61 protein-coding genes (2 of these 61 running past the window's edge) are annotated in these 57,671 nt (G+C 39.1%); all 61 read right to left on the bottom strand.

The window, feature by feature from the left end; all coding sequences use genetic code 11:
* Positions 1–833 carry the 5' portion of a ribonuclease J gene (locus tag AWM68_RS10380; protein ID WP_066240943.1) on the bottom strand. 835 nt of this gene lie to the left of the window's left edge, so 833 of the gene's 1,668 nt are visible here — the first part of the coding sequence; it begins with the start codon at positions 831–833; its stop codon lies beyond the left edge, outside the window.
* Between the two features lie 224 nt (positions 834–1,057).
* Positions 1,058–1,927, bottom strand: a complete 870-nt coding sequence (dapA, locus tag AWM68_RS10375; RefSeq protein ID WP_066240940.1) for a 4-hydroxy-tetrahydrodipicolinate synthase — start codon at positions 1,925–1,927, stop codon at positions 1,058–1,060.
* Between the two features lie 12 nt (positions 1,928–1,939).
* Positions 1,940–3,205: an aspartate kinase gene (gene dapG, locus AWM68_RS10370; protein ID WP_066240937.1), complete on the bottom strand. Its 1,266-nt coding sequence runs from the start codon at positions 3,203–3,205 to the stop codon at positions 1,940–1,942.
* A gap of 21 nt (positions 3,206–3,226) precedes the next feature.
* On the bottom strand, positions 3,227–4,270 hold the full coding sequence (asd, locus tag AWM68_RS10365; protein ID WP_066240935.1) for an aspartate-semialdehyde dehydrogenase: 1,044 nt from the start codon (positions 4,268–4,270) through the stop codon (positions 3,227–3,229).
* 143 nt (positions 4,271–4,413) lie between these two features.
* Positions 4,414–5,001, bottom strand: coding sequence for a dipicolinate synthase subunit B (gene dpaB / locus AWM68_RS10360; RefSeq protein WP_066240933.1), 588 nt, complete (start codon positions 4,999–5,001; stop codon positions 4,414–4,416).
* Between the two features lie 6 nt (positions 5,002–5,007).
* A complete protein-coding gene (gene dpaA, locus AWM68_RS10355) occupies positions 5,008–5,901 on the bottom strand; it encodes a dipicolinic acid synthetase subunit A (protein ID WP_066240930.1) in 894 nt (297 codons plus the stop codon).
* Positions 5,902–6,314: 413 nt separating this feature from the next.
* Complete coding sequence (locus AWM68_RS10350) at positions 6,315–7,556, bottom strand: M16 family metallopeptidase (protein ID WP_066240928.1); 1,242 nt, start codon at positions 7,554–7,556, stop codon at positions 6,315–6,317.
* Between the two features lie 78 nt (positions 7,557–7,634).
* The gene (locus AWM68_RS10345) at positions 7,635–8,609 is read right to left on the bottom strand and encodes a polysaccharide deacetylase family protein (protein WP_066240925.1); all 975 of its coding nucleotides are present in this window, start codon (positions 8,607–8,609) and stop codon (positions 7,635–7,637) included.
* Between the two features lie 291 nt (positions 8,610–8,900).
* Positions 8,901–11,015 carry a polyribonucleotide nucleotidyltransferase gene (gene pnp / locus AWM68_RS10340; protein WP_066240922.1) on the bottom strand — a complete coding sequence of 705 codons (2,115 nt, stop codon included), beginning with the start codon at positions 11,013–11,015 and terminating at the stop codon, positions 8,901–8,903.
* 188 nt (positions 11,016–11,203) lie between these two features.
* Positions 11,204–11,473 (bottom strand): 30S ribosomal protein S15, encoded by a 270-nt coding sequence (gene rpsO, locus AWM68_RS10335; protein ID WP_066240919.1) that lies wholly within the window; start codon positions 11,471–11,473, stop codon positions 11,204–11,206.
* Between the two features lie 137 nt (positions 11,474–11,610).
* Positions 11,611–12,552, bottom strand: a complete 942-nt coding sequence (ribF, locus tag AWM68_RS10330; protein ID WP_066240916.1) for a riboflavin biosynthesis protein RibF — start codon at positions 12,550–12,552, stop codon at positions 11,611–11,613.
* A gap of 23 nt (positions 12,553–12,575) precedes the next feature.
* On the bottom strand, positions 12,576–13,487 hold the full coding sequence (gene truB / locus AWM68_RS10325) for a tRNA pseudouridine(55) synthase TruB (protein WP_066240913.1): 912 nt from the start codon (positions 13,485–13,487) through the stop codon (positions 12,576–12,578).
* Between the two features lie 83 nt (positions 13,488–13,570).
* Positions 13,571–13,954, bottom strand: coding sequence for a 30S ribosome-binding factor RbfA (gene rbfA / locus AWM68_RS10320; RefSeq protein ID WP_066240910.1), 384 nt, complete (start codon positions 13,952–13,954; stop codon positions 13,571–13,573).
* Between the two features lie 30 nt (positions 13,955–13,984).
* Positions 13,985–14,263, bottom strand: coding sequence for a DUF503 domain-containing protein (locus AWM68_RS10315; RefSeq protein WP_066240907.1), 279 nt, complete (start codon positions 14,261–14,263; stop codon positions 13,985–13,987).
* Entirely contained in the window at positions 14,260–16,539 is a 2,280-nt protein-coding gene (gene infB, locus AWM68_RS10310) for a translation initiation factor IF-2 (RefSeq protein ID WP_066240905.1), read from the bottom strand. Before infB ends, AWM68_RS10315 begins: the two co-directional genes overlap by 4 nt.
* A gap of 15 nt (positions 16,540–16,554) precedes the next feature.
* Positions 16,555–16,860 carry a YlxQ family RNA-binding protein gene (locus AWM68_RS10305; RefSeq protein ID WP_066240901.1) on the bottom strand — a complete coding sequence of 102 codons (306 nt, stop codon included), beginning with the start codon at positions 16,858–16,860 and terminating at the stop codon, positions 16,555–16,557.
* Positions 16,857–17,123, bottom strand: a complete 267-nt coding sequence (rnpM, locus tag AWM68_RS10300; protein WP_066240898.1) for an RNase P modulator RnpM — start codon at positions 17,121–17,123, stop codon at positions 16,857–16,859. The genes AWM68_RS10305 and rnpM overlap by 4 nt, the downstream gene beginning before the upstream one ends.
* A 20-nt stretch (positions 17,124–17,143) precedes the next feature.
* A complete protein-coding gene (gene nusA / locus AWM68_RS10295; protein ID WP_066240894.1) occupies positions 17,144–18,247 on the bottom strand; it encodes a transcription termination factor NusA in 1,104 nt (367 codons plus the stop codon).
* Positions 18,248–18,266: 19 nt separating this feature from the next.
* Positions 18,267–18,737 carry a ribosome maturation factor RimP gene (rimP, locus tag AWM68_RS10290; RefSeq protein WP_066240887.1) on the bottom strand — a complete coding sequence of 157 codons (471 nt, stop codon included), beginning with the start codon at positions 18,735–18,737 and terminating at the stop codon, positions 18,267–18,269.
* Positions 18,738–18,892: 155 nt separating this feature from the next.
* Positions 18,893–23,194, bottom strand: a complete 4,302-nt coding sequence (locus AWM68_RS10285; protein ID WP_066240884.1) for a PolC-type DNA polymerase III — start codon at positions 23,192–23,194, stop codon at positions 18,893–18,895.
* Positions 23,195–23,604: 410 nt separating this feature from the next.
* The gene (locus AWM68_RS10280; protein WP_066240881.1) at positions 23,605–25,317 is read right to left on the bottom strand and encodes a proline--tRNA ligase; all 1,713 of its coding nucleotides are present in this window, start codon (positions 25,315–25,317) and stop codon (positions 23,605–23,607) included.
* Positions 25,318–25,344: 27 nt separating this feature from the next.
* Entirely contained in the window at positions 25,345–26,607 is a 1,263-nt protein-coding gene (gene rseP / locus AWM68_RS10275; RefSeq protein ID WP_066242429.1) for an RIP metalloprotease RseP, read from the bottom strand.
* A gap of 5 nt (positions 26,608–26,612) precedes the next feature.
* A complete protein-coding gene (dxr, locus tag AWM68_RS10270; protein ID WP_066240877.1) occupies positions 26,613–27,770 on the bottom strand; it encodes a 1-deoxy-D-xylulose-5-phosphate reductoisomerase in 1,158 nt (385 codons plus the stop codon).
* Positions 27,771–27,786: 16 nt separating this feature from the next.
* Complete coding sequence (locus AWM68_RS10265) at positions 27,787–28,575, bottom strand: phosphatidate cytidylyltransferase (protein WP_066240874.1); 789 nt, start codon at positions 28,573–28,575, stop codon at positions 27,787–27,789.
* A 13-nt stretch (positions 28,576–28,588) separates the two neighbouring features.
* Positions 28,589–29,344: an isoprenyl transferase gene (locus AWM68_RS10260; RefSeq protein WP_066240869.1), complete on the bottom strand. Its 756-nt coding sequence runs from the start codon at positions 29,342–29,344 to the stop codon at positions 28,589–28,591.
* A 126-nt stretch (positions 29,345–29,470) separates the two neighbouring features.
* On the bottom strand, positions 29,471–30,028 hold the full coding sequence (gene frr, locus AWM68_RS10255) for a ribosome recycling factor (protein WP_066240865.1): 558 nt from the start codon (positions 30,026–30,028) through the stop codon (positions 29,471–29,473).
* Positions 30,028–30,753: a UMP kinase gene (pyrH, locus tag AWM68_RS10250; protein ID WP_066240860.1), complete on the bottom strand. Its 726-nt coding sequence runs from the start codon at positions 30,751–30,753 to the stop codon at positions 30,028–30,030. Before pyrH ends, frr begins: the two co-directional genes overlap by 1 nt.
* Positions 30,754–31,093: 340 nt before the next feature.
* Complete coding sequence (tsf, locus tag AWM68_RS10245) at positions 31,094–31,972, bottom strand: translation elongation factor Ts (RefSeq protein WP_066240856.1); 879 nt, start codon at positions 31,970–31,972, stop codon at positions 31,094–31,096.
* A gap of 102 nt (positions 31,973–32,074) precedes the next feature.
* Complete coding sequence (gene rpsB / locus AWM68_RS10240; RefSeq protein ID WP_066240854.1) at positions 32,075–32,800, bottom strand: 30S ribosomal protein S2; 726 nt, start codon at positions 32,798–32,800, stop codon at positions 32,075–32,077.
* Between the two features lie 156 nt (positions 32,801–32,956).
* Positions 32,957–33,379 (bottom strand): DUF6115 domain-containing protein, encoded by a 423-nt coding sequence (locus tag AWM68_RS10235; protein ID WP_066240852.1) that lies wholly within the window; start codon positions 33,377–33,379, stop codon positions 32,957–32,959.
* Between the two features lie 12 nt (positions 33,380–33,391).
* A complete protein-coding gene (locus tag AWM68_RS10230) occupies positions 33,392–33,646 on the bottom strand; it encodes a hypothetical protein (protein WP_156488377.1) in 255 nt (84 codons plus the stop codon).
* Between the two features lie 18 nt (positions 33,647–33,664).
* Positions 33,665–35,005, bottom strand: a complete 1,341-nt coding sequence (locus AWM68_RS10225; protein WP_066240848.1) for a DUF342 domain-containing protein — start codon at positions 35,003–35,005, stop codon at positions 33,665–33,667.
* An 11-nt stretch (positions 35,006–35,016) separates the two neighbouring features.
* Positions 35,017–35,781, bottom strand: a complete 765-nt coding sequence (locus AWM68_RS10220) for a FliA/WhiG family RNA polymerase sigma factor (RefSeq protein ID WP_066240846.1) — start codon at positions 35,779–35,781, stop codon at positions 35,017–35,019.
* A 16-nt stretch (positions 35,782–35,797) separates the two neighbouring features.
* Complete coding sequence (locus AWM68_RS10215; protein WP_066240844.1) at positions 35,798–36,286, bottom strand: chemotaxis protein CheD; 489 nt, start codon at positions 36,284–36,286, stop codon at positions 35,798–35,800.
* Positions 36,279–36,911, bottom strand: coding sequence for a chemotaxis protein CheC (locus AWM68_RS10210; RefSeq protein WP_066240842.1), 633 nt, complete (start codon positions 36,909–36,911; stop codon positions 36,279–36,281). Before AWM68_RS10210 ends, AWM68_RS10215 begins: the two co-directional genes overlap by 8 nt.
* Before the next feature lies 1 nt (position 36,912).
* The gene (locus AWM68_RS10205; protein WP_066240840.1) at positions 36,913–37,377 is read right to left on the bottom strand and encodes a chemotaxis protein CheW; all 465 of its coding nucleotides are present in this window, start codon (positions 37,375–37,377) and stop codon (positions 36,913–36,915) included.
* Between the two features lie 35 nt (positions 37,378–37,412).
* Positions 37,413–37,541 carry a hypothetical protein gene (locus AWM68_RS22015; RefSeq protein ID WP_269446789.1) on the bottom strand — a complete coding sequence of 43 codons (129 nt, stop codon included), beginning with the start codon at positions 37,539–37,541 and terminating at the stop codon, positions 37,413–37,415.
* Positions 37,542–37,636: 95 nt separating this feature from the next.
* Positions 37,637–39,640 carry a chemotaxis protein CheA gene (locus AWM68_RS10200; protein ID WP_066240838.1) on the bottom strand — a complete coding sequence of 668 codons (2,004 nt, stop codon included), beginning with the start codon at positions 39,638–39,640 and terminating at the stop codon, positions 37,637–37,639.
* A gap of 18 nt (positions 39,641–39,658) precedes the next feature.
* Positions 39,659–40,705, bottom strand: coding sequence for a protein-glutamate methylesterase/protein-glutamine glutaminase (locus tag AWM68_RS10195; RefSeq protein WP_066240835.1), 1,047 nt, complete (start codon positions 40,703–40,705; stop codon positions 39,659–39,661).
* A gap of 6 nt (positions 40,706–40,711) precedes the next feature.
* The gene (locus tag AWM68_RS10190) at positions 40,712–41,566 is read right to left on the bottom strand and encodes a MinD/ParA family protein (RefSeq protein WP_066240832.1); all 855 of its coding nucleotides are present in this window, start codon (positions 41,564–41,566) and stop codon (positions 40,712–40,714) included.
* Positions 41,559–42,683, bottom strand: coding sequence for a flagellar biosynthesis protein FlhF (gene flhF / locus AWM68_RS10185; protein WP_066240830.1), 1,125 nt, complete (start codon positions 42,681–42,683; stop codon positions 41,559–41,561). Before flhF ends, AWM68_RS10190 begins: the two co-directional genes overlap by 8 nt.
* Positions 42,683–44,716: a flagellar biosynthesis protein FlhA gene (flhA, locus tag AWM68_RS10180; protein WP_066240827.1), complete on the bottom strand. Its 2,034-nt coding sequence runs from the start codon at positions 44,714–44,716 to the stop codon at positions 42,683–42,685. Before flhA ends, flhF begins: the two co-directional genes overlap by 1 nt.
* A gap of 23 nt (positions 44,717–44,739) precedes the next feature.
* Positions 44,740–45,819, bottom strand: coding sequence for a flagellar biosynthesis protein FlhB (flhB, locus tag AWM68_RS10175; protein WP_066240823.1), 1,080 nt, complete (start codon positions 45,817–45,819; stop codon positions 44,740–44,742).
* Between the two features lie 4 nt (positions 45,820–45,823).
* On the bottom strand, positions 45,824–46,597 hold the full coding sequence (fliR, locus tag AWM68_RS10170) for a flagellar biosynthetic protein FliR (RefSeq protein ID WP_066240821.1): 774 nt from the start codon (positions 46,595–46,597) through the stop codon (positions 45,824–45,826).
* Position 46,598: 1 nt separating this feature from the next.
* A complete protein-coding gene (gene fliQ / locus AWM68_RS10165; protein WP_066240819.1) occupies positions 46,599–46,871 on the bottom strand; it encodes a flagellar biosynthesis protein FliQ in 273 nt (90 codons plus the stop codon).
* A gap of 13 nt (positions 46,872–46,884) precedes the next feature.
* Complete coding sequence (fliP, locus tag AWM68_RS10160; protein WP_066240814.1) at positions 46,885–47,565, bottom strand: flagellar type III secretion system pore protein FliP; 681 nt, start codon at positions 47,563–47,565, stop codon at positions 46,885–46,887.
* On the bottom strand, positions 47,558–48,217 hold the full coding sequence (locus AWM68_RS10155; protein ID WP_066240812.1) for a flagellar biosynthetic protein FliO: 660 nt from the start codon (positions 48,215–48,217) through the stop codon (positions 47,558–47,560). Before AWM68_RS10155 ends, fliP begins: the two co-directional genes overlap by 8 nt.
* Before the next feature lie 8 nt (positions 48,218–48,225).
* A complete protein-coding gene (locus tag AWM68_RS10150; protein ID WP_066240809.1) occupies positions 48,226–48,588 on the bottom strand; it encodes a response regulator in 363 nt (120 codons plus the stop codon).
* Positions 48,589–48,606: 18 nt separating this feature from the next.
* The gene (fliY, locus tag AWM68_RS10145) at positions 48,607–49,746 is read right to left on the bottom strand and encodes a flagellar motor switch phosphatase FliY (protein WP_066240807.1); all 1,140 of its coding nucleotides are present in this window, start codon (positions 49,744–49,746) and stop codon (positions 48,607–48,609) included.
* A complete protein-coding gene (fliM, locus tag AWM68_RS10140; protein ID WP_066240804.1) occupies positions 49,740–50,732 on the bottom strand; it encodes a flagellar motor switch protein FliM in 993 nt (330 codons plus the stop codon). Before fliM ends, fliY begins: the two co-directional genes overlap by 7 nt.
* Positions 50,733–50,766: 34 nt before the next feature.
* Positions 50,767–51,195 (bottom strand): flagellar basal body-associated protein FliL, encoded by a 429-nt coding sequence (gene fliL / locus AWM68_RS10135; protein WP_066240801.1) that lies wholly within the window; start codon positions 51,193–51,195, stop codon positions 50,767–50,769.
* A complete protein-coding gene (locus AWM68_RS10130; RefSeq protein ID WP_066240798.1) occupies positions 51,196–51,411 on the bottom strand; it encodes a flagellar FlbD family protein in 216 nt (71 codons plus the stop codon).
* 49 nt (positions 51,412–51,460) lie between these two features.
* Complete coding sequence (gene flgG / locus AWM68_RS10125; protein WP_066240796.1) at positions 51,461–52,366, bottom strand: flagellar basal body rod protein FlgG; 906 nt, start codon at positions 52,364–52,366, stop codon at positions 51,461–51,463.
* 85 nt (positions 52,367–52,451) lie between these two features.
* Positions 52,452–52,826 carry a TIGR02530 family flagellar biosynthesis protein gene (locus tag AWM68_RS10120; RefSeq protein ID WP_066240793.1) on the bottom strand — a complete coding sequence of 125 codons (375 nt, stop codon included), beginning with the start codon at positions 52,824–52,826 and terminating at the stop codon, positions 52,452–52,454.
* Positions 52,827–52,838: 12 nt separating this feature from the next.
* Positions 52,839–53,291 carry a flagellar hook assembly protein FlgD gene (gene flgD, locus AWM68_RS10115; RefSeq protein ID WP_066240790.1) on the bottom strand — a complete coding sequence of 151 codons (453 nt, stop codon included), beginning with the start codon at positions 53,289–53,291 and terminating at the stop codon, positions 52,839–52,841.
* Between the two features lie 4 nt (positions 53,292–53,295).
* Entirely contained in the window at positions 53,296–54,444 is a 1,149-nt protein-coding gene (locus AWM68_RS10110; protein WP_231868424.1) for a flagellar hook-length control protein FliK, read from the bottom strand.
* 23 nt (positions 54,445–54,467) lie between these two features.
* The gene (locus tag AWM68_RS10105; RefSeq protein ID WP_066240785.1) at positions 54,468–55,025 is read right to left on the bottom strand and encodes a MotE family protein; all 558 of its coding nucleotides are present in this window, start codon (positions 55,023–55,025) and stop codon (positions 54,468–54,470) included.
* Between the two features lie 14 nt (positions 55,026–55,039).
* A complete protein-coding gene (gene fliJ / locus AWM68_RS10100; protein WP_066240782.1) occupies positions 55,040–55,477 on the bottom strand; it encodes a flagellar export protein FliJ in 438 nt (145 codons plus the stop codon).
* Complete coding sequence (gene fliI, locus AWM68_RS10095) at positions 55,477–56,796, bottom strand: flagellar protein export ATPase FliI (protein WP_066240780.1); 1,320 nt, start codon at positions 56,794–56,796, stop codon at positions 55,477–55,479. Before fliI ends, fliJ begins: the two co-directional genes overlap by 1 nt.
* A complete protein-coding gene (gene fliH / locus AWM68_RS10090) occupies positions 56,786–57,592 on the bottom strand; it encodes a flagellar assembly protein FliH (protein WP_066240777.1) in 807 nt (268 codons plus the stop codon). The genes fliI and fliH overlap by 11 nt, the downstream gene beginning before the upstream one ends.
* A protein-coding gene (gene fliG, locus AWM68_RS10085; protein WP_066240774.1) for a flagellar motor switch protein FliG crosses the window boundary here: on the bottom strand, positions 57,585–57,671 show its 3' portion. It continues 927 nt past the right edge of the window; only the last 87 of its 1,014 coding nucleotides appear in the window; its start codon lies off the right edge, out of view; the stop codon is at positions 57,585–57,587. The genes fliH and fliG overlap by 8 nt, the downstream gene beginning before the upstream one ends.

The following is a 57,671-nucleotide window of genomic DNA, read 5'->3' as shown; positions in this document are numbered from 1 at the left end:
TCTTTTTCAAAAGTCAGGTATCCGAGTTGTGAAGCAATATCAACAACCTTCACCATACTTCTTCCGTTTACGGCTACTTTTCTGTTTGTCTTTGCAGCAGCATTCATAACTTGCTGTACACGATGCACATTAGATGCGAACGATGCAATAATGATACGTCCTTTAGCGGCTTGAAAGACATCTAAAATCTCTTGTCCAACTTGCGCCTCTGGTCCTGTAGAACCTGGACGTTCAGCATTCGTGCTGTCTGAGAGCAAACAGAGGACACCTTCTTCAGCCAATGCTGAAATTTTTCCGAATTCTGTATGCTGGCCATCAATTGGTGTATGGTCAATCTTAAAATCACCTGTATTTGCAATTATTCCCTGTGACGTGTGAATTGCAATACCTACTGCATCTGGAATACTATGATTTACATGGAAGAAACTCACCTTTGCACTGTTAAATGACAGCTTTTGGTTTGTTTCAATCATATTTAATTCAGTAGAACGTAATAGTCCTGCTTCTTTTAATTTTGCTTCGACTAATCCTAGTGTTAATCGCGTTCCATAAACAGGAACCGGAACTTGTCTTAAAACGTAAGGAAGTCCTCCGATATGATCCTCATGGGCATGAGTTAAAAAGATTCCTGTTACGCGCTCCAGGTTTTCCTTCAGGTAAGTAACATCTGGAATGACAATATCAATTCCGAGCATTTCCTCCTGTGGAAACATTAGACCTGAGTCCATAACAAAAATTTCCTCACCTGTGTCCACTACATACATGTTTTTGCCGATCTCACCTACTCCGCCCAAGGCAAAAACCTTAATTTTATCTCTATTTTGTTTTGACAATGTGTATATTCCTCCTATGTTGTATGTAAAAAAAATTAACCCGATCACGTCACTTGAAATCATTATACCGTATCAGAGGAATACAAAACAAGACTGAGGAAAGGACAAATAAAAATAAAGGATTTCGTATCAGTTAAAGAGCGCGCACCGTAAACTATGAAAAATTAAAATATCTTTAAAAATACACAAGATAAAAAGCAGACCGGAATTTCCGGTCTGCTTCTTTATAAACTGTTTAATCGTAAGGAAAGTGCTTCTCTTTCAGATTGATTTAAAGGCAATAAAGGAAGCCTTACACCACCAACATCAAGACCTTTCAATTGCAATGCAGTCTTTACTGGCGCAGGACTTGGTGCTTTAAAGAGCTCTTGCATAACAGGCAGAAGTTTGCGGTGAAGGTTAGCCGCTCCTTTGTTTTCCCCATTTTGGAAGGCACGAATCATCTCTTTCATCTCATTGCCGATTACGTGTGAAGCTACTGATACAATTCCTGCACTACCTATTGCAAGAGAAGGAAGCGTTAATCCATCATCTCCGCTGTAGAGCAAAAAGTCATCAGGAGTTCTCTCAATAATCTCACTCATCGTATCCAGGTTACCGCCTGCGTCTTTTAAAGCGACAATATTCGGTATCTCAGCTAAACGAAGTACTGTGTCTACAGAAAAGGATACAACAGATCTTCCTGGAATGTTATAGGCCATGATTGGGAGACTAACCGCATCAGCAATTGCTTTATAATGCGCAACGATTCCTTCTTGACTTGGTTTATTATAATACGGTGCAACGATCATGATCGCATCTACACCAATTTCTTCAGCTTTCTTTGAAAGGTCGATAGAAGCTTTCGTATTGTTGCTTCCAGTTCCTGCAATCACAGGAGCTCTGCCATCTACTACTTTTACTACGTGCTTAAAAAGCGCAATCTTTTCTTCAGTTGTTAAAGTAGGTGACTCTCCTGTCGTTCCTGCAACTACTATGCTGTCAGTACCATTGTTAAGCAGATGGTTAACAAGCTTTGTCGTCCTTGCAAAATCGACGTTGCCTTTGCTGTCAAAAGGCGTAACCATCGCAGTACTAATACTTCCAAAATTCATTTCGTTCACTCCTCAATACTCATTAAACTGCTGCTGAACAATTTCTTGCAGATTTGCTGATATTCCTTCTTCATTTAATCGGAATGTTGAATGTAGTGCATTTACTGATTCTATCAGATCTTCTTTTTTAACGAGTACCCAGATCGTTGTATGAGAGTCAGCTGATTGCAAGATCTGAATGTTTCTGCTTGAAAGAGATTCAACAATCGCAGCAGTTACACCTGGAGTACCTGCAATACCTGCCCCTACCGCAGATACTTTGGCACATTCACGATTAACTTCCGGTTCATAACCCAGCTCTTTTAATTTGATAAGAGCTATTTCTGTTTTATCTTCCATAATCGTGTATACAACACCTTTTGGGCTGATGTTGATAAAATCGACAGAAATTTGCTCTTGAGCCATCGCCTTAAATACTTTAGTATGCAGATCATATTGTCCATCGTTTGCATACACTTTAATTTGGGTAATGTTTGACACATGTGCGATTCCCGTGATGATCGATTCTTGTATGTCTTTTCCAGCTGGGCCTTTCATTGCTGAAGTAACAAGCGTTCCTGGAAGATCTGAGTAGGTAGAACGAATTCTTAACGGTATTTTTGCCTGCATCGCTATTTCGACTGCACGTGGATGAATGACTTTAGCACCTTGATAAGCCATGTTGCATATTTCAGCATACGTTACGACCGAAAGCGGCCGTGCGTCTTTAACAAGTCTTGGATCAGCTGTCATAACACCCTCTACATCAGTAAAAATGTCGATAAACTCTGCTTCTAACGCCGCACCTAGTGCAGAAGCACTTGTGTCGCTTCCGCCTCTTCCAAGAGTTGCGATGTCTCCTGATTTAGATTGTCCTTGAAATCCTGCAACAACCACTACGTGATTGTTCTCTAGTTCAGACTTTATCCGATCTACTTTCATATCAATAATCCTGGCGTTAGAAAAGTCGTCATTTGTTCTGAATCCCGCTTGAGGACCAGTCAATGCAGCAGCAGATAATCCTGAAGCATTTAACATGCCTGAAAACACAACAGAAGAAATGATCTCTCCGCATGATAAAAGAAGATCTTGTTCACGATTTGATATTTTGTTTTTATCATCTAAAAGACTTAATAACGTGTCTGTAGCATACGGATCGCCAAAACGCCCCATTGCTGAAACAACACATACTACTTTATATCCTTCATCAACGGCCTTTTTTATATGACGGACTGCTTCTATTCGGCCAGTATCATCTTTTAAAGAAGTTCCCCCAAATTTTTGAACGATAATCTTCATGAATGCACCTTCTTTATAAAATTAAAGCAGATTTAATTTGATCAGGCTTTCTGCAATCTGTACTGAGTTATAAGCAGCGCCTTTTAATAAGTTATCTGACACAACCCACATATGATAAGCGTTATCTCGGTCTAAGTCTTTGCGGATTCTGCCAACGAATACGTCAGGCAGACCAGCTGCTAAGGCAGGCATTGGATAAATCTGCTCTTCAGGCTGATCTTGCAGCGTTACTCCTGGTGCTGTTTTTAAAAGATCTCTTATCTCTTGGACGGAAGGATTGCCATTCTCAAACTCTGCATATAAAGATTCAGAGTGTCCTGTTTCAACTGGCAATCTTACACACGTTGCAGCGATCTCAAGGTTCTCTAAGTGCATGATTTTCTTTGTTTCATTCATCATCTTTAATTCTTCAAACGTATAGCCATTATCTTCAAATTTATCAATTTGAGGTACAGCGTTAAACGCGATCTGATAGTGTTTTTTATCAGATGCACAAGGCATGATCGAAGCTTCAAAAGGCTCATCGTTAAGAATCGCTTTGGATTGTTCTTTTAATTCTTCAACCGCTTTCGCACCCGCTCCTGAAACAGCTTGATACGTAGAAACGATAACCTTTTTAAGTCCATACTTTTCGTGAAGAGGCTGCAAAGCTACAACCATTTGGATCGTTGAACAGTTAGGATTTGCAATGATTCCTTTATGCTTTAATAAATCTTGTTCGTTTACTTCAGGCACAACGAGTGGTACATTCGGATCCATTCTGAACGCACTCGTGTTATCCACAACGATTGCTCCTCTTTTCACTGCCTCATGTGCAAGTGCTTTTGAAACAGAACCGCCTGCAGAAAACAAAGCCAGATCTACACCTTCAAAAGCTTCTGGTTTTGCTTCTTGAATGGTATGAGACTCTCCATTAAATGTGATGACCTGTCCTGCCGATCTTTTACTAGCAAGAAGAGATAGTTTCTTAATCGGAAAATTTTTTTCACTTAATGTATTTAACATTTGCTGGCCAACTGCGCCAGTTGCTCCTACTACAGCTACATGAAATGATTTTTGGCTCATACTAATTAACTCCTTTATTGTTTAAGGTAAGCAAGTTACAACAGAAGGAGAAACTCAAGAATCGGTTTCTCCTAGATAATCCATATAATTTATCATATTTTATCATAAACTTTGGCGTTATGAACGGATTTTCTTCAGTTGTTTTAATCTGCCACCCTGAGTACAGGCTGGAGTTGCTTTCCTTGGAGTGCATACTCGATCGTTTCAATCAATGTATCCATATGAGCCACTAAGGAATTTTGCTTTTTTACGGGATCATCTTGACTGAATGGAATGAAATAAATATTTTTGGTAGCCATCAAGCGCATTATATTGACTCCATTCAATCCTAAACCATCATTCGTTGATATACCAAGTACTACAGGTTTTTGATTTCGAAGTGTAGCCTTTGCTCCCATCAATACAGGTGAATCTGTCATGGCATTTGCAAACTTGCTTATCGAATTACCTGTAAGTGGTGCGATGACCATACAATCAAGTGGTGTTTTTGGTCCGAATGGTTCTGCTTTTACAATCGAATCAACTGGTTCATTGCCTGTAATCAGCTTTATTTTTTCAACCCATTCTCCTTCTGTTCCAAAACGTGTAGTCGTATGCTGTACTGTATGGGTGAAGAACGGGGATACATTAGCACCGAGATCTATTAGTTTTTGAATCTGTGGAAATACGGCATCATACGTACAATGGGAGCCTGTTAGCCCAAAACCGATATGCTTCCCTTTAAAATCCATTTATAACTACCCCTTCCGCTTATAAAATTCATTCATTAACAGCTGCGAAAGTACATTGGCAACAATTTTCCCTGCTGTTTTAGGAGCGACGATTCCTGGTAATCCTGGGGCAAGCAAAGCTTTAATTCCGCGTTTTTCTGCATACCTAAAATCCGTTCCCCCAGGTTTAGATGCCAAATCAACGATCAGAGTATGTGATGGAAACTTTGAAATCACATCCGCATTAACGATTTGTGTTGGTATAGTATTAATGCAAACATCTGTCTCATAAACTTCATTTTTTAAGTTATCTAGATGAAACGGAATCATTCCCATTTCAGAAATTCTAGCCATATGTTCTGACTTTCTAGCTCCTACTTTTACACGTGCACCTAATGCTTGAAAAGTGCGTGCCACACTCATTCCTACACGTCCAAACCCTAATACCACCGTATTGGATTGATGAATTGTAATATCTGTATGCTGTATCACCATCATGATCGTTCCTTCAACAGTAGGAATGCTGTTATATATGGCAACGTCATCTCTTTCAAACAATTTTGTAAGCTTTCTATCACTTTTTTTCGTAATTTCATTCAGATACGAGTTACTGATCCCAGAAAATACGTGGCAATGACTTTTCGTTTGTTTCAAATGATCTTCTGTTAAGATCATTTTGCGATTTGAAAAGATGGTATCAATCTCCCCCTGCAACCCAGTTCCACTTACAGGCAAAATGATGCTATCTAACTTTGAAAAATCAACTTCGTCTATATCCATCTTTGATGCTCCGGTAAATCCATGATCGAGTTGATCATAGCCAATAAGTGTAAGTGTTGCATCTAGTTCTGTTAGTTTCCGAATAACCTCTAGCTGTCTCGCATCGCCGCCAAAAACAGCGATATGCACATCCGTTAACATTCTTTCTCCCCTTTCTCCGTTGTTCCTCTTATTGCAGGGGATTACTATCCACGTTCATCATAATATGAATACCCCGCCTATCTGGTTACACAAGATACGCTTTTGACAACGGCATAGCTGACATTAAGTAGAAATAAAATGCTTTTTCACGAACAATAGGTTTTAATCAACACCATTATATTCATCAGCATCTTCTATGTTTGGGGGGATTCAGAAAACGATGAGCCCATTTTTAAGAAGACTGTTTTTTCAAACTCTGCTGCTTTTGGAAGTGTTGATTTCCGTTCCAGGTGCTCGCTTTTCGCGGGGAAGGCGGTGAGCCACATTCCTAACGTTTTCACGGTTTGAAACTTTAGAAATGGACCAAACAAAAAAACCCGGTAATCGTCCGGGTTTCCAAATTTATCATTATTTTATTGTAGCCCTTTTGGAAGTTCTCCTTGAGGACTTACTAATGAAGCAGAACATCCTTCACTGAAAATGGATTCGATTAATGAATTTACATCTTCTTTTGAAACCTTATCGATCGATTCAACCATATCATCCAATGTACGGTGATATCCTAAGATCAGCTCGTGTTTTCCGTTTCGGCTCATTCTGCTATTCGTGCTCTCTAGACTCAGCATTAAGTTTCCTTTAATCTGTTCTTTCGAGTTTTTCAATTCTTTATCCGTTATTCCATTCTCTTTTAAATCATCAACGATATTTAAGATCGTATTATACAATTCATCCAATTGATGCGGTGCGGTTCCTCCATAGATTGTGAAGATTCCATTATCCTGAAACGCTGAATGATAAGAGAAAACTGAATAAGCTAATCCTCTTTGCTCCCTTACCTCTTGAAAAAGACGGCTTGACATGCTTGACCCAAAAACGTTGTTAAGAATAATTAAACTATAACTCCGTTTGTCTTTAAGTGAAAGGCCTGGAAATCCAAGACATAGGTGAGCTTGTTCGGTTTCTTTTTTACGCGCTAGCTTCTCAGGATGAAATACAGGAGACTGTATGTCAGGCTTTACGATGTTGCTTGTTTTATAATTTCCAAACCACTTTTCAGCCTGTTGTATGAATGATTCATCAACATTTCCAGCAACTGAAATGACTACTTCTTCTGGAACGTAATGACTGTCCATATAATCGCGCAACGTATTGCCTGTAAAGGTGTTAAGCGTCTCTTCTGTTCCTAAGATCGGAAATCCAAGTTCATGGTTTTGAAAACTTGCACGGCTAAGCATATCATGAACGATGTCATCTGGTGTATCTTCATACATCTTGATTTCTTCTAATACAACATTCTTTTCCTTTAAAAGCTCTCCTTCATCAAAGGTAGAGTTAAAGAACATATCTGCTAGAACTTCCAATGCGTATGGTGCATGTGTATCTAAAACTTTTGCGTAATAACACGTATATTCTTTAGAAGTAAATGCATTTACTTGGCCGCCTATGCTATCAAATGATTCAGCAATTTCTCTGGCACTTCTCGTTTTTGTCCCTTTAAAGAACATATGCTCTAGGAAATGAGAGATTCCGTTATTTTTTGTATTCTCAAACCTTGAGCCTGTTCCAATCCATACTCCGATCGCTACAGATCGAACGGTTGGGATATTTTCCAAAACGACTCGTACGCCGTTTGAACACGTATGTCTTTTAATCAAACTTGTTTCCCCCTAGCAGTCAGTTGTTCCACAATAATCATAGGAACAATATACCATTATCACAACTCCTGTACAACTTTACTTGATGGTTTTTGGCAACAGCCTTTTTTCGTCCATCAAATCAGAAACTGTTCCGATGCTATATCCTTTTTCTTTTATTCCTTTGATTAGTTTCTCTAACCCCTTTGAAGTTGATTCAGTGGGATGCATAAGAATCATCGCGCCAGGATGAACTTTGCCTAGAACACGGTTAACCATTTCATCAGGGTCAGGTCTGCGCCAATCAACCGTATCAACCGACCAAAGAATGGTCTTCATATCAAGATCAGATGCAATCTGGACGACATCGTTTCGATAACTTCCGCTTGGCGGAGCAAACCATTTAGGAGAGAGATCCAACGTTGCATGTATTACTTCATTCGTTTGTTTTAATTCTTCTGTAATACGTGCATTCGTCATCTTCTTTAAATCAGGATGAGAATAGGCATGATTACCAATTTCATGTTTTTCTTCCGCTATCATTTTAGCGAGTGACGGATTTTTTTTCACCCAAGATCCGTCTAGGAAAAATGTCGACTTTACATTATTCTTTTTCATCGTTTGCAGCATCTCAGGAAGATATTCATTTCCCCAAGCTACATTCACTAAAAGAGTGACCATTGGTTTTTCCGGGTTGCCTCTATAGATGGGTGATGCGGGTAAATTATCCAGGTGTATGGTGGGCTCAATCTGTTTGACAACAAGCTTATTTCCGTCAAATTTATTATCTTTCTTCATAGCCTTAAACGATGCTTCCATGTCAACAACAAGTCCATTATATCCGGGAGTGGCTTTCCAGACAGGATCGATCTCAGCATTTTTAGGCGGACTGTTTAGTTCTTTGGCTTTATCTTTTATCTGCTGATAGATTGAATTTGATTCCATTTGAGAAACAGCAGTACTTTGGGCTTTAATGCTTTCAATATAGGTGCTCGTAAAAGGATTGTGCACCGAAAACGCAGTAGCAGTAAGAATTAAAACAACAATGGACCAGTGAAGAATTTTATTTTTCACGTTACTCCCTCCCTGTATCAAGGTATGTACCTTTTGGACAGGTTAGAACGATTTAAAAATCTGTTTTCATAATCTCTGGTACTCTTATGCAGTAGTTGATTATCGTTACAAGTGCTCGCTTTTTGCGGGGCAGGAAACGAGACTCCACGAAGTACACTTTCATTGGGAGAAGGAACTTGACTCCCATAGTTACACCGATAAGATGGTTTTCTATTGAGATAAAAACAAAAAGACTGACGGGAAGTGAAAAGTTAATTTCCACTTTCGATCAGTCTTTATATCTCATATAAATTAAACGTTTTGCTGCTGTTCTTTTTTCGCTTTTTCTTCTTTTAAGACAACCTTACGTGATAAGTTCACACGGCCTTGGTTATCGATCTCCATAACTTTTACAAGGATCTCATCACCAAGTTTAAGGATATCTTCAACTTTACCCACTCGTTCTTCAGCAAGTTCAGAAATATGAACTAATCCGTCTTTGCCGCTAAAGAGCTCTACGAAAGCACCGAACTTTTCAATTCGTTTTACTTTACCCATGTAGTACTCTCCAACTTGAACTTCACGTACAATATCTTCAATGATTTTCTTAGCTTTTTTGTTCATAGACTCGTCAGTTGACGCGATAAAGACAGTTCCGTCTTGCTCGATATCAATTTTAACACCAGTTTCTTCAATGATCTTATTGATGATTTTCCCGCTTGGCCCGATTACATCACGGATCTTGTCCGGGTTGATCTTCATTGTTAAGATCTTAGGTGCATATTGAGAAAGTTGTGTACGAGACTCTGAAAGGGTTGCAAGCATAGACTTCAGGATGATCATACGACCTTCTTTTGCTTGTGTTAAAGCTTCTTGAAGGATTTCACGATTAATACCGGAAATCTTAATGTCCATTTGAAGAGCTGTAATACCGTTTGGTGTACCTGCCACTTTAAAGTCCATATCTCCTAGATGATCTTCCATACCTTGAATATCCGTTAATACTGTTACGTCTTCACCGTCAGAGATCAGACCCATAGCAATACCAGCAACAGGTGCTTTAATTGGTACACCAGCATCCATCAAGGCAAGCGTACTTGCACAAATACTTGCTTGTGATGTAGAACCGTTGGATTCTAATACTTCTGAAACAAGACGAATCGTGTAAGGGAATTCATCTTCATTTGGAATGACTTGTTCTAACGCACGTTCACCTAAAGCACCATGACCAATTTCACGTCTTCCCGGTCCGCGCATAAAACCTGTTTCCCCAACGCTGAACGGTGGGAAGTTGTATTGGTGCATAAAGCGTTTCGACTCTTCTACACCAAGACCATCAAGAACTTGAACATCGCCAAGTGCTCCCAATGTACAAATGCTAAGCGCTTGTGTTTGACCACGTGTAAAAAGACCAGAACCATGTGTTCTTGCTAAAATACCTACTTTTGAAGAAAGCTTACGAATTTCATCTGTTTTTCTTCCGTCTGGACGCACTTTCTCTTTTAAAATTAAGCGTCTGACTTCTTCTTTGATGAGTTTATGTAAAACTTCTTTTGCTTCGTTTGCTTTTTCTTCATCTTCTACGTATCGAGCAGCTACGTTTGCACTTACCGCATCAAGCGCTTCTTGACGTGCGTGCTTTTCAACAACTTTAACCGCTTCTTTTACGTCGTTTCCAACAAATTCACGAACTTCTTGTTCAATATCTTTATCAAGTTCATGAAGGACAACTTCCATCTTTTCTTTACCGATCTCAGCAACAATCTCTTCTTGGAAAGCGATTAATTTCTTAATCTCTTCATGTCCAAACATGATTGCTTCAAGCATCACTTCTTCTGAAACCTCTTCAGCTCCAGCTTCAACCATGTTGATGGCGTGCTTCGTTCCTGCTACTACTAATTGAATATCACTTTTTTCATTCTGTTCGACTGTAGGATTGATTACAAATTCGCCTTCAATTCGGCCAACTGTAACCCCTGCAATCGGGCCTTCAAACGGAATATCTGAAATAGATAAAGAAAGAGATGATCCAATCATTGCAGCCATTTCAGAAGAGCAGTTTTGATCAACGCTCATTACTGTACTGACAACTTGAACTTCATTACGGAAACCATCAGCAAATAAAGGACGGATCGGACGGTCGATCAAACGGCTTGCTAAAACTGCCTTTTCACTTGGGCGTCCTTCTCGTTTAATAAATCCGCCAGGGATTTTACCTACTGCGTATAAACGCTCCTCGTAATTTACAGTCAGTGGAAAGAAACTTAAATTTTTCGGCTGTTTTGAAGCAACAGCTGTTGAAAGCACCGCTGTGTCACCATATCTGACCATTACAGCACCGTTTGCTTGTTTTGCTAATTCTCCAATTTCAAACGTAAGCGTTCTGCCCGCCCAGTCCATTGAAAAAGTTCGTTTTTGTTGATCCATTTTACTTGGTACTCCTCTCAACACTTAAAAAATCCTAGTATTTTATGGTTCTATTATATCCTATCGCAGTCCTTCCTAAAAAGAAAAACAATAAAGAATTTAGTAACTCGTATAAAATATTTCTGATTTGTCCGATTGCGTATTGTCTGCAATAAAAAAAGCGGGATTAATTCCCGCTTTTTGTTGGATTAACGACGTAATCCTAGTCTTCCGATCAATTCGCGGTAACGCGTGATGTCCTTGTTACGTAGGTACGTTAACAAGTTACGACGCTTACCAACCATTTTCAATAGACCACGACGTGAGTGGTGATCTTTCTTGTGTGTACGCAAGTGATCATTCAACTCATTAATTTGTTCAGTAAGGATAGCGATTTGAACCTCTGGAGACCCAGTGTCCGTATCATGTACCTTATACTCGCTGATTAATTCGTTTTTACGCTCTTGAGTAATAGCCATCCTTTTCACCTCCTTAATATTAGAAACACCAATTACCGAGCAAACGTCGGTGACTCGATTTGCCAAGCAACGGTTATGTGTACACTAAAATGTACAAGTATTATCATAGACTTTTTACAGAACAAATGCAAGTTTTTTTACTGCAAAGAATGAATGATTTCGTATGTTTTACTTTTATCTGCATGTAACTGAGAAATCAGTTCGTCAATCCCGCTAAATTTTTTCTCGTCTCGAATTCTCTTCAACCAAGTTACACTGATCGTTTTGCCGTAGATTTCGTGATTGAAATCAAAAACATGCACTTCAAGAGACGGCTTTTTTTGATCCTCTTTAAAAGTGGGTTTATGACCGACGTTTGCCATCGCATAATAGCTCTCATTATCGATCGTTACTTCTACGGCATAAACGCCCACTTTTGGCAGTGAATAATCTTCTGTATCCAGATTTGCAGTAGGAAAGCCTATCGTACGGCCGCGTTTATCACCATGAATAACCGTTCCGTTGAGCTTATATCTGCGTCCAAGATAAGGGACGAGTTCCTCAACAAGTCCTTCTTTTAAAAAGTGGCGAATCAGTGTAGAACTGATTTTTTCACCATCTTTTTCTATTTTTTCAATAACGGTTTGCCCGAACTTGCCGTTTGATTCTTTCACTAAAGTTTCTACGTTGCCTTTTCCATACTTTCCATATGAAAAATCAAAACCGGTTACAACATGCTGAACATTTAATCCAATAATATACTGATCTACAAAGTCTTTTGTATCCAGAGCGGCAAAAACATGATCAAATTTCACAAGATAAAACCGTTCGACTCCCATATTTTCTAATACTTTTTTCTTTTCTTCTAACGGAGTGATATACGTCCATTGATGATCCGCTTTACCTAAAACAACGGAAGGGTGCGGATGAAAGCTCATGACAGCTGGAACAGCCCCATTTTTGTTTGCCAGCTCAACTGCTGTGCGGATCACGCGCTGGTGGCCAACATGAATTCCGTCAAAATAACCTAAAGCCAAAATGGTTGGGGGGAGGTTATCTTGCTGAAAATGATGCGGATGACTTATAACAATCGTTTCCAAAAACTCACCTACTAACTCTATCGTTAATCAATGGCTAACACTTTAACCGGCTTAATTAAACCTGGTTTTGAAGGATGAAATTCATAAATGGCTAGACATTTTCCTTCTTCATTATAAACACCAAACGGACTTTGTTCCAACTCTTTTGGTGCTTCAAGTACAGATCCATTTTTAATTTTAAAAAGCAGTTCGTCCTCTACCGTCCATTTTGGAAAATTAGAGATCCCTTTTTCTAGTGGAAACAAATAGTCTTCTAGAGGCTTTTCTCCGCTTTCAAGCTGTTCAAACGTTACACAATCATCCATAGAAAATGGTCCTGAAGCTGTTCTTACGAGTGATGACATATGTGCTGGATATCCAAGCCTTTCGCCAATCTCTACAGCGAGCGTTCTAACATATGTACCTTTAGAACATTTAACCCGGAAAGAAAAAACAGGATTGTCTTTTCTAATGGTTTCGTTTTCTTTTAAAAGTTCCAGTTCATATATCGTTACATTTCGCTTTGGCCGATCAATGGTTATCCCTTGTCTTGCGTATTCATATAGTTTTTTGCCATTCACCTTTACAGCAGAAAACATCGGCGGGATCTGCTCTATATTACCTGTCAGCGACTTCAATATATCTTTAACCACATCTGGCGAAATATCTGCTTCTACTGATTTTTCCAACACTTTTTCACCGTGAGCATCTTCCGTTTCAGTAGAAAAGCCTAAGCGGACTTCGCCAATGTATTCTTTGCCATAGTCAGACATATACTCCGCGACCTTTGTTGCTCTTCCGATACAAATTGGCAGTACACCTGTAACTTCAGGATCTAACGTACCGGTGTGACCTACTTTCTTAGTCGAAAATATTCTGCGGATTTTAGCCACACAATCATGAGAAGTCATTCCGGCAGGTTTTTTTAATGCAAGTATTCCTTGTCTAACAGTCATATACAGCTTCTCCTTCAATCACTTTATAGCGTTTTAAGCAAAAAATGGATAGACAATTATGATAATTGCCTATCCATTTGCTATTATGGTTTCGGATGATCTTCATTTTCTTCGCTGTCTTCGTCTTCTCTTTTAATGTCAGACAATAGACTTTCGATCTTGCTTCCATAATTTAAGGATTCATCAAATTTAAAAAAGATGTCCGGTGTTTTTCGCATACGAATACGTTTTCCGATTTCGGTACGAATAAAACCTGTTGCTTTCGCAAGACTTCTTAGTGTTTGTTCCTTTTGATCGGAATCACCAAACACAGAGACATATACTGTAGCCTGCTGCAAATCACCTGTTACATCAACCGCCGTAACGGTCACAAAACCTACGCGGGGGTCTTTGATTTTTCGGCCTATAATGTCACTCAGCTCTTTTTTCATCTGTTCCCCAATACGATTGGAACGGATTGTGCCCATTTTTACTACACCCCGTTTCTTGCCACTTGCTTATAGCCACTCAATGTTAGAATCAGTAACTTCCAATTCAGCAATAGATGTAATAATCGCAAGTGCTCTTTGCAATTCTTTTTCTGCTATTATTTTGTCCGAAGAAACGGTTACCATACTTATTTCTGCGCGTTGCCACAAATCTTGATAATCCGTTTCAGAAACAGCTACATTTAAGCGTTGGCGAACTCTGTTAACTGCTTTTTGGACAACTGAACGCTTATCTTTTAACGACTGTGCTTCATATATGAAAAACTCAACCGTTAATAAGGCGATCATTTAACTTTAATTTCTTCCATGATATAGGCTTCGATGATGTCGCCTTCTTTAATATCATTAAACTTTTCTAACGTGATCCCACATTCATAACCAGCTGAAACTTCTTTAGCATCATCTTTAAAACGCTTAAGTGCGTCGATCTTTCCTTCGTATGATACTACTCCATCACGGATTAAGCGCACTGTTGAGTCTCTAGTGATCTTACCATCAGTAACGTAACAACCAGCAATCGTACCCACTTTAGATACTTTAAATGTAGTACGCACTTCTACTTGACCGATTACTTTCTCTTCAAATTCAGGATCAAGCATCCCTTTCATCGCTGATTCGATTTCTTCGATTACGTTGTAGATGATACGGTGCAGACGAACATCAACTTTTTCAGCATCAGCAGTACGTTTAGCACCAGCGTCAGGACGAACGTTAAAACCAACTACGATAGCATTTGAAGCAGATGCTAGCATGATGTCATACTCATTGATCGCTCCAACACCTGAGTGGATAATCTTAACTTTAACGCCTTCAACATCAATCTTTTGAAGAGATCCAGCAAGTGCCTCAACAGATCCCTGAACGTCTCCTTTGATGATAACATTGATTTCTTTAATGTCGCCTTCTTTAATCTGGTTAAAGAGATCATCAAGATTCAGTTTAGAAGATTCTTTACGCTGTGCATCTTGTTGCTTTTTAAAGCGTGATTCTCCAATCTGACGCGCTTTTTTCTCATCTGCAAAGACCATGAACTGATCTCCAGCTTGTGGAACATCGTTCAATCCAGTGATTTCAACAGGTGTAGAAGGTCCTACTGATTTAACACGGCGTCCAAGGTCATTCACCATCGCACGTACACGCCCGAAAGTGTGTCCGACTACGATTGGATCACCGACATTCAAAGTACCAGACTGAACAAGCAATGTTGCTACAGATCCACGTCCTTTATCTAACTGTGCTTCGATAACAGTTCCTGCGGCAGTACGGTTTGGATTTGCTTTCAACTCTTCAACTTCAGATACAAGGTTGATCATCTCGAGCAGGTCATCAATTCCGTCTCCCTTAATTGCAGATACGTTAACAAAAATTGTATCTCCGCCCCATGCTTCAGAAACTAGACCATGTTCAGTAAGCTCCTGCATAACACGATCAGGGTTAGCTGCTTCCTTATCCATTTTGTTAACAGCTACAATGATTGGAACTTCAGCAGCTTTAGCATGGTTGATCGCTTCGACTGTCTGAGGCATTACACCATCATCTGCAGCTACTACAAGAATTGTTATATCCGTTACTTGAGCACCACGAGCACGCATAGTTGTAAACGCAGCATGTCCAGGAGTATCAAGGAACGTGATTTGTTTTCCGTTGTTTGTGATCTGGTAAGCACCAATATGCTGAGTGATCCCACCAGCTTCACCCGCCGTTACCTTCGTGTTGCGGATTGCATCAAGAAGTGTTGTTTTACCATGGTCAACGTGCCCCATGATCGTAACAACTGGAGGACGTACTTGAAGATCTTTTTCATCATCAACCACTTCATAATTCTCAAATTCTGTTTCATCAATGATGATTTCTTCTTCTACCTCAACATCATAGTCAGCTGCGATCAATTCGATCGCTTCTTTGTCAAGTTCTTGGTTAATTGTAGCCATGATACCAAGACCCATTAATTTCTTAATGATTTCAGAAGTATCTTTGTTTAATTTTTTAGCGAGTTCACCTACTTGAAGTGATTCTGTAAAAGTAATCTTGCTTGGTGTTTCAAGAACTTTTTTCTGAGGAGCTTGCTGCTGGTTCCCGCCGCCTCTATTTTGCTTGTTTCTATTGTTTTGGTTCTTGTTGTTGTTATTTCTGTTGTTGTTGTTTTGATTTCGGTTGTTATTGTTGTTGTTTCTGTTTTGATTGTTATTGTTATTGTTCTTGTTTTGGCCGCTTTGGCTATTTGTATTAGTGGACTTTGGTCCTTTAGATTGTGACGAGTTATTGTTTTCTTTTTTTATTTTCATATTACTCTCTTTTTGAACTTCCTTTTTATTAGATTTGGTGTCGTTACCAGCGTTGTTATTTTTCATATCTGTTTTAGGGAGTTGATTTTGATTTGATGATTTTGCTTGATCTTTGTTTGCTTTAGGACGGTATGCTTCGTCCAGTTTCTTAAGAGCTGCTTGATCAATCATAGACATATGATTTGCTACGTGGACATCCATCGTTTTCAGCTTTTCTATAATGTCTTTACTTTGAACATTTTTCTGTTTCGCATATTCGTATACGCGGATTTTACTCATATGTTCACCCCCGAGTTAGTGATCAAGAAGTTCCTTCAAACGCTTAGAAAATCCTTGATCATTTACAGCAACTACAACTCGTTGCTCTTTACCTATTGCCTTACCCAAAATATTGCGATCTTCAATCCATACGAGATCCACTTTATAAAAGAGGCACTTATCAGTAACTTTTTTCTTTGTATTTTCAGAAGCATCTCTAGACAGCAGAACAATTTTAGCGTTCTGCTTTTGTATGCTTTTAACAACAAGTTCTTCACCGGATATGACTTTACCGGCTCGAGCTGCTATTCCAAGAAAGTTTTCCCAAGGTGATGGCTTCAAGATGTATGACTTCCTTTTTCAAGCTGTTCATATAAGTCAGCTGGGATCTTCGCTTTCAGATGCGACTCAAGGACCTTTTTCTTTTTTGCTTGTTCGATACAAGCAGGTTCATGACAAAGGTAGGCGCCTCTTCCAGATTTTTTCCCTGTCTGATCGACAGTGACTTCACCTTCAGGAGAGCGGACAATACGTGTTAATTCTTTTTTAGCCTTCATTTCTTGACAGGCTACGCATTTTCTCATAGGAATTTTGCGAGTTTTCATTGTCTCCACCTCGTCTTCCCTTACTCTTCATCCTCATCAGTATCATCAAAGAAATCATTACGAGCGTTTGCAGGATCATAAACGCCAGATTCTACTGCTTCAGTCTCACTTTTAATATCAATCTTCCAACCTGTTAACTTGGCAGCGAGGCGAGCATTCTGTCCTCTTTTACCTATTGCCAATGAAAGTTGATAGTCTGGCACGATAACAGTAGTCATTTTCTCTTCTTCATTTACTTGAACTTCTAATACTTTTGCAGGACTTAGTGAATTTGCCACATAAACGACAGGATCTTCACTCCAGCGTACGATGTCGATCTTTTCGCCGTTCAGTTCATTTACGATGGTTTGAACACGCGCACCTTTTTGCCCAACACAAGAACCTACTGGATCCACTTCAGGATCTGCAGCATGTACGGCAATCTTTGAACGGTCTCCCGCTTCACGTGCGATTGATTTAATTTCAACTGTCCCATCATAAATTTCAGGCACTTCAAGTTCGAACAATCTTTTTAATAAACCAGGGTGAGTTCTTGAAACCAAGATTTGAGGACCTTTAGTCGTCTTTTCAACTTTTGTAATATACACCTTGATGCGGTCGTTTGTCGTATGTGATTCACCAGGCATCTGTTCTGCAGCAGGCAATAGTGCCTCTACTCTGCCGAGGCTTACGTACATATAACGGTGGTCTTGTCGTTGGACAATTCCGGTAATAATGTCTTCTTCACGGTCAATAAATTCTGAAAAGATAATTCCACGTTCTGCTTCTCGTACACGCTGTGTAACAACTTGTTTCGCTGTTTGTGCAGCGATACGTCCAAAGTCTTTAGGTGTAACTTCCTCTTCTACTATATCGTCAAGTTCATATCCAGGGTTAATGGCTTGTGCTTCAGCGACTGAGATTTCTTGACGATCGTCCTCTACCTCATCAACCACATTTTTTCTGGAAAATACACGAATACTTCCTGTGTCTCTGTTAAAATCTACACGAACATTCTGCGCTTGATGAAAGTTACGCTTATAAGCAGAAATAAGGGCTGCTTCAATCGCTTCAATAATAACTTCTTTGCTAATCCCTTTTTCTTTTTCTAACAATGTAAGTGCATCCAAAAGCTCGGTACTCATTTTTCTTCTCCCCTCTTCATTAAAAAACAACCGCAAGACGGGCATTTGCCACTTTTTTATACGGCAACTCTACCTTTTTCACTTGCGTTTTTACTCTAATCTCCATGAACAGCGTTTCACCGTCAAAGTCTTTTAAAAGTCCTTCATATACCTTTTCACCGTTTATGGGCTCATAAAGTTTAATGTTTACATTTTTGCCGATAGCGTTTTTGACATCTTCAGGTTTCTTAAGCGGTCTCTCAACACCTGGAGAAGATACTTCTAAAAAGTAGGGCTGTTCGATCGGATCAAGTTCATCTAATTTTTCACTTAATTGTTCACTGACTGCCCCGCATTCTTCAATGTCAACACCACTCGTGGAGTCGATATAAACACGCAGAAACCAGTTTTTACCCTCTTTAACAAATTCAACGTCAACAAGTTCAAGTCCTAGTTTTTCAACGATTGGGGTTACAAGCTCTGATGTGAGCTCTGTAATCTTCTGACTCATTGCTGCCCTCCTTCTAACTGAATGACCTTAAAACGTAACGAAAGAGTGGGGAGCCCCACTCTTTCGTCGACAGTTATTCATTCAACAGTATTTCCAAAAATACTATACCATAACCAGTAAAATACTGCAACTTTCAGAAGCTTCAAAAACCGCTATTAAAACAGTGAAAGCTGGTTTGCATCAGGCAATCCTTCGAGACAGCCTTGATCATCTAAATACTCAATAATCGTTTTTGAAAGCTTAGCACGCTGCTGAAGATCTTCTTTAGAAAGAAACTCACCTTGCTCTCTTGCTTTTACAATGTTCAATGCCGCATTCGTCCCAAGACCGGCTATCGAATTAAAAGGCGGTATCAGCGTATCACCATCAACTAAAAAGTCTGTTGCGCTTGAACGATACAAATCTATTTTTTGGAAGGAAAGTCCTCTTTCACACATTTCCAGTGCAAGCTCAAGCACGGTTTGAAGGTTCTTTTCTTTTGTTGATGCATCAAGACCTTTAGCTGAGATTTCCTCAATCTTTGTTCGAAGTGCTTTTGAACCTCGAATCATAGACTCTACATCAAAATCATCCGCTCTTACAGTAAAGTAAGCAGCATAGAACCAAATCGGATAATGCACCTTAAAATAAGCAATACGAACAGCCATTAATACATATGCTGCCGCATGGGCTTTAGGGAACATATATTTAATCTTTAAACAGGAACCAATGTACCAGTCTGGCACATCATTTTGTTTCATCTCTTCAATCCATTCATCAGGAAGTCCTTTTCCTTTACGTACACTTTCCATAATTTTAAAGGCAAGTGAAGGATCGAGACCTTTGTAGATGAGATAGACCATAATATCATCACGGCATCCGATAACATCTTTCAGCACACAAGTTCCGTTTGCGATAAGTTCGTTTGCATTGTTCAGCCAAACGTCTGTACCATGTGAGAGCCCTGAGATCTGAACAAGCTCAGAAAATGTGCTTGGCTTTGTTTCTTCAAGCATCTGTCTTACAAACTTTGTTCCGAATTCTGGGATACCAAGCGTACCTGTCTTACACATGATCTGTTCATCCGTAACCCCTAACACTTCTGGTCCGGAGAAGATTTTCATTACTTCAGGGTCAGAAGCTGGAATGGTCTTCGGATCAATACCGCTTAAGTCTTGAAGCATACGGATGACAGTCGGATCATCGTGTCCTAATATATCAAGTTTTAAAAGGTTATCGTGAATAGAGTGGAAATCAAAGTGAGTTGTTTTCCATTCTGATGAACTATCATCAGCCGGGAACTGAACAGGACAAAAATCATAGATGTCCATATAATCAGGAACTACAATAATTCCGCCTGGATGCTGTCCAGTTGTTCTTTTAACCCCTGTACAACCTGAAACGAGACGGTCTACTTCTGCAGAACGAATCGTTAAGTTATGGTCACCTGCGTATCCTTTAACATAACCATAGGCGGTTTTTTCTGCAACCGTACCGATCGTACCCGCTCGATACACATACTCTTCACCGAACAGCTCTTTCGTGTAGTTATGTGCTCTAGGCTGATATTCTCCTGAGAAGTTCAAGTCAATATCAGGTACTTTGTCTCCTTTAAATCCTAAGAACGTTTCAAACGGTATGTCTTGTCCATCTTTAATATAGAGAACATTACAAGTTGGACACTCTTTATCAGGAAGGTCAAAACCAGACCCAACTGATCCATCGTTAAAGAAATGTGACTCTTTGCAGTTTGGACAAACATAATGCGGAGGCAGTGGATTTACTTCTGTAATTTCTGTCATGGTCGCGACAAAAGATGACCCGACTGAACCACGTGATCCTACTAGATATCCATCGATCAATGATTTTTTAACAAGCTTGTGAGAAATCAAGTAAATAACAGCAAATCCGTGGCCAATAATACTCGTCAGTTCTTTTTCCAGCCTTTTCTCAACGAGATCAGGAAGGTTTTCACCATATATACTTCTTGCACGGTTATAACTCATTGATCGAACTTCATCATCCGCACCTTCAATCTTAGGTGTATAAAGATCGTCAGGTATCGGCTTTATCTCTTCAATCATGTCTGCAATATGTCTTGTATTTTCACAGACTACCTTTTCCGCTGTTTCTTCCCCTAAGAAAGAGAACAAATTCAACATCTCGTCTGTTGTACGAAAATGAACTTCAGGGAGCGTTTGTCTGTTCAGCGGATTTGCTCCGCCTTGAGAGGAAATCAAAATCTTTCTATAGATCGCATCTTCAGGATTTAAATAGTGCACGTTTCCAGTTGCAACAACTGGTTTATTTAATTTCTCTCCTAACTGAACGATGTTGGAAAGAATATCTCTTAAATTCATTTCATCTGAAACAAGTTCTCTTTCAATAAGGTGATAATAGTTGCTTGGCGGCTGAATCTCTAGATAATCATAAAACTCCGCAATCTTTTCGACTTCTTCGATCGGCTTCTGCATCATGCCTTCAAAAACTTCACCTTTGTCACATGCAGATCCTACTAAGATCCCTTCACGCAATTTATTGAGCCGTGAACGCGGAATCCGCGGTGTTCGATAAAAATAAGAAAGATGTGATTCTGAAACGAGCTTATATAGATTCTTCAATCCTTCTTGTGTAGCTGCAAGCAGCGTACAATGAAACGGTCTGGATCGCTGGAAACCGCCTTGTCCCATATTATCGTTTAAACGATCATGGTAGAAAATTTCTTTTTCAAATGTCTCTTTTAATAGTTTCCATAAAAGATACCCCGTTGCTTCTGCATCATATATCGCACGGTGATGCTGTGTAAGTTCTATGTCAAACCTTTTACAAAGGGTATTCAGTCTATGATTCTTTAATTGAGGCAGCAAGAATCTTGCAAGTTCCAATGTATCAATGACAGGATTCTTTGCTTCACCTAAGCCGATCTTACGCAAGCCTTCGTTTAAAAATCCCATATCAAAGCTTGCGTTATGTGCTACAAGAATATCATCACCCATAAATTTATTGAAATCTCGAAGGACTTCTTCAATTTCAGGCGCGTTCTCGACCATATCGTCTGTGATGCCTGTTAAATTGATTGTCGTTTCAGATAAAGATTCATGCGGGTTAGCAAACCTTTCAAATCGATCAATGATTTCTCCGCCTCTAACCTTAACTGCTGCTAGTTCAATAATTTTATTATACACCGCTGATAAGCCCGTAGTTTCAACGTCAAAAACAATGTATGTTTCTTCTGATAGTTTTCTTGGTGCTTCATTGTAAGCAATCGGAACCCCATCGTCTACCAGGTTGGCTTCAAGTCCATAAAGAATTTTTATCCCGTTTTTTTTGCCCGCGCTATAAGCTTCAGGAAAGGATTGGACACCTGCATGATCTGTAATTGCAACAGCAGGATGTCCCCATTTCTTTGCTTGTCCGACAAGAGAGGATACAGAAGATACCGCGTCCATCTGACTCATAGGTGTATGAAGATGGAGTTCCACACGTTTATTATCATCTGCTGCTGTATCTTTTCGGAACTCAGGCTTGATCTCATTTATATCGTTTGCAATCATAACGAGATCTCTGACAAAGGTATCGTTTTGAATACCTCCGCGTACTTTTAACCACATACCCTTTTGGATTCCTTGAAGAATTGGAATATCTTCTTTATCACGCGAGAAGATTTTGACCAAAAGAGAATCTGTATAATCAGTAATCTTAAATGTTAGTAGTGTGCGGCCGCTTCTAAGCTCTCTTGTTTCAGCGTGAAATACGTAACCTTGTATTGTGATGCGTCTTTCTTCATCTTGAATAGTCTGGATCGGCACTGGTTCGTCCTTTATTGAGTAGCCAATCATGATATCTGTTCTTGCCGCAGGGCCATCCGATTTATTAGCTGACTTTTCTTTTTCAACGAGAGCTTCCATCACTTTATTCTGATCTTCTTGCTTACGCTGTTCTAAAAACTTTTGATAATCTTCTTCAGAATGTTTTATTTCCGTCTTCACTAAGACTGAATGAAAACCGAAATGACTGTACATCTCTTTAATCACTGGAGAAAGTTTTCTCTGTACTAAAGTTTCTTCGGCGTCGTTTCGGACGGTTAGACATAAGAAATTCCCATCAGCTACAGGATCTTGGATAGAGAGCATACTGGATAGGCTTGGACCAGTCGTCTCCACAAGCTTTTCCTTACATAACGGCCAATAGCTGAGCAGCTCCTCTGATTGAAAGCTCTCCTTTGTTTGCAGTGAAAAGGTCACTTTCGCAATATGTTGAAAGGTTTGCTGAAGACTAGTACTAAACCATGCATAACCTTCTGCTGTTAACGGCCGGTTGATGGCGATTGAAAAGTGCCAGCTCCGATTCAGTTTATCTATAGTAAGTTTTTCGATTGTCCCTTCCGAAAAACCGATTTTCATATGATCAGGAATTCCTAATTGTTCTAAAAGAAGCGACAGCCTTTCCTGTCTGATCTGCTGATCATTTTCGCTCATAAGAACCTCCTTTTAAAGGGGTTTATTTAGATTTTCAACAACCCAACTAACGTATGTTTTGGAGACGTTTGTACCTTTTTATTATACTATACGAAATATGGATATTACCTCGTTTTCATCTCATTAAATGATTCCAAATTTCGTAAAGTAGAAAAGTACAAAGAGAAAGGTACCTCTTGTACGAGAGGTACCTCCTCTTTTTATTATCTTCGTATCCTTCGATGCTCTTGAAAGTATTGATTTGCGTTACAGGTTACTTCGCTTTCCGCGGGGCGTGCGGTGAGCCCCCTCGTCGCTACGCGCCTTTGAGGTGTCTCACCTGTCCCGCTCGTCCCGCAGGAGTCTCGTACCTTCCACTCCAATCAAGTTTCAATGAAGTCAAATTTCAAAATCACTGAAATTTGTAATCGTTAATTCTTGAGTTTATCCCACTCTTGTTTAATAAAGCTGCTTAAATCTGAAACAGGGACTTCAAAAGATTCTCCGCTCTTACGGATCTTCACTTCAACGATACCTTCAGAAGCACGCTTACCTACCATAACACGAATCGGCAATCCGATTAAGTCACTATCTGCAAATTTAACACCTGCACGCTCAGGACGGTCATCATATAAACAATCAAATCCATCGTTCTTAATTAAATCGTATAGTTCATCTGAGAGTGCAGCTTGTTCAGCATTCTTGCTGTTTACAGCAATTAGATGAACATCGAATGGAGTAAGGGATAACGGCCAAATTAACCCCTTATCGTCGTTATTCTCTTCGGCAACTGCTGCTAGTGTACGGGAAACACCAATACCGTAACAACCCATTGACATGATTTGGTTTTTACCATTCTCATCTAAATAAGCTGCTTTCATCGGCTCGCTATATACTTTTCCTAGCTTAAACACATGACCGACTTCGATTCCTTTTGCAAAAACAATTGTTCCTTTGCCATCTGGCGACTTGTCACCTTCTACAACAAAGCGAATGTCAGCTGATTGGCTATATTCAAAATCTCTTTTCGGATTAACATTTAAAAAATGGTAACCTGATTCATTTGCACCGCAAACTGCATTTACCATGTATGGAACTGCTTGATCGGCAATAATTTTTACTTCTTCAGATACCGAAACTGGTCCGATTGAACCTGGCTCTGTGTTCAACCACTTCTTCGTATCCTCTACAGAAGCTAAAGCAACATCTGTAGCCGAAAGTTCATTTTTAAGCTTGATCTCGTTAACTTCATGATCGCCTCTTACTAGGACTAATACAGGTTGTCCATCAGCCATATAAAGCAACGACTTAATGATTTTGGAAGAAGATACATTTAGGAATCCAGAAACTTCTTCTATCGTTTTTGCCTGTTCTGTCGCAACTTTTTCGAGTTCTAGAAGACTTTCTGAAGAACTTTTAACCTCAAGTAATACTGGAGCCATTTCAATATTGGCAGCAAAATCCGATTCATTAGAATATGCGATTAAGTCTTCACCGATATCTGATAAAACCATGAACTCATGGTTGTCTTTACCGCCGATTGCTCCTGAATCTGCTAAAACAGCGCGGAAATTTAATCCGCAGCGGCTGAAGATTGCAGAATACGCATTTTTCATCGCTTCGTACGTTTCGTCAAGACTTTCCTGTTTATCATGGAAAGAGTAGGCATCTTTCATAATAAACTCTCTTCCACGCAGAAGACCAAAACGCGGGCGCTTCTCGTCTCTGAACTTCGTTTGAATCTGATAAAGATTCAATGGAAGCTTTTTATAAGATTTTACTTCATCACGAATAATGCTAGTAATGACTTCCTCATGTGTCGCTCCAAGAGCAAAGTCACGCTCGTGGCGATCTTTTAATCTCATCAATTCTGGTCCATAGCTATACCATCTTCCACTTTCCTGCCAAAGTTCAGCAAGCTGAAGTGCCGGCATCATCATCTCTTGAGATCCGGCACGGTTCATTTCTTCTCTTACAATGTTCTCTATTTTATGAAGTACTTTTTTCCCCAGCGGCAAGAATGAATAGATACCTGCTGCATTCTGCCTGATAAATCCTGCTCTTAAAAGAAGCTGATGACTTTTCACATCTGCATCTGCAGGAACTTCACGTAATGTTGGCATAAACAACTGACTTTGTCTCATAATCTCTACTCCTCAAATAATCCCTAATTAACCAAGAAATATCTTTTGTATATCGTTCCATGTAACAACAAGCATCAATAACATAAGAAAAGCAAATCCGATAAAATGAACCATTCCCTCTTTTTGAGGGTCGATCGGTTTTCCTCTCAATGCCTCTACTCCTAAGAAAAGGAGACGACCTCCATCAAGAGCTGGCAGCGGCAGCAGGTTGAAGATTCCTAAGTTAATACTTAAAATAGCAGCCCATTGTAATAACATATATACACCAGCTTTTGCCGCTTGATCCGTGTACTCATAGATACCAAGCGGGCCAGATAACTGGTCGATTCCATGCTGTCCTGTTATAAGCTGTCCAAGCCCCGTGAAGATAGCGGTTGTCATAAACCATGTTTGTTTCGCACCATATTCAAGTGAACCGACAAAAGAAGATTCTGTAAATGGATGTGCTCCAATGAAACCTTCGTTTTGATTTTCAGCACCTTTTCGTGTACCCAATGTGACTGGAACGACTTTTTCTTCGCCGTCTCGATTAATCGTAAACATGAGCTTCTCACCAGGATTTTGCTGAATAACTGAAACTAGTTCTTTCCAATCATCCATCTTTTCACCTTGAACGGCAATGATTTTATCGCCTTGCAGCAAACCAGCTTTTTCTGCAGCAGCACCCTCTTGCAGCGTCCCCAACCTAGACTCGTTTGTTGGGATTCCTTGCATAAGCGAAAAGGCTACAAGGATAATAAACGCCAGTAAAAAGTTCATTGCTGGACCAGCAAAAATGGCAAGTGTTCTCTGCATGATGGTTTTCGAGCCGAATTGGCGGTTATACGGTGCAATCTGCATTTCTTGATGATCTGCAACAAATATTGCATCTTCTTTTACTTGATACGTTTTTGGACTAGCTTCTTCATTCTCAAAACCTGTCAAATAGAGGTCCCGATCCAAATCCGCTTTTTCAATCGTGATCGTTTTTTGAACCGGATATTTATCACGGTGATTTACAACGATCTTCTCTACTTCTTTTGCCTCATTAAAGATTAATCCAACTCTGTGCCCTGCCTTAAGTTCAATACCTTCTGGATCTTCTCCAGCCATTCGCACGAATCCTCCAAGAGGCAAAAGTCGAATCGTATAGACCGTTTCTCCTTTTTTGAAGGCAAACACTTTTGGGCCGAATCCAATTGCAAACTCACGGCACAAAATACCAGCACGTTTTGCTAGCAAAAGATGTCCTAGTTCATGAAAGAAAATTAAAGCCCCTAAAATGATGATAATGGCTATCACAGTGTTCATTTCCATTACCTGCCTTTACTTAGTAGTGACTCCACAAAGATTCGAGTCCTCGTATCTGTTTCTTGAATTGTCTCAAGGTCAGGTGTACTGACATTTGACAACTCCAGCATCGCACGCTCAATCATTTCCTCTATTTCAAGAAACGTAATATGACCGTTTAAAAATAACTCGACTGCTTTTTCATTCGCTGCATTTAAGACAGTTGGCATCAATCCTCCTGCAATCCCTGCATCAAATGCAAGTTTCAAACATCTGAAACGATCGTAATCCATTTTTTGAAAATGTAATTGTCCAACTTCCCATAAGTTTAACCTTTTCCCTTTTACTAATTCAAGTCTGTCGGGATATGTAAGCGCGTATTGAATCGGCACTCTCATGTCAGGTTGTCCGAGATGAGCGATTATGCTTGTATCAACAAACTCTACCATAGAGTGTATGATACTTTCCTTATGTAAAATGACGTCTATTTTGGAATAATCGAAGGAAAACAACCAATGAGCTTCAATGACTTCCAAACCTTTGTTCATCATTGTGGCAGAATCAATGGTGATCTTCGCACCCATAGACCAATTTGGATGATTTAATGCTTCTTGGACCGTTACGTTTTTTAATTCATCACGTGATTTATCTCTAAAACTTCCACCCGAAGCTGTTAAAATTAGTTTTTCAACACGGTTGGTATCTTCTCCATTCAGACATTGGTAGATTGCCGAATGCTCTGAATCTACTGGAAGGACTGTAACATTGTGTTTCTTTGCATGTTCCATAACAAGATGCCCAGCTGTTACAAGTGTCTCTTTATTGGCTAAAGCAATCGTCTTCTTTGCCTCAATTGCTTTTAAAGTAGGCAGTAAGCCTACACTGCCTATCACTGCATTGACTACTACAGAAGAATCCGTTGAAACTGCAGCCTCGATGAGCCCTGCCATACCTGAAACAATTTTAGTGGATGGTCCTACAGCTGTTCGAAGTTTTTTTGCGTCTTCTTCGTTTTGAACAGCACATATTTCAGGCTTGAATTCAGAAATAATTTTTTCGGCTGTTTCAATATTTTTACCAACAGACATAGCACTTAATTTGAATTGCTCTGGGTGAGAGGCGATCACGTCTAATGTCTGAACGCCAATTGAGCCTGTAGCACCTAGTAAACTGACTAATTTCATTCTTTACCTCCAGCCATTATCCTAACAAGTGAAGTACATGAAGCAGCGGGAACACGAATAGTGCACTATCTAATCGATCGAGTATTCCACCATGTCCAGGAAGGAGAGTACCTGAGTCTTTCACATCATAGATCCGCTTGAATGCCGATTCGGCTAAGTCTCCAATTTGACCGAAAATCCCTGCTACAACTGAAATAACTAAAATATGAATCAATGACAATTCAACAAAATTCACAGCATAGCTTATAATCCCAACTAACAAGCTGAAGAAAATACCTCCAACTGCGCCTTCTATCGTTTTGTTCGGTGAGATAACGGGCCATAGTTTACGCTTCCCCATTGACTTTCCAACAAAATAAGCTCCAGAATCAGTTGCCCATATCATAAATAGGATTAAAAAAAGGATCTGTATGCCATTTTCTAAGATTCTCGTTTCTTCTAAGTAGAAAAAACCAAAACCTACATAAATCGAACTAAATAATACAAATGAAATATGGTTATAGTCTGTTTTGTTCTTTTGTATGACAGTTACAACTAATAATAGAAGAACTGCAAGTATAATGGCATCTGTTTTAGTAAAGGGTTCAAGATTTTGCATCCATTGTTGAGGCAGTGCGATCAAAACGGCTAAAAGAAGCCCAATTCCTCCAATAAAAGAAAATTCTAGTCCTTTCATCCGCAATAATTCATACATGCCAATCCCTGTGAGTAATAGTATCAAAAGTGAGAACGGCCAGCTCCCGTAAAGGGTAATCCCTATAAATAAAACGGCTGCGATTACACCTGTTATAATCCGTTGTTTCATAAGTCCTCCTTATTTAAACACCGCCATACCGCCTGCCTCGCCCGGCAAATTGTGATACAGCATCTCGTAAATGCTCCTCAGAAAAATCAGGCCATAATACATCTGTAAACCAAAATTCAGAATACGCAAGCTGCCATAGCATAAAGTTGCTCAATCGCACTTCACCACTCGTCCTGATTAGAAGATCAGGATCTTTAAGATCGCGTGTCATCAAATGTTTTTCGATCAATGACTCATCGATCTCTGAGAGTTCCAATTTTCCTTGTTTCACTTCAGAAGCAAGTGTTTTCACTGCTGATGTAATCTCATCACGACTTCCATAATTCAGTGCGAAATTTAAAATTAATCCTGTGTTGTTTTTTGTTCTGTTTATTGCTTCATCTACAGCTTTAATCGTATGAAGGGGCAGAAGTTCTTTTTTACCCATTATTCGCACTTGGACGTTCTCTTTAATCAAATCTGGCAGAAAAGTATTTAAAAATTCACCCGGAAGCTTCATTAAAAAATCTACTTCCTCACGAGGTCTCTTCCAATTTTCAGTTGAAAAAGCGTAAAGTGTAAGTACTTCGATTCCTATCCTGTTTGATTCTTTAACAATTTTTCTAACCGTTTTCATACCTTCATGGTGACCTGCAATACGCGGCAAAGCTCTTTTTCTTGCCCATCGCCCATTTCCATCCATAATAATGGCTACGTGAGATGGAATGTTTTCTTGTTTAAATGTATTTGTTTCAGAACCTTTTTTCTTAAAGAAAAGCTTGTCAAGCATGTATAAGCCTCCATCTTCTAGACTTCAAGTGTTCATCGTATCTACTTGATAAACAATGGTGATAAGTCTAATAAAAAAACCCCCTTTATAGAGGGCTTTTTATATTTAATTGTACATGGAAAAGCTTTATACTTCCATGATTTCTTTTTCTTTTACTGAACTTACAGAATCAACTTCAGAAGTGTATTTATCAGTAAGTTTTTGAACGTCATCGTTATAACGGCGAAGTTCATCTTCTGTAATCTCTGCTTCTTTTTCAAGTTTCTTCAGTTCATCATTTGCATCTCTGCGAACGTTACGAAGCGCGACTTTCGCTTCTTCTGCAAACTTTTTAACAAGTTTAACAAGTTCTTTTCTGCGCTCTTCTGTTAATGCCGGAATTGCAATACGAATAACCTGACCATCGTTTGACGGAGTAAGACCAAGATCAGACTTTAAGATCGCCTTTTCAATATCAGCCATAGCTGTTTTGTCGTAAGGCTGGATCACTAAAAGTCTTGCTTCTGGCGTTGTTACACCAGCTAACTGATTGATCGGAGTTGGAGTTCCATAATACTCAACCTGTACTCTGTCTAATAAAGAAGGATTTGCTCTTCCTGCACGAAGTGTTGAATATTCACGACGTAAGGCTCCGATCGCTTTTTGCATTTTTTCTTCTGCTTGAGTTAAAACTTCTTTTGCCATTAGTTTTTCCCCCTTATAACCGTTCCAATTTTTTCACCAGCAACTGCTCGTTTGATGTTTCCTTCTTCCATGATCGAGAAAACAACTAACGGAATATCATTATCCATACATAAAGACGAAGCTGTTGTATCCATAACTGCCAAGCCATCTTTTAAGAGATCAAGATAAGATAATGTAGTATATTTAACAGCGTTCTCGTCGAGTTTAGGATCTGCTGAATACACACCGTCTACATTGTTCTTCGCCATTAAGATAACTTCTGCTTCGATTTCTGCTGCTCTTAATGCGGCTGTAGTATCTGTAGAGAAATAAGGATTACCTGTTCCTGCTGCAAATATAACTACACGCTTTTTTTCAAGGTGACGAATGGCTTTTCTTCTGATATAAGGTTCTGCAACCTGACGCATTTCTATAGAAGTTTGTACTCTTGTTTGAACCCCGATGTTTTCAAGACTGTCTTGAAGGGCTAATGAATTCATGACAGTAGCAAGCATACCCATGTAGTCTGCTGATGCACGGTCCATTCCCATCTCACTGCCCGTCTTTCCGCGCCATAGGTTTCCACCACCTACAACTACAGCAACTTCTACGTCTAATTCAACAATTTCTTTCACTTGCTCAGCAATAGATTGAACGATTTTCGGGTCAATACCAGAAGTTTGTTCACCAGCTAATGCTTCTCCACTTAATTTCAAGACGACTCGTTTATATTTTGAAGTAGTCATTTGTCCCTCCATCACCTAAAAAATGTATTTACCTGGTTTAAGGCTGTTTAAATAAAGCTTCGTTGCTTTTGAAAGTGTTGGTTTCCGTTTCAGGCGCTCGCTTTCCGGGGGGCGTGCGGTAAGCCTCTTAGCGCTTTGCGTTTAAGAGTCTCACCTGTCCCGCTGATCCCCCAGGAGTCTCGCGCCTTACACTCCAATCAACTTGTCAAGGAAGAATAGTAATAAAATGACACAAAAGCAACATCTTAATAGCTTATAATTAGAGCCTTTACAAAAACCAAAGATATTTCTGTAAAAAAAGAGGAACACAACGTGCTCCCCCTCTTTTTGAAAAATGTGCTTACTTTTTCACTTGAGACATTACTTCTTCAGCGAAGTTGTCTTCACGCTTTTCAAGACCTTCTCCAACTTCAAAACGAACGAAGGCTTTAACAGTAGCACCTTTGGAAGCTACATATTTACCAACTTTTTGGTCTGGATCTTTAATGAAAGATTGGTCATTCAAGCAAATATCTTCGAAGTATTTACCAAGACGTCCCTCAACCATTTTAGCTACGATGTTTTCAGGCTTGCCTTCGTTAAGCGCTTGTTCAGTCAACACTTTACGCTCACGAGCTACTTCTTCTTCGCTTACTTCGTCACGAGAGATGTATTTAGGGTTAACAGCTGCAACGTGCATAGATACGTCTTTCGCAACTTCCTCTTCAGTTGTTCCTTCAACAACTGAAAGAACACCAATACGTCCACCCATGTGAAGATATGCACCAAAAGCAGCGTTCTCGTCTTTTTTCAAGATTTCAAAACGACGAAGTGTAAGTTTTTCTCCAATTTTAGCAATCGCAGAGTTAATGTAGTCATTTACAGTTGTTCCGTTAAAGTCAGAAGCTAGTGCATCTTCAACAGAAGCAGGTTCAGTAGCTAATAGGTGGTTACCTAATTCAGCGATTAAGTTTTTGAAGTTTTCGTTTTTTGCAACGAAATCCGTTTCAGAGTTCACTTCAAGGATAATTGCTTTGTTGCCGTCAACGATTACTGAAGTTAAGCCTTCTGCAGCGATACGGTCAGCTTTCTTAGCAGCTTTCGCGATCCCTTTTTCACGAAGGTAATCGATTGCTGCCTCCATGTTACCGTCTGTTTCAGTTAGTGCTTTCTTACAATCCATCATACCTGCGCCAGTTTTCTCACGCAATTCTTTAACCATTTGTGCTGTAATAGCCATGTGTTTTGCCTCCTTATGGGATATGTAGTACTTAAGTGTGCTTTACATTAAAAAAGGTGATAAAGGGTCATCCCCTCTACCACCCTTGAGCATTCCATTTAATTAAGCAGTAGTTTCTTCTTCAGCTGCTTCTGCTACTTCTTCTCCGCCTTGGTTAGCTTCGATGATAGCATCAGCCATTTTACCAGTAAGAAGTTTAACTGCACGAATTGCATCATCGTTACCAGGGATAACGTGATCAACTTCGTCCGGATCACAGTTCGTATCAACGATTGCGATGATCGGAATGTTTAATTTACGAGCTTCAGCAATCGCAATGCGCTCTTTACGAGGGTCAACTACGAATAATGCATCAGGAAGCTTGTTCATGTCTTTAATTCCGCCTAGGAACTTTTCAAGACGCTCCATTTCCTTTTTAAGAAGGATAACTTCTTTTTTAGGAAGTACATCAAATGTACCGTCTTCTTGCATTTTTTCAAGATCTTTTAAGCGGTTGATACGCTTACGGATTGTACCGAAGTTTGTTAAAGTTCCACCTAACCAACGTTGGTTGATGTAGTACATATCAGAACGTTGAGCTTCTTCCTTAACAGAATCTTGAGCTTGTTTCTTTGTTCCAACGAAAAGGATCTTTCCGCCGTCTGCTGCGATGTTACGCATAACATTGTAGCATTCTTCAACTTTCTTTACTGTCTTTTGAAGATCGATGATGTAGATACCGTTTCTTTCTGTGAAAATGTAACGAGACATCTTCGGATTCCAACGGCGAGTCTGATGACCAAAGTGTACACCAGCTTCTAACAATTGTTTCATTGAAATTACTGCCATAATGGCACCTCCTAGGTTTTTTTCCTCCGTTTGTTTCACCTTTGAGCAATAACTGAAAAATCAGCACCACATTACTCAAATCCGCAAACGTGTGTGATTAACACCGAGAAATAATATAACATGATTCGTGTATTTTCTGCAAGTCTTTTTAAGGTGTTATGCGTAAAATTTTAATAGTAATTGCACTTCACCTTTTCCTCGGTCAAGCATTTTAGCAATTTCTTCAGCATTATACCCTTGTCGAGCTAATAGTAACACTTTATTTCGAGCATTATTTTCATCGGCATGCAAATTCTTTACTTCCTCAACTAAGTTCGTGTCGACCTCTTCAGCAACTTCTTGCATAGAGTTCGAATCGTGGTTCTCCTTAATCTGTTTAGAAAATTGTATAATCATCTCATGTAATCTTGCATTTTCTTCTTTCATTTCTTGAGAGAAGAGCTCAAGAAGTTCTCCTACATCTTCATTTATATATGAATCCTGATTCACTGGCTGTACATGAACCTTTTTCCATACTTTAAATAAAAAATAAACACAAATGATGTTTAATAGTAAACTGAAGAAAATTAAACCATACATATCACTTCCCCCCTATCCTGAATAATCAATGTTCTGCCCTTTAAATGGATGATTGTTATTTGTTTCGTCTTTCTTTGTATGTAATAAACTTTCTCCTGCTGATGTATTCTTATTGACACGTTTCGATTCTATTTTATCTTTCTTACGCATCTCTTCTGATCGATATTCTTGCTGAAGAAGTCCTCTATTTAAAGTATCCATAGCTGATTTTGCTGCATCCACTGATCTTGGAATAGCAACTTGAAGTTCGATTAATTTCAAACTCAACGTTTCCACATCCATTTCTTATAAGGAATGTATAACGATTTCTTTATCTTCCATAAATACTTTAGCCGATTGAAACGGAGAGTGCACTTTTCGTTTGTACTTGCCGATTCCAATCTCAACATTTGGATGCAAAATACCTTTAACAGTAACCATCGAGTGCAAAGAGTTATCATTTGCTGCTTTTTCCTCTTTCAGTTCTGTAAGTTGATGGTTAGTTTGAAGAATCGTATTAACAATTTTATCAATTGTCACTTTATCCATCTTTTTTTCTTCCATAACCGCTTTTAGCTGATTCAATTTCTTAAGGTTTAGCTCTAGATCTAGCATTTTTTGTTCATAGCCAACCTTAATCTGACCACTATTTTCGTTCGTTTTTATATATAGCAACGTTTTAGAATACGTTTCATTTCCGATTTCATTTGCTGAAATTTCACTTCCAGCAATACATGTTCCGCCAGATATGTTCCCTTTACCATTTAGGCATCTAACACTCTGTCCTGCTTCACAATGACTGTGCATGATTGTCTGAGCAACTTCAATGTTTTCTCCTGCATAAATGGTTCCTTGACTAATATAGAGAGAAGTAAAGTTTCCTGCACAGCGTATTAAGCCTTTTCCTTGACCAAGTACTCCGCCACCGATCACAACATTTCCTTGCGATATGATTTCTGCTGCCTCAACAACACCTTCAATCCGCACATCGCCTTGGGCTAAAATTTTAAATCCTGATGGAACATCACCTTTTATATGTACATTTCCTACAAAATCAATATGACCTGTCTTCAAAGAAACGTCGCCTTGAACCCTATAAACAGGATAAATATGAACAACATTTTTATGGTGCGTTACTTCTCCGCTCTTTGAAGCATACACACATAAATCCTCAGCATTAAAAACGGTATTCTCTCCATTCTTTATATGAAGATCTTTCCCTTTTTTCGCAGGCAAGGGTTCACCAAAGACCGTAATGCCGGGTATTCCGTCTGTTGCTGCTTGTTTTCTTGCCACGATTTCTCCAAATTCAACGGTAGGTATTGTAAATAAACGTTTAAAATCTACTTTTTGGCTCTCTTCTACTTTTACATCGCATTCGGTTTCATATGCTGGGATAAGTTGAGCTGGTTTACCGTCAATAGGGAGTTTTCCTTTTGCGATTTCTGCAGGAAAGGAATAAGTATCCAGGTTTTCTACAATCAAGTTTAATACTTCTTTTCTCACACCATGTTTAATCCCTTTGGATCCGATCCATGCTGCTAATCCCGAAAAACTAATTTGATCTGCAGGAATGGCAGCTTCTTTTTTGAACAAAAGAGCTCGTGTATCTTTTTGTTCCCGTTTAATATCAAACCATTGATCCATATCTCTACTCCTTACATATAGCGTTGCAGAACCTGTCTTATACGAAATAATGCTTTTGAATGTATTTGAGATATTCTTGATGTTGATAAACCGAGTACTTGTCCAATTTCTGTTAACGTTAATTCTTCAAAGTAAAACAAACTAACTACGAGCTGTTCTTTTTCTGATAGTTCTTTAATGACAAGAGCGAGCTCCCCATGAAGTTCTTCCTGAAGGAGGCTGTTTTCTGGAGTGATCGCCTTTTTATCTTCAATGGTATAACTTACTTTCTCACGGCTTTCTGTTTCTTTATTCTCTTCATCGATCGATAGAACATTGGCTAAAAAGCTTTCTGACATAACAGTTGTTACTTCACTTTCTGAATAACCTAATTCTTCAGCAACTTCTTTAGCGCTAACTGAGCGTAAGTTTTCTTGTTCTAGCCGTTCAATAGCCGCTTCTACTTTTTTTGTTTTTTCCCTAAGGCTCCTTGGTAGCCAATCTTCTCTTCTTAAGCCATCGAGAATCGCCCCTCTAATACGGAAGGAAGCATACGTATCAAATTTAAGATCTCGTTCCGGCTCAAACTTTTTTAATGCATCATATAATCCCAGCATGCCAAGGGATCGGAGTTCATCTTTATTAACGCTCTTTGGAAGCCCAACTGATATTCGTTGTACATGATAATTTACTAGAGGCAGATAAGCACGCATTAATTCATCACCTGCTTCTCGGTCACGACTTGTGTTCCACTTATGCCAGCATGTTTGTTCTTCTATTAAAGATGGCTCCGTCATGGTAATACTCCTTTGTTTAAATTACTTTTATACCCGCATTTACCGTTTTAATCGTTAATAATGTGGTATTCGGGTCAAATTCAATCGTTCTTCCGCTAGACCCGCCAGTATCACTCGCAATTAGCGGGATTTCTAAAGAATAAAGCTCTTCTTTTACTCTTTCTACATTACGGGGACCGATTCTCATCATTTCGTTTCCTGATGAAAATTGAAACATTTGCGCACCGCCTGCTATTTTAGCTTTTAGTGCTTTCCTGTTTGCCCCCAGGTTTATTAACATTTCATATAAACTCCTAATGGCGGTATCTGCATATTTTCCTTTATTTAAAGCTGGTGCTTTTGATAATGATGAGTCTGGAAGCATGATGTGAGCCATCCCTGCAATTTTGTTTATTTGATCAAATAAGATAACACCTACACACGATCCAAGACCTGTAGTTCTAATTGTATCTGGAGGGGATACGACATTTATATCCGCTATCCCCACCTTAATAATTTCACTCATCCAACGGAACTCCTAATGCAAGAAAGATTTTTGAGAATGACTCAGGGTCTGGAAGTAAGAAAAAGTGTCCTTTAACTTCATCTTGTTTTTCAATATCTGTAAAAGCAGTGTCTATTACAATGGCATAATCGCTAACCGTTGAAATTTCAAACAACCCAAAGCTTAAGATTGCCCCAGCCATGTCAATACTTGTAGCAGGTACAGAAGGCTGCAAATTTAGACTTGTAAAATCAGAAAACGATGTAAGATATGAACCAGAAAGGATGTTACCAACTTCCTGAAGCGCAGACAGTGATATTTCTGAAACATCATCGCCTGCCAACTGTACCCGTTGTCCTCCTAATAGGTCTTTAAGAAGTAACTCAGCCTGTTCAATCGGCAGCATAAAAAACATACATCCCGGAGCATCTCCGACAATTCTTAGGAAAACAGAAGCTACAACATTCTCAGCTCCTCCGACCATCTCTGAAATCTCTTCAAAAGAAATGACATTCACTGAAGGGACTTTCATATCAACCGCTTTGTTCAGCATTTTGGACAATGCTGTAGCAGCATGGCCAGCTCCAATGTTTCCTATCTCACGTAAAATATCTAAATGGATCGGCTGAATCTTTAAAAAGTCCATTTTAATTAAGACTTTCCTTAGCTAGCTGAACATCAAGTTTTTCTGGATTCAAGACTTTCACAAGATCGAGTAGAATGAGCAGTCTTTTTTCAATCTTCGCAACGCCTTGTATGTACTCAGCATCCACACCACCTACAACTTCGGGTGGCGGTTCGATCGAATCTTTATCAAGATCAATCACATCATTTGCAGCATCCACTATCAATCCGGCCTCAATCGTTCCTACTGATACAATAATGATTCGTGTCGTGTCGGTATACAGCTCTTCTTCGATACCAAAACGTAAACGCAAATCAATAATTGGTGTTACAACGCCTCGAAGGTTGATTACACCTTTAACAAAATCTACAGTTCTAGGAATTCTCGTAATGTGCTGCATTCTTTCTATTGATTTGACGTGCTGAACAGGAACAGCGTATTCTTCGTCTTTTAATTGAAAAATGATAACTTTTTCTTCGTTCGTCATCTGGATTAACCACCTTTTTGATTAATTTAGCCATCTCATTGTTGCTCTTTGAAGGGTTGATTTCCGTTCCAGGCTGCTCGCTTTCCGCGGGGCAGGCGGTGAGCCCCTTGCTGCTTTGCGCCGTTAAGGGTCTCACCTGACCGCTTGTCCCGCAGGAGTCTCACACCTTGCACTCCAATCAACTTTTCAATGAATACAAAATCATTCCAAAAGCATCACTCTAATAGATAAGAGTCATTAAGGAGTAACCTTTAAAAAATTATTTAATAAGTGCATTACAGTCTAAAATTAAGGCTACTTGTCCGTCTCCGAGTATCGTTGCGCCTGAGATCGCAAAAACGGATGTTAAATACTGACCTAGTGATTTTAATACGATTTCCTGCTGTCCGATAAACGAATCAACAACTAACGCTGCCATTTTGTCACCTTTCCTTACGACAACTACAGGAACGTGCTGGCTTGTTTCATTTGTTTCTGGAACTTCAAAGATTTCCTTCATGTTAACGAGCGGCACTACTTTCCCACGGAAATCAATGACTTTTTGATTATGAGCAGATAAAATTTCTTCTTTTTTTATAATGGCAGTCTCAATAATGGACGATAACGGAATCGCATATTTTTCTTGTTGAATTTCAACAAGCATGACTGACATAATCGATAAAGTTAACGGGAGCTGAATGGAGAAAATGGTTCCAAATCCAGCTGTTGAATCAACAGATATCGATCCGCCTAACGACTCGATCTTGTTCTTAACAACATCAAGTCCAACTCCACGTCCAGAAATATCTGAAATAACGTCAGCCGTCGAAAATCCAGAAGCGAATAACAATTCAAAACACTGTTTATCGGTCAAATTTTCTGACATTTCTTTCGTGATGATCCCGTTCTCTAATGCTTTTTCTAACACTTTTTGTTTATTAATACCCGCGCCATCATCTTCAATCTCAATAAACACATGGTTACCGCTGTGAAACGCTCTTAAGTAGATTGTTCCTGTTTCATTCTTTCGGGCATTAGACCGAATAGAAGGGTTTTCAATTCCATGGTCTATAGAGTTTCTAAGCAAGTGGACAAGCGGATCACCGATCTCATCAATAACTGTCCGATCGAGTTCCGTATCAGCACCAATAATTTCTAGGTTCACTTTCTTGCCTAAGTCTTTTGCTAACCCTCTAACCATTCTTGGGAATCGATTAAAGACTTGTTCTACAGGGACCATACGCATCGTTAATATGATATTCTGAAGATCTCCTGATACTCTAGACATTCGTTCGACCGTTTCGTTTAAATCAGAACTTTTTAGGGATTTTGAAATCTCCTCTAGACGTCCGCGGTCAATGACGAGTTCTTCAAACAAATTCATAAGCTGATCAAGTCTTTCGATATTTACACGAATCGTTTTACCTGACCCGGCAGAACTTGTATTTTGCTGTGTTTCTTCTTTTTTATTTTCATTGTTTACAACTTGTTCTACACCTTGGTTCTCAATACTTTCTTCAACAGCTGCTGCGTTAAGATTTTCAGTAGTAATCTCTGATACTTCAACCCCTTCGATCTCAGAAACTTTAAAAATACGATCTTTTATATCTTGTGCTGATTCTTTCGTGAGCACGGAAAGGTTAAAGCTTGTTTCAAACTGCTCTGCTTCAAGCATGTCAACAGCTGGCATGGTTTTAATAATCTCACCGATCTGCTCAATTACTTCAAAAACCATATAAACCCTCGCTGCTTTTAATATGCAATCCTCACGTAATGAAATGGAAAGCTCAAGCGCGTTAAAACCTTGTTCTTTCGATTGAAGAATGATCTGTTTTTCGTACTGATCATAACTTTGCATACTTTCCGTATTACTTCTCTTGCTAGTTAAAGCAGGAGCTGGTGAATCTCCATTTTCTAATGCTTCAAGATCTCTTACTGTCTCTGAAACATCGCGTTTACCGTTACCGCCTTCAGCAATTTCAACAACCATCGCTTCTAAGTGATCGAGTGATACAAAAAGAACATCTAGTACAGCAGCTGTTACAGGTATCTTTTTATTCCGGATCGCATCAAGAACGTTTTCCATGCAATGCGTTAAACTAGCAAGATCTTCATATCCCATTGTTGCAGACATACCTTTTAATGTATGAGCAGACCGGAATATTTCATTTACGATTGACAGCTCTTCTGGTGATTTTTCGAGCAGCAGCACCTGTTGGTTAATAGCTTGTAGATGTTCTTTGCTTTCATCAATGAATATGTCAAGATATTGTGTCATTTCCATCGTATTATTCCTCCTATTTTACAAATAGTTCTGTATAGTTCGTGCCATAGATTCCAGGTGAACCACTTCATCTACTTTTCGGGTTAGAGCTGCAGCTTTTGGCATCCCGTATACGATGCAAGATTCTTCAGCTTCTGTTATCACGATCGTTTGCCCGTTTTCTTTAAGATCTAAAATGCCGTTTGTACCATCTGAACCCATGCCCGTCATAATTACTGCAATCTTTTGGTAGTTTGTAAGGTTTGCAGCAGAACTGAAAAGTACATTTACAGCAGGTCTGTGTCCTCCAACTGGTGCTTCTCGATCTAATGTGATAAAAACTTGTCCAATTCTTTCGTTCAATCTCATATGCATCCCGCCTGGTGCTATGTATACATTGCCTTTTTTTAACGTTTCTTGATGTTCTGCTTCTTTAACGTGCACATGAGATAGAGCATTCAATCGGTTGGCTAATGACTGCGTAAAACCTGCGGGCATGTGCTGAACAACAACAACAGGAGCTTCTAAATCTGCCGGAAGTTTCGTAATGACTTCTTGTAAAGCCCTAGGACCACCCGTTGATGTACCAATTAAGATGATCTTATCAAGATTATTCTTTTTTATCGGTTTCCTGCTGATCTTAGTGACATCTCTGTTTTCAGTTTTAAGACGTTTCAAAGCAACATTTGCTTTTGATGAAGCAATTACTTTTTCAATTAAGATTTTCCTTACTTTATGCAAATCTAGAGAAATAGCACCAGAAGGCTTAGCAATAAAATCTATGGCACCCGCTTCCATGGCTAAAATGGTATTTTCTGCACCAGCTTTCGTTGTGCTTGAAAGCATAATAATCGGCACTGGTTGAATGCTCATTATACTTTTAACTGCTTCAATACCGTTTAAGATGGGCATTTCCACATCCATTGTAATAACATCAGGCTTTAATTTTTCTGTTTTTTCGATTGCTTCTTGTCCATTCCTAGCTGTATCGAGAACAACGATTCTAGGGTCTTCACTTAAAAATTCTTTTATAAGTTTCCTCATAAAGGCAGAATCGTCTACAATTAGCACTTTGATTTGTTTCACGTAGTTCTACCTCTCAAAAATTAGTGACTTTAACCTGCTGATAAACGATGTATAAGATGCTTTTTGATCTGCGGCTGCCCCAACATATGCTTGCGCTAAGCCAGAAATAGCTTTTGAAGCTAAAGAAGCCGGCTTAAGAATCGTAAATGGAACTTGTTTCTTTACTGATTCCAAAACACTTTGGTCTAATGGTATTTTTCCAAGACAGATCAACTCTTTATCTAAAAACTGCATGCATACATGTTTTAATTTGTTATAGGTTTCTCTTCCTTCTTTTTCGTTTTCGTACCGATTAATGACTAAGTAGAACGGAAGATTTTTATCTTTTATATAGATGAACTTCATCATAGAATAGGCATCTGTTATAGAGGTTATCTCTGGTGTTGCAACGACTAAGATTTCGTGGCTCGATAAAACAAAATTTAGAGCAGCTTCTGTTGCACCAGCACCCATGTCTAAGAAGATAAAATCATAAAATTTCTCCAGCTCTTCAAGCTGTCTCACAAAGTGATTCAGCATTTCCTCTGTGATCTCTGTAAGCAGGCCAAAATTTCTTCCGCCCGCAATGGTATGAAGACCATCTTTTCCTTCTTCGATGATCTCCCATACGGAAAGCTGATTATTGAGCATATCCATAATGTGCTTATTCGATCTTCTCCCAAGAATCAGATCAACGTTACCCATACCAACATCAAGATCCATTACGAGGACCCTCTTTTTCATTTGTGCTAAGGAAAGGGCGAGATTAACAGTTACATTCGTTTTACCAACTCCACCCTTACCACTAACAACAGAAATTACCCGTGCTCTTTCAGTAGAATTCATCAATTGTTTTCTTAGACTAGCAGCTTGGTCAATCATGATTTGTTTTTTCCTTGATCAGCATTTGGATCAGCTCATCAGCCGTTGCTTCAAACATATCATCAGGAACGTTCTGTCCGTTTGTAACATATCCAATCCCCATACCATTTAGGATGGGTAAATTGATCATTGCACCAAGGGTCTTCGTTTCATCTTTTTTTGTGAAGATCACCTTATGAACAGGCAGACTCTTAAACTGGTTATAGATTGTTTCCATGTCTTTGTACTTAGAAGTTAGCGCTAGAACAAGATAATTTTTCATGTCTTTATCAAAATTCACAATCCGCTGCAATTCTTCTATATAAAAACGATTCAAGAAATTTCTACCCGCAGAATCAACCAGTACAAGATCATAATCTTTAAATCTTTCTTTTGCTTTTTTAAAATCATCTGCAGTATAAGCCACTTCACATGGGATGTTCAGAATTTCAGCATATGTTTTCAATTGATCGATCGCTGCAATTCGGTACGTATCAGTCGTAATAAACGCTACTCTCTTTCCATCTTTTAAAACAGCTTTAGCACCGATTTTGGCAATGGTCGTTGTTTTTCCAACTCCAGTAGGGCCGATTAGGTTTAGGAATTTTGTTTCGTAATGAAATCCACTAAACTCACTTTTCTTCATGCGAGCTCCTAAGTAATTTGTAACCCATGTGTTCCAATCGTATTGATTGGCTTCATTCTCCTCAAGATTTTCAAATTTACTTGATAAAGCAGTGATCAGTTCGTTAAGAATTAAAGAATCCAGCTCTTGATTTTTTAAGAACGTTTCCCATTCTTCGACTAAAGGAGCTTTTGTTTCACTTTGTTTCGTTTGTATGGTAAGTGTTTGAACCATTTTTTTTAAATGACGAATTTCCTGAGTCAGTTCTTCATCCGGTTTAGAAAAATGCTGATGATCTTTCACACGATTGTTTGTTTGTTTTATCGTTTGCTGGTAATCAATGTCTTGATCTAATCCTGCAAAGATTTCAAATTTCTTTTTAGTGAAAAAACCAAATATCCCCCCTACTTGCACTTCTCTTGTATTTAAGATGACGGCACCGCTGCCAAGGTCTGCCCTGACTAGTTTCATAGCTTCTGGCAAGTTTTGCGCTGTATATTTTTTCACTTTCATCAGATGTTCACCACCCCAACACTTTTTACTTCAAGTTCAGGTTCTAATTCGTTATAGGATAATACCGCAACATCAGGTAAATACCGTTCAATCAGCTGGCGCACGTACATTCTTACCGCAGGAGAACACAACAGTACGACGGACTGGTCAAAGCTTCTGCCTGATTCCAACTCTCTTGTTATGCTGTCAAAAATAGACTGAGAATCATGAGGATCAAGTGAAAGATAATTTCCGTGTTCGGTTTGCTGAACCGCGTCTGCGATCTTTTTTTCGACAGATCCGCCCAAAGTGATCACATGTAAAGGTTCATTTTCATTTGTGTAACTTTTAGAAATTTGTCTGGACAAACCTTGTCTTACATACTCGGTTAATAAATCTGTATCTTTTGTCATCTTTGCAAAATCAGCTAACGTTTCAAAAATAACGGCTAGATTTCGTATAGAAATCCTCTCTCTTAGTAATTTTGATAATACTTTTTGAACTTCACCAATCGTAAGCGCATCTGGGGTAACTTCTTCAACAATCGCAGGGTATGATTCTTTTAAGTGATCTACGAGCTGTTTCGTTTCCTGTCTTCCGATTAGTTCATGAGCATGCTTTTTGATAACTTCTGTAAGATGAGTAGAAACAACTGAAGGAGGGTCAACAACAGTGTACCCTGAAAATTCTGCACGTTCTTTCATCTCTTCACCGATCCAGATCGCAGGAAGACCAAAAGCAGGTTCCATCGTTTCAATTCCTTGAATTTCCTCATCCTCAATTCCTGGACTCATGGCTAAGTAATGATCGAGCAACAGCTCACCTTTTGCGACCTGACTGCCTTTAATCTTGATTCTGTACTCATTCGGCTGCAGCTGTATGTTGTCTCTTATTCTAACTACCGGCACAATCATGCCTAGCTCAAGAGCAAGCTGTCTTCTAATCATGACGATCCTATCTAATAAGTCCCCGCCTTGTGAGGTATCTGCAAGCGGTATTAAGCTGTACCCAAATTCGAACTCGATTGGATCGATCTGAAGAAGATTTACGACAGATTCAGGACTCTTCAGTTGTTCAGTCTGAATGTCTTCTTCTACCACTTCTTCTTTTTCTTTTTGTTCACGTTCTGCTTTTAACAGCAGGTATCCGCCAATGGCAAGTATTCCGCCAATCGTAAGCGTAAAGAAATCATTAATGGGCGTGAATAACCCAAGCATAATTATCGTTCCGCCAGCCACAAAAAGCATGACAGGATACGCGAGTAATTGTTTGCTGATATCAAAGCCAAGATTTCCTTCTGAAGCCGCTCGTGTCACGATTATTCCCGTTGCAGTTGAGATGATAAGTGCTGGAATTTGTGAGACCAATCCATCACCGACGGTCATTCTCGTAAACAATTCCGCACTCTCTCCAAAGCTTAGTCCCATTTGAAGCATTCCAATGATAATTCCAAATAGCATGTTGATTAAAACGATAATGATACCAGCGATTGCATCCCCTTTAACGAATTTACTCGCACCGTCCATCGCTCCGTAAAAGTCCGCCTCACGCTCAATTGTCTCACGTCTTTCTTTCGCTTCTCGATCTGAAATCATCCCAGCATTTAGATCTGCATCGATACTCATCTGTTTACCAGGCATCGCATCGAGCGTAAATCGTGCTGCTACTTCCGATACACGTTCAGACCCTTTTGTTATTACAATAAATTGAATAATGATCAAGATAAAAAATACAACAATACCGACTAAAATATTCCCACCGACAACAAATTCACCAAATGTATGTACAACGTTTCCAGCATTTCCTGTAGATAAGATACTTCTTGTTGTCGAAACGTTTAGCCCAAGTCTATAAAGAGTCACTAGCAAAAGCAGCGAAGGAAATATAGAGAATTGGAGAGGCTGTGTTGTATTCATGGCAATTAATATGATTAAAAGTGCCAGAGATATATTTGTTATGATTAAGAAATCCAACATAAATGGTGGAAGTGGTATGACGAGCATGGCAATAATTAAAATTACCCCTGCTAAAACACTCATGTCTCTCGCTTTCATCTGTAAACTCTCCTATTCAGTCCTTACGCTTTTTTCTTAACGCGATACACAAAGGCTAATATTTCAGCTACTGCTTTAAAAAGATCCTCTGGAATCACATGACCGATGTCTACCCTAGCGTACAACGTCCTTGCTAATTGCCTGTTTTCAACCATTGCAACATCATGTTCTTTTGCAATTTCTTTGATTCTCTGAGCAATCAGATCGACTCCCTTTGCTACAACTACGGGTGCATCCATTTGGCCATCATCATACTTTAAGCAGATGGCATAATGTGTAGGGTTGGTAATGATAACATCTGCTTTTGGCACTTCTTGCATCATTCGCCTCATGGCCATCTGTCTTTGTTTTTCCTTGATCTTTCCTTTTATCTTTGGATCACCTTCGGATTTTTTGTATTCGTCTTTTATGTCTTGTTTAGACATCCTAATGTTCTTTTCAAAATCGTATTTTTGGTACATATAATCAAGAAACGCAAGAAAAAGTAAAACGAGTGATGCTGCAAACCCCATTTTAATGGCCAACCCCCCAAACACTGGGAGTGACGCTTCAATATTTACAAGACTCATTCTTAAATAAACATCCCGCTCCAACCAGAGAACAAAAAATGTAACGCCTCCTATAAATAAAATCTTTAGCAGTGATTTTGAAAGTTCAACGAGCGCACGAACAGAGTAAATTCTTTTAAAACCTGATAAAGGGTTGATCCGTTCGAGTTTCATCTGTATCGCTTCTGTTGAGAACAAAAACCCAACCTGCAAGTAGTTCCCGAGTACCCCGGCCGCCATTGCTGCAATCATCACAGGTGCTAAAATAAGTGCAACTTCCATGGATAGTTCAATGAAAAGCTTCGGAATGCTCGTTTCTGTTACATCATACAAAAGCTTTTTTTCAAGACTGTATGAAAAAAGATGAAGCAAATGCTCTCCCATCCAACTTCCCATAAAAGCTAAAGACATAACGGATACAAACAAGACAAGCGCTGCATTTATGTCTGCACTTTTAGCAACCTGACCTTTTTTGCGGCTTTCCTGCCTTTTCTTCGGAGTCGCTTTTTCTGTTTTTTCTTGAGAAAAGTATTGCAGGTGAAATGGGTATTTCATCAGCTTAAGCAGCTCCTAACAATTTCATTAAATTAAGCATGCTGTCTCGCATTTGATCGACCAGCAACTGAACGGATACGAAGAATGCTGGCATGATGACTAAAAATAAAACTAGAGCGATCAAAATCTTTACGGGCAGTCCAATTACAAAAATGTTCATCTGCGGCACGGTTCTCGCCACAATTCCGAGTGCTAAATCTGCTAAAAATAATGTTCCTACAATCGGAATGGCCATTTGCAGAGCAACTAGAAACATTCCCGAGAATACACTGATCACAAATCTAGTCATACCGCCATTTCCGAAATTGGCGATAGCCGAATCCAACGGCAGAAACTTATAGCTGTAAAAGATACCATCTAGCAGCATATGGTGGGCGTCGGTCGATAATAAGAACAGAAGCGCAAATGTGTAGAGATACCTTCCCATGAGTGGAGTTTGAATACCAGTCTGTGGATCAAAGACGTTCGCGATAGCAAAACCCATCTGAAGATCAATAAATCCACCCGCAACTTGGATGGCATAAAACACAATCGCTGCAATAAAGCCTATTGACAGTCCAACCATTGCTTCTTTAATGATCAAAAGCAGAAACGAGCTGTTGATGGATATCGGATCTGGGTTTATCGCATAGAACATAATCCAAGATAAAAATAGAGAAAGTCCTATTTTGTGAATGACTGGTAAATTTTTATTCGAAAACACAGGAATAGTTAAAAAAAATGCCGATACTCTAGTTATGATTAATAAAAACGCAGGAAAAGCAGCTAAATCTATCATTTTATAATCCTATGTAATTGTGTAAATTTTGAAAGATATTTGATGTGAAGCCTAATATTTGTGACAGCATCCATGGTCCAAAAAAAACAAGTCCTACTAAAACGGCCACGATCTTTGGAATAAATGCGAGTGTTTGTTCTTGAATCTGTGTGGTAGCTTGGAAAATACTGACGATCAAACCTACAACCAGCGCCAATGCGAGTAATGGTCCGCATAAAAGCAGGGTCATGTATACTCCTTTTTCAGCTAATGATACGACAAACTGAGAATCCATCTTTCCACCTGCCCTAGTAGCTTAATAGCAATGATTTAACGATGAGGTACCAGCCATCCACTAGTACAAATAATAGAATCTTAAATGGCAGTGATATCATAACTGGCGGCAGCATCATCATCCCCATAGCCATTAAAATAGAAGCAACAACCATATCTATAATCAAAAATGGTACAAAGATCATAAAACCAATTTGAAACGCAGTCTTTAATTCACTGATCGCATAAGCTGGTACAAGAGTGGTTAAAGGGATATCTTGAATACTTTCAGGCTTTTTTGCTCCTGAGTATTCCATAAACAGCATAAGATCCTTTTGCCTTGTATGCTTTGCCATAAATTCTTTAATCGGAAGACTTCCTTTATCAAAGGCTTCTTCCTGAGTAATCTCACCTTTTACTAAAGGCTGAACTGCCTCTTTATTCACTTCATGCAGAACAGGTGCCATTATGAAAAAGGTTAAGAATAAAGCGATACCGATAAGTACCTGGTTAGGCGGCATCTGCTGTGTGGCCAATGAAGTTCTGACGAATGATAAGACAATGATAATCCTCGTAAAACATGTCATGAGAATCAGAATACTAGGAGCTAGCGAAAGCACAGTCAAGAGCAACAGAAGCTGAATGGTTGTTTCCATATTGGCCGGATCGCTATTATTAATAAAATCCAAATCTAAACCAGGAATAAATTCATTCATGATGTTTCCCTTTCTCTAGTGCTTTCTGAATCTCTCTTTGTTGTTCCCTCTTGTCCTCTACAATGGCATTCAGCATGTTTTTAAAGGAATCTTTTTCTTTGCTTCCACCCTCATCGCGCGTTTCTTCTTTACTTTTTAACCATTTTGTTTTTATTTGACTCGTTATCGCTGAAACGTTCTGAACAGTGTTTTGAGCTTGATGCTGATCGAGCATCAACTGAACTTCCGTTTCATCTGTAATTTCTTTTAACAAAGTCACCGAGTCACCAACACCTACTACCAATACTGAATTTCCAGTTTTAATTAGCTGAACAGAACGATTCTGTCCGATTCCAATACCACCTAAAGATTGCAGGTTCTTTCCATCTTGAAATCGAACTGATTTTCTTTGAATAAAACGCAGTACAAAAAACAAGATCGCTAGCACGACTCCGAGCATAAATACGAGTTTAACAAGCATCATAAAGGTGCTTCCGCCATCAGAAGTGTCAGCTTCATACATTTGAGGCGGTTGTTCTTTATCACTTTTTTGCTTTGTCTCGTTAACAGTGTCCCAAACACTTTTCCCTGAACCGCTGCCTTCCGCTTGTACACTGAATGGCACAAACGAAAGGCAAACTGCTGCAACAAAACTGATTACCCATCTATACATTGAACTTCTTAGCCTAAAGTCTTCTTAATTGCTTCAATAACACGATCAGCCGCAAATGGCTTTACAATAAAGTCTTTTGCTCCTGCTTGAATCGCATCGATTACCATTGCTTGCTGACCCATCGCTGAACACATGATGATCTTAGCTTCTGGATTAGTCTTTTTGATCTCTTTTAATGCTGAGATTCCATCCATCTCAGGCATCGTAATATCCATTGTTACTAAGTCTGGTTTTAACTCTTGAAACTTTTCGATAGCTTGCGCACCGTCTGCTGCTTCACCTACAACATCAAAACCGTTTTTGACTAGAATATCTTTAATCATCATTCTCATAAATGCTGCATCATCTACAACTAAAATACGCTCTCCCATTACACTTACCTCCGTTTGTTATTTTAATTTTTCTAACCGATCACGCTGGCTTAAAATCTCTGTTACTCTTACACCGAAGTTCTCATCAATAACAACAACCTCGCCCTTTGCGATCATTTTTTGATTAACAAAAATATCGACGGGTTCACCTGCTAATTTATCAAGCTCCACGATGGAACCTTGTGACATTTCTAAAATATCTTTAATCGTTTTCTTCGTTCTTCCTAATTCCACCGTCACTTGAAGTGGAATATCCAGCAGCATATCTAGATTCTTGGTCTCTGTATGGCTCGATTCAAAATTTCCAAAGTCTGAAAAACTTGCAGGCTGAACAGAAACTTCTCTCATCTGTGGCTGATAGGAAGTTGCTGCAGACATCGATCTTGTTTCACGCTCTACCGGCTCCTCAAAATGAGTATAAGATTGTGTTGGCACAGTTTTTTCTTTTTGAGGAACATAATCTGCAACCGGTTCATTTTGAATCACCGGTTCAGGATTCATAAGTCTATGTACGAGATTCTTAGAGAAATCGGCATCGATCAATTGCATAATATTAGAATCGATGAGGTCACCCACTTTTAACCTGAATGATACTTTTACTAAAATCTCTTCGTCTGGTATAAGGTTTGTGTTTGATTCAACGTCCAGAAAATCAATCTTAGGCGGTGAGATATCGACCTTCTTGTTAAAGATCGTCGACATAGAAGTAGAAGCAGATCCCATCATCTGATTCATCGCTTCTCCAACTGCACTCAGCTGAAGTTCTCCGAAATCAGGAGAAGGATTTGTGCCTTCACCGCCGAGCATTAAATCTGCAATGATTTGTGCATCCGTTTTTCGAATTACTAGCAGGTTTGCTCCTTCAATTCCTTCTGTGTAAGTTACTTGAACAGCGACATGCGGAATTGGAAACTCGTCTTTTAATTCGGTTCTTCTCACTACACTTACAGTAGGTGTCGTGATCTCTACCTTTTGGTTTAAAAGGGTTGATAGCGCCGTTGCAGCACTGCCAAATGAAATATTTCCGATCTCACCTAAAGCATCTTGCTCAATAGAAGATAAATAATCTTCGGTGTCGGTTACTTCGGACGAGGAAGCACTTCCACCATTCAGCAAAGCATCAATTTCGTCTTGTGAAAGCATATCTCCACTTACCATTGATCCTCATCCTCCTTAATGGTTTCAATAATTTGAACGGCTAGCTTTTTCTTCATCTTACCCGGCTGACCATAAAACTTAGGATTGTTCTCTACTTTAATAACGAGCGGCTGATTGATTCTTTGATCCAGTTCAATACAATCACCGATTGATAAGTGTAAAAATTCTTCTATTGACATTTCTGAAGATCCCAACTCAACTTTAAAAGGCAAAAGTGCATTTTTCAGCTTTTGTTCAATAAACTCTGTTTCTCCTGGAATTCTTGTTTTCTTTTTATTTTGCATCCAATGATGAACAGATAGTTTCGGGATGATCGGCTCAATAACAACATGCGGAAGGCAAATGTTTATCATGCCGCTTGTTTCACCGATTGTCGTATTTAACGAGATGACAACGACCGTTTCATTTGGTGACACCATTTGCAGAAATTGCGGATTAACCTCCAGATCAACCATGAATGGATCTAGTTCAATAACGCTTGTCCATGCTTCTTTAAAACTATCAAGCGTGTTTTCAAACAGCTGACTCATAATCCTCGTTTCAATTTCGGTCAGGTTTTCAATCTTATTCATTCCAGCACCGCTGCCACCCATTACTCGATCAAGCATGGCGTAAGCGATATTAGGATTAACCTCCATTAAGATACGTCCTTCAAACGGTTGTGCCTCAAACACGTTTAGCAATGTCATCTTTGGTACAGAACGGATAAACTCTTCATATGGAAGCTGGTCAACAGAAGCTACTCCGATCTGTACATACGTTCTTAACTGTGCAGAAAAATAAGTCGTTAAAAGCCTTGCAAAATTTTCATGCAAACGAGTTAAACTGCGGATTTGTTCTTTAGAGAAACGAAGGGCTCTCTTAAAATCGTAAACTTTAACTTTATTCTCTGACTCTTCCTTTTTTAGCTCTTCTGCGTCCATCTCTCCTGTTGAAAGAGCTGATAAAAGAGCATCAATTTCGTTTTGTGATAAAACATCAACCAAGAGTCTCACCTCTTTTCATGCCGTTTTTAATGAATTACTGTATGATTTTTTGAGTTGTGTAGACTCTTACTACTTTTCCTTCTTGCATCACTTTATTGATCTCGGTCTTCAACTTATCTTCAAGAGATATTAACCCCTTTTGCCCTGAAAGTTCTTCTGTTTTCATGTTAGAGATTTCATAGATAATCAGATTATTCACTTGAAACAATCGTTTCTCTAATTCATGTTTGGCATCTTTATTATCTGCTTGTATCTTAAATTGAATCTTCACGTAAGCTTGATCTGCCGAATTGGTTGTGATTTCATCTGTTTGTACCATGAGCTTATCCAATTCCTCTGCAGTTGGTGCAGAGGCTTCCGTCTTTGGCGAAAATTGTTTGAAACCAAAGTACCCTGCTGCACCAACAAGGCCTATAGCTAAAAGCATAGAAAGCATAATGGTTACAGCTTTATTTTTCCCCAACTAGAGACCCTCCCTCTTTTGATTGTTTATCGGAAGCAGCGTAATTCCTCTATAAAATGCAGTGATTCTCTGAGCAACTTCTTCTTCACTTTCTTTCACAACAAACTTCTTACCAGTCGTTAACGTAATTGTCGTGTCCGGAAAAGACTGAACTTGTTCAATATAAATGGCATTAAGTGTAAAGGTGCTGCCGTTTAATTGAGTTAAAGAAATCATATGAGTTAGGGGCTAAGCAGTCACCTGCTCAACCCTTCCTCCCTTCACATTAACGTTTTAAATTCACCAGTTCCTGTAGGATCTCATCAGATGTTGTAATAATTCTCGTATTCGCTTGGAATCCACGCTGTGCAACGATCATTTCAGTGAACTCTTCGGATAAGTCAACGTTGGACATTTCAAGTGCACCTGCTACAAGCGTACCTGCTCCATTAGAGCCTGGTGTGTACATGTCGGTTGGTTGAAAAGCAGCGTTTGTTGTATCTCTATTTAGATCACCAGAGTTTGCACTGTTTTTATATAAGTTTGCACCAATTTTTTCAAGACCTTCATTGTTTGGAAATTTTGCAATCATTATTTGACCGGCTTTCAATAATGCTCCATTTGCATCTACATAATTTACTACACCATCAGATCCAACACTAAAACTTTTTGCATCTGTAGGAATCACAATTTTACCAAAACTAGTAGTAGTAATATTGTTGGTTGCTGGGTTTCCTGTTGGGACATCAGACGGATGTCCCATTACGAATAATCCATCAGAATTTACTAAGTTCCCTTGCTGATCCAAATAAAAGTTACCTGCTCTAGTAAAATTCATAGCAGGATTGGTGATTGTTTTTCCAGATACTGTTCCTGTTCCAACAATGAAGTAACCATCACCAGAAATACCTAAATCAAGAGGTCTTCCAGTTGTTTGTAAACTTCCTTGTGTGTGAATGGTATCAATAGTTGAAAGTTGAGAACCAAGTCCTACTTGCTTAGCGTTCACACCACCTGCATTGGCAGTTGGTGCACTAGCCCCAGCAATCTGCTGACTTACCAAGTCCTTAAACGTTGTACGGCCTTTTTTGAAGCCATATGTATTAACGTTAGCAATGTTATTACCGATTACATCGAGCTTCACCTGAAAGTTTTTCATACCGCTGATTCCTGAATACATAGAACGTAACATTTGTTTTATCTCCCTTACTTGGTTTAGTAACTGCGTCTGTCATTCAGCAGTTTTTGTGAGCCTCCTGTAAAGGTCCAGCTCGCTTTTATTCGTCTATGACGATTGCACCATTTATGTTTGTAAAGATCTGAGATGTACTTTCGTTTCGATCTAACGCCGTAATTACTGTTTGATTCGGAGCATTTACAACAAGCGTGACATCTTTCATGATGACTAAAGAATCTTTTATGCCTTTTTGTCCTGCTTCCACAATCTTTTCACTTATCTTATTCCAGCTGAATTCTGATATCGTAATATTTCTATCTTGAAGTCTTTTCTGAGCATGCTTACTTACAGTAATTTGATTTGTAAGTTCTTTATTAAATAAAGATTTAAAAGATTGATTGATCTCTTTTTGCTTACTGTGCTTTGGATAAAGGATCGGCTGGTACATTTGATGAGCGTGTATTCTTTCGCTCATAGTATCAACTCCTTACTTAGCCTGATCTGATATCTTGATAACTTGGAAACTCGTAATTTTTGTTCCATCGCTCAATTCTAGCTGTACCGAACCTTTTTCAAACAATACCGATTTCACTACCGCTTCTTTTTCTTCTATCTTTTTGTTTCCTTCTGAATCAACCGTTTCCGTCTCGTAAGTTACGTGTTTACCGATCATTTGACTTTGCTGTAAAAGCGAGGCTTCTGTTTGAAAAGTTAAGAATTGTTGCATTGTCTGATTCATATTTGTCATCTGTTCTAAAGAGGAGAAACTTGCCATCTGTGCGATAAACTCACGATCTTGCATTGGACTTGTTGGATCTTGATTTTGAAGCTGTGTAATTAAGATTTTCAGAAAATCATCTTTTCCTAAAATATTGTTACCTGTTTGCTTCGTTTTTGCCTGATAATTTGAAAGCATAAGATCTTCAGATATTTTGGTCATAACTTCACACCTTTTCGTTTAATACCAATTGTGACAACTGCTCTTCAAATGACAAACTTTCTAATTCTGTCTCATCAGTATCCTTATCTGTACTTTGTTGCTGATCCTCATATCCTTGATTGCCTTGATCATGAAATTCGAAAGTTTGATCATCACCGTTTACAAAAACTTCTACTTTTTCAAAATCAATGTTCTGACTGGAAAATGCTTGTTTTAGCTGAGAGAGCTGTCCATCTAACGCATCTTTTGCTCCTTGGCTAGAAGCAATAATCTTTGCTGCGATCTCTCCATGCCTTTGAACAAGCTGAATCTCGATGGTGCCCAAATGTTCTGGAGTTAAGCGTATCTGCATCTTCGTAAAACCTGCTTCATTTACGATGAGCTTCCCACTAGTTATAATTCTCTGAACCTCACGTACGAATTGCTCTTTTTGCACTTCCCCTTCTGAAACTGGAACTTTCAAAGTCCATTGTTCTAGAGGAGAAAGCGGACTTTGTACCGTTTGAAGTTCTTTAGTTGATGAAACGGTTTGTTCAGTATGCTTGGTAGGTACGTATCTTTGAAAAGCTTGTTCTGCAAAACTCTGTACTTTCTTTGCAGTTGTTAGAGTATCCATCACTTTTAAGAATGAATTTCCATCTTGTGTTGTCTGCTCGTTTAAAAGCTTTTTTACTTGCCCGAAAATTTGTTCCACGTTTTTCGTTAATGAATCTTTTTGATCAATCTTCACACCTGGAAACCACTTTTCAAAGATTGCTACGAGTTGTTTTTGTCCCGTTTCAGAGATTGTTTCGTTTCCATCGTTAAAAACTACTTGTAACAAAACAGCTAACTTCATCTCGGGTGCTGGATTAACAGCAACCTCTGAAATGTCGATTTGTTGCTGAAGCAGTTTCTCAAGAATTTCTTTAACTTCTGGTGGCAACTCATTCATTATGGCTTGCACGTCTTCTGAATGAAGAGCTTCAGCATCCCATTCGACTTCAGCTACATCTGAGAGCAAGTTTAAAATTAATCCACCTAACCCGTCTCCGCTTTCTTCTTTTACCACACCAGTGGATGCAAGTAATTGAGAGAAAAAGGATATGTTTGTTGTTGATTGATTAGATGAGACGGTTGATGCCTGCGTTGAAGCAGCTGGCTGTGAAATCATTACTTGCAACGCGTTCACCTCCTTTAAAGAGAATTGTTTGCCATTAACACTGTAAGTTCGGCTGCCCGTTTTGCATCAAGTTTGGCAAGGATCGCTGCTTGTGTTTCAGATTGTAATAGCGTTAAGATACTCAGTACTTGATTGTTATTCATTTCTGTCATAACCGCTGCAGCATCTTTTGCTGACATCGATTCATAAAGCTTTTTTAACTGTGCATTCTCTTCGCCTTTCACACTCGCTTCAGCATCTTCGACTTGCTTTTCTAACAATGCAATGTTCGTCTTTAAATCTGTTACTTCTTTTTCTTTCTTTTGAAGATCAGCAGATAGCATCTTGATGTAATCTTCTTGTTCATCGAACTTTGATTTCCATTGTTTTTCTTGTCCATTACTTGTAACAGCGTCCTGTTCATCTTCATTAAAGACGGTATTGATTACAGGTATCTTGTTTTTTGCCTCTTCGACAACATCTATTCCCATAAATGAAAGCACAATTCCAAATACGGTAATTGCAAAAACTGCGGGGACGAAGATCACTAACAAAAACCATACCAACTTGCTGGATTTTTCATTTTGTTTCATGTAATCACCTGATTTTACGACTTCGCAAAACGCAAAACTGAAAATTCATCGTTTTGCTTATTTTCATAAGAAGTTATTTCCACGTTGTAGGCAGTTAATTGCTTTTCTTTTAGCTTTTCGTACTTTTTTACTTCGATCGTCTGATGCAGCAATTTCTGCTGTATGATCTGCATTCTTTCTCTTGCTCTTTGCAGTACTGGCTGTAATTCTTTAATCTTGTTTGTCATGGATAAAAGAAAGCGCTGCGTATTCTGAAGATCATTTACTACCATTTTTTGCTGAAACTGATGATTTGAAAGATTTTCAATATCTTCTTTTCGTTTTAAAAGACTGTATATTTCTTCTGCGATGCTTTCAAACGCTTGAACAGCTTCTCCTAATTCTTGTTCTATCGATTCTTTCTCTTTTTGTTTAACGGATAATACTTTTTCCATAGAGAAATGAAATGACATTACCCTTCATCCTTTCCAAATTCGATCAGCAGCCTTTGTATGGCATTATCATAATTAACATCTTCATCTACTTGCTGTTTTAGAAAAGTTAAAATGCTAGGATACATCTGAATCGCTTCATCAACGGATTTGGATGAACCCCTTTTATAAGCACCAATGCTTATGAGGTCTTCTGCCTCTACGTAAGCTGATAACAGTTCACGCAAGCGCTCTGCCGCTTGTCTGTGATTTTTTGGAACAATATCATTCATGACCCGGCTTATACTTTTTAGAACATTTACGGCAGGGAACTGACCTTTATTCGCTAAGTTCCGATCTAGAATAAAATGTCCATCCAGAATTCCACGAACGGTATCGGATATTGGCTCGTTAAAATCGTCTCCATCTACGAGAACAGTGTAAAATGCTGTAATCGTACCAAACTTGTTCGTCCCAGATCGTTCGAGTAATTTCGGAAGTACCGCAAAAACACTTGGTGTATATCCTTTTGTTGTTGGAGGTTCTCCTACAGCAAGTCCGATCTCCCTCTGAGCCATTGCAACACGTGTGACTGAATCCATCATGAGCATGACGTTCATGCCTTGATCGCGGAAATATTCGGCAATGCTTGTAGCTGTCAGGGCCCCTTTTATCCGCATTAAGGCTGGCTGATCAGAAGTTGCAACGATTACAATTGAACGTTTCAATCCTTCTTCACCAAGGTCTCTTTCGATAAAGTCAAGTACTTCACGTCCGCGTTCACCTATAAGTGCGATAACGTTAAGATCAGCGGTTGAATTTCTTGCAACCATACCGAGAAGCGTACTTTTTCCAACACCACTTCCAGCGAAGATTCCTACTCGCTGACCTTTACCAACTGTTAATAGACTGTCTATCGAACGAATCCCTAACTGTATACTTTCATGAATTCTTGGCCGTTCCATCGGATTAGGTGGTTCGTTCTCAGATGGATAGCGAAACAATCCTCGAGGTAAAGCGGATCCATCTAATGGAAGCCCCATTCCGTCTAACACTTTTCCGATTAACGAACGACCTACTTTAATTTCAAGTGGCCTATCCGTTGCTTCTACTAAACTTCCTACTGCAATATCCTTTACATATGTAAATGGCATCAATAACACATTTTCTTCTTGAAAACCAACAACCTCGGCTTTTATTTTTGTTTTTTTAGTGTTACCTGTATGGATGTAACATACATCACCTATAGAAGTTTTGGGACCTTTTGATTCGATCATTAGTCCAATAACCCGAATGACTTTTCCATACCGTTTATATGAATCTATAGATTGAAGTGAGTCGATCAGCTGATCAACGTTCATGTTCAATCACCTCAATTTGTTCTAACAGCTTTTCTCTGATTTCTTTTAGCTGAACATCAAGGGTCGCATCTATTTTCCCAAATGGAAATTCGATAATTGCACCGTTCTCACTTAATGTTTCATCTGGATAGATAAAGAGAGTTGCAGTCGACTGAAGCATGTTCTTAAGTTCTTCACGGAACTTTTGAGTGAGTTCAAACCAATGTGTTGGAACGTATAGCTTTATTTCTTCAAATTCCCTTGCTTCTTTTACAAGTTGTTTCATAATAGAAATCCACGTTTCGGGTGTTTCTTGCAACTTCATTCCTAGAATTTTTTCAGCGGCTTTGATTGCGAGTATAACCATCTGTGGCTCTGCTTCACTAAGAACACTGTGATAATCGCTTTTCAATTGGTCCATAAAACGTTTAACTTCATTTATTTGTGAGAGCCAACTTTCGTGCCCTTGTTCGAGACCGCTTTGATAACCAGCTTCATATCCTTCTGTTTTAGCTTTTTGAAACTCTTGTTCTACATTCAATCGCCAAGTTGTCTCTTCTTCAGCCAATCTTTGCTGCTGTGCTTCTCTAGATCTTTCAGATTCAGCTATAATGCGAGCTGCTTCTTGTTTAGCTTCATCCAATATCATTTGCGCTTCGTTTTTTAATCTGATGATTTTAGACTCATCATCTTCTGCTAACATAGATTCATTAACGTGTCTGTAAAGTGATAGAGATTGAATGCCAATGACTACCCCGTCCGTTTCTACAGCACTTTTTTCTTTGTGATTGTGAAAAGATTTAATGACTTTAGACAATCACATCATCTCCTCCGCCTCTAGCAATAACGAGCTCACCAGCTTCTTCAAGTCGGCGTATTGTTCCAACGATTCTGGA

This window comes from Fictibacillus phosphorivorans (genome assembly GCF_001619875.1).
GTDB classification, from domain to species: Bacteria; Bacillota; Bacilli; order Bacillales; family Fictibacillaceae; genus Fictibacillus; species Fictibacillus phosphorivorans_B.
Note: the sequence above shows the minus strand (reverse complement) of the source record. Positions and strands in the feature narration are given on the sequence as shown.

Coding starts and splice junctions, on each gene's coding strand:
- dapA (WP_066240940.1), bottom strand. CDS start 1,927: ATGAATTTTGGAAGTATTAGTACTGCGATGGTTACGCCTTTTGACAGC.
- dapG (WP_066240937.1), bottom strand. CDS start 3,205: ATGAAGATTATCGTTCAAAAATTTGGGGGAACTTCTTTAAAAGATGAT.
- asd (WP_066240935.1), bottom strand. CDS start 4,270: ATGAGCCAAAAATCATTTCATGTAGCTGTAGTAGGAGCAACTGGCGCA.
- dpaB (WP_066240933.1), bottom strand. CDS start 5,001: ATGGATTTTAAAGGGAAGCATATCGGTTTTGGGCTAACAGGCTCCCAT.
- dpaA (WP_066240930.1), bottom strand. CDS start 5,901: ATGTTAACGGATGTGCATATCGCTGTTTTTGGCGGCGATGCGAGACAG.
- pnp (WP_066240922.1), bottom strand. CDS start 11,015: ATGGATCAACAAAAACGAACTTTTTCAATGGACTGGGCGGGCAGAACG.
- rpsO (WP_066240919.1), bottom strand. CDS start 11,473: ATGGCTATTACTCAAGAGCGTAAAAACGAATTAATCAGCGAGTATAAG.
- truB (WP_066240913.1), bottom strand. CDS start 13,487: ATGACTGTTAGACAAGGAATACTTGCATTAAAAAAACCTGCCGGAATG.
- rbfA (WP_066240910.1), bottom strand. CDS start 13,954: ATGGGCACAATCCGTTCCAATCGTATTGGGGAACAGATGAAAAAAGAG.
- AWM68_RS10315 (WP_066240907.1), bottom strand. CDS start 14,263: ATGATCGCCTTATTAACGGTTGAGTTTTTCATATATGAAGCACAGTCG.
- infB (WP_066240905.1), bottom strand. CDS start 16,539: ATGAGTAAAATCCGCGTATACGAATATGCGAAACAGAAAAATGTTCAA.
- rnpM (WP_066240898.1), bottom strand. CDS start 17,123: ATGAAAACTCGCAAAATTCCTATGAGAAAATGCGTAGCCTGTCAAGAA.
- nusA (WP_066240894.1), bottom strand. CDS start 18,247: ATGAGTACCGAGCTTTTGGATGCACTTACATTGTTAGAAAAAGAAAAA.
- rimP (WP_066240887.1), bottom strand. CDS start 18,737: ATGAGTCAGAAGATTACAGAGCTCACATCAGAGCTTGTAACCCCAATC.
- AWM68_RS10285 (WP_066240884.1), bottom strand. CDS start 23,194: ATGAGCGAAAATGATCAGCAGATCAGACAGGAAAGGCTGTCGCTTCTT.
- AWM68_RS10280 (WP_066240881.1), bottom strand. CDS start 25,317: ATGAGACAAAGTCAGTTGTTTATGCCAACATTACGTGAAGTTCCTGCA.
- rseP (WP_066242429.1), bottom strand. CDS start 26,607: ATGAACACTGTGATAGCCATTATCATCATTTTAGGGGCTTTAATTTTC.
- dxr (WP_066240877.1), bottom strand. CDS start 27,770: ATGAAATTAGTCAGTTTACTAGGTGCTACAGGCTCAATTGGCGTTCAG.
- AWM68_RS10265 (WP_066240874.1), bottom strand. CDS start 28,575: ATGAAACAACGGATTATAACAGGTGTAATCGCAGCCGTTTTATTTATA.
- AWM68_RS10260 (WP_066240869.1), bottom strand. CDS start 29,344: ATGCTTGACAAGCTTTTCTTTAAGAAAAAAGGTTCTGAAACAAATACA.
- frr (WP_066240865.1), bottom strand. CDS start 30,028: ATGGCAAAAGAAGTTTTAACTCAAGCAGAAGAAAAAATGCAAAAAGCG.
- pyrH (WP_066240860.1), bottom strand. CDS start 30,753: ATGACTACTTCAAAATATAAACGAGTCGTCTTGAAATTAAGTGGAGAA.
- tsf (WP_066240856.1), bottom strand. CDS start 31,972: ATGGCTATTACAGCACAAATGGTTAAAGAATTGCGTGAGAAAACTGGC.
- rpsB (WP_066240854.1), bottom strand. CDS start 32,800: ATGGCAGTAATTTCAATGAAACAATTGTTAGAAGCTGGTGTACACTTT.
- AWM68_RS10235 (WP_066240852.1), bottom strand. CDS start 33,379: ATGTATGGTTTAATTTTCTTCAGTTTACTATTAAACATCATTTGTGTT.
- AWM68_RS10225 (WP_066240848.1), bottom strand. CDS start 35,005: ATGGATCAATGGTTTGATATTAAACGGGAACAAAAAGATACACGAGCT.
- AWM68_RS10220 (WP_066240846.1), bottom strand. CDS start 35,781: ATGACGGAGCCATCTTTAATAGAAGAACAAACATGCTGGCATAAGTGG.
- AWM68_RS10215 (WP_066240844.1), bottom strand. CDS start 36,286: ATGAGTGAAATTATTAAGGTGGGGATAGCGGATATAAATGTCGTATCC.
- AWM68_RS10210 (WP_066240842.1), bottom strand. CDS start 36,911: ATGGACTTTTTAAAGATTCAGCCGATCCATTTAGATATTTTACGTGAG.
- AWM68_RS10205 (WP_066240840.1), bottom strand. CDS start 37,377: ATGACGAACGAAGAAAAAGTTATCATTTTTCAATTAAAAGACGAAGAA.
- AWM68_RS10200 (WP_066240838.1), bottom strand. CDS start 39,640: ATGGAAATGACACAATATCTTGACATATTCATTGATGAAAGCAAAGAA.
- AWM68_RS10190 (WP_066240832.1), bottom strand. CDS start 41,566: ATGATTGACCAAGCTGCTAGTCTAAGAAAACAATTGATGAATTCTACT.
- flhF (WP_066240830.1), bottom strand. CDS start 42,683: ATGAAAGTGAAAAAATATACAGCGCAAAACTTGCCAGAAGCTATGAAA.
- flhA (WP_066240827.1), bottom strand. CDS start 44,716: ATGAAAGCGAGAGACATGAGTGTTTTAGCAGGGGTAATTTTAATTATT.
- flhB (WP_066240823.1), bottom strand. CDS start 45,819: ATGAAATACCCATTTCACCTGCAATACTTTTCTCAAGAAAAAACAGAA.
- fliR (WP_066240821.1), bottom strand. CDS start 46,597: ATGATAGATTTAGCTGCTTTTCCTGCGTTTTTATTAATCATAACTAGA.
- fliQ (WP_066240819.1), bottom strand. CDS start 46,871: ATGGATTCTCAGTTTGTCGTATCATTAGCTGAAAAAGGAGTATACATG.
- fliP (WP_066240814.1), bottom strand. CDS start 47,565: ATGAATGAATTTATTCCTGGTTTAGATTTGGATTTTATTAATAATAGC.
- AWM68_RS10155 (WP_066240812.1), bottom strand. CDS start 48,217: ATGTATAGATGGGTAATCAGTTTTGTTGCAGCAGTTTGCCTTTCGTTT.
- AWM68_RS10150 (WP_066240809.1), bottom strand. CDS start 48,588: ATGGGAGAGCGTATTTTAGTTGTAGATGATGCAGCATTTATGAGAATG.
- fliY (WP_066240807.1), bottom strand. CDS start 49,746: ATGGTAAGTGGAGATATGCTTTCACAAGACGAAATTGATGCTTTGCTG.
- AWM68_RS10130 (WP_066240798.1), bottom strand. CDS start 51,411: ATGATTTCTTTAACTCAATTAAACGGCAGCACCTTTACACTTAATGCC.
- flgG (WP_066240796.1), bottom strand. CDS start 52,366: ATGTTACGTTCTATGTATTCAGGAATCAGCGGTATGAAAAACTTTCAG.
- AWM68_RS10120 (WP_066240793.1), bottom strand. CDS start 52,826: ATGAGCGAAAGAATACACGCTCATCAAATGTACCAGCCGATCCTTTAT.
- flgD (WP_066240790.1), bottom strand. CDS start 53,291: ATGACCAAAATATCTGAAGATCTTATGCTTTCAAATTATCAGGCAAAA.
- AWM68_RS10110 (WP_231868424.1), bottom strand. CDS start 54,444: ATGATTTCACAGCCAGCTGCTTCAACGCAGGCATCAACCGTCTCATCT.
- AWM68_RS10105 (WP_066240785.1), bottom strand. CDS start 55,025: ATGAAACAAAATGAAAAATCCAGCAAGTTGGTATGGTTTTTGTTAGTG.
- fliJ (WP_066240782.1), bottom strand. CDS start 55,477: ATGTCATTTCATTTCTCTATGGAAAAAGTATTATCCGTTAAACAAAAA.
- fliI (WP_066240780.1), bottom strand. CDS start 56,796: ATGAACGTTGATCAGCTGATCGACTCACTTCAATCTATAGATTCATAT.